This is a genomic window from Streptomyces sp. CC0208, from assembly GCF_003443735.1.
Taxonomy (GTDB): Bacteria; Actinomycetota; Actinomycetes; order Streptomycetales; family Streptomycetaceae; genus Streptomyces; species Streptomyces sviceus.
Map to the genome: position 1 here is coordinate 7,643,852 of NZ_CP031969.1, position 56,696 is coordinate 7,700,547.

Here is a 56,696-nt window from a genome sequence, read left to right on the forward strand (position 1 = left end):
CCCTCTTCGCAGGCGGTTCTTCGTCCGGCTTGAGACGGATCATCCACTGGAACATGTCGCTGTGCGGGAGCGGACAGGCGCCGATGAACCTGCCGCCCCGGCCGGGCCACATGTGCCACCGGTTGCGGGCCAGCCCCGTCACCGAGGCATCGACGATGAGCATCCGGTCGCTTTCGTCCGTGGTCCCGACGAACCCGATTTCGAGCTGCTTGCGCACCACACTGGAACCGCCGTCAGCGCCTACGACGTAGCGGGCGACGATCTCCTCGGTGCCGTCCGCGCCCGCCACCGTGGCGACCACCGTGTCCTCGTTCTGCGTCAGCTCGGTCAGTTCCCTGCCGAACTCGATCTCACGGCCGAGCTCACTGAGCCGGGTGTGCAGGGCGCGGTCCGTGCGGAACTGAGGGATCAGCCAGGTGTTCGGGTAGGGGATGTCCGGGGCCGCCTCCCTGTGGGGGAACATCTTCCAGGGCACGCCGAGGGGTCCCGCATGGATCCCGAGCCTGGGGTAGGTGCTGCCGCCGGCGAGGACCTCGTCGAGGGCGCCCAGGTCTTCGAGGACTTCGAGGCTGCGGGGCTGGACGCCCTTGGCGCGGGAGCCGTCGAAGGCATGGGGGGACCTGTCGACGATCCGCACGTCGAGTCCGCGCCGTACGAGGTCGATCGCCACGGCAGTGCCCGAGGGGCCCGCGCCGATGACCAGTACGTCGATGACCTGCGGGTTCTTCATGAGTCGAGCCTTTCGGCGCGTGCGGCCACGAACGGGACGATCTGATCGGCGACGTGGCGCGGGCGTTCGAACGGGGCCATGTGCCCACACTGCGGAATGACATGACGATGCCGGGGCGCCAGCAGGGCGTGAGCCGTGTCGAGGTGGGTCAGTGGCGTGACGTTGTCCTCGTCGCCCCACAGGAGCAGCGTGGGAATCCCCAGCGCGCCCGTCTGCCGGAACAGATCGTCCCGTCCGGAGACCGGCAGGTGCTGCAGCGTGTCGAAGACCGCGTACAGCGAACCCTCGAAGCGGAAGGCGTCGAGGACCATGTCCGTCAGTTTCGCGCCGAGCTGAGCGTCGCGGACGTTGTGCCCGAGGTGTCCCTGGAGTATCTGGCGGCCGCGCCGCCGGGCGATGACACCGGCCAGCAGATCGTTGCGCAGGAGCCGGTGAGGTGAGGTCGGCCGCGGTTTCGCGAGACCGGCGGGCCCGACGATGGTCAGGGTGGACACCGACGAGCGGTACTGGGCGGCGTAGGTCATGGCGACGAGCGCGCCCATGGAAGTGCCGATGAGGTGCAGTGGGCGCTTGGACACGCCGAGCCGTTCGGTCAACTCGGCCAGCTGTCGCGTGAAGAGGGTTTCGTCGTATCGCGCCCGCACGCGGTCCGAGTAGCCGCGGCCGTACGCGCTGCAGGTCAGAGTCCGCAGTCCGCGGGCGTTCAGCTCGGTGACGAGGTCGTCCCAGTAGAAGAGCGGAATGGTCAGGCCGCCCGCCATCACGACCAGCTCGCCGTCCTCGGGGCCCTTCAGTTCGTAGTGCGTGACGCCGTCGGAGAGTTCGACGAAACCGCCGCGCAGGGCTTGCCGCGATGCGGCGGTGAGCTGTCGGTCCTCGCCCGGTGCGACGAAGTACTTCATGGAATGGGCCTCCTTGGCCTCAGTGCGTGGGGGTGTCGGTGGAGGAGCGGAGGAACTGCGCGATCGCGTCCGAGACCCACTGGGGTTCCTCTTCGGGCAGCAGGTGACCGCTGTGCGGGTGCACGAGCTCCTGGGCGCCGGGGATGTCGCGGGTGAAGTGCTGGCCGTCGACGCCCGCGCTGCGCAGTACGAGCGTGGGTGTCGTGATGCTGGGGATCTGCGCGCTGCGGTCGGGCTGGTCGGTGTTGCAGAAGTCGACGAAGGCCGAGCGGTTCCCGGGCCGGTTCATGAGCTGGTGGGCGCGGTCCACCATGGCGTCGTCCACGATCGTCGAGTGTGGGCCGACGTGGGCGCGCAGGTTGCGCTCGATGGCGCCGCGCGGCATCACTCGCCGCAGCAGGGGGCGCAGCAGCGGGTTGCGGGCCAGGCGGATGCCTGCCGGTACCTCCTTCTCCGGGTATCCGGTGGCATTGACCAGCACCAGGCCGGTCACCCGCTCCGGATGGTCCAGCGCGAGGTTCCAGGCGATGTTGCCGCCCAGTGAATTGCCCGCCACGGCGTAGCGCGGCACGCCCAAGGTCTCCAGGAAGTCCGCCCCCGTCGCGGCATAGGCCGGGACGCGGTAGTCGCGGTCGGTGCGAGGGCCTGTCAGGCCGCACCCCGGTAGGTCGGGGCGGATGACGTCGAACGACTCCGACAGCAGGGCCGCCACGCGGTCGAAGTGCTGAAGCGACGAAGCGCTGCCGTGCAGTAGGACGAGTGTCGGCCCCCGTCCGGCGCGTTTGTAGTGGATCTGCAGTCCATCCACCACGACGAACCGGGAATCGGGCTGCGGCTCGGACCAGATGCTCATAGTGGATACACTGTTGCCGATAAGGCGATCGTGTCAAGTGCAGGTCCATGGCCTACCGCGTCACTCGGCGGCGAACCGGCCGGGCGGTCACCGGGATGTATGCGCCCGCAGTCCGACGGCGTCCGCGCGTGCTGTGCCCGCGGGGCGAGCTGTTGCCCGTGCGGGACCGGCGAATCGTGCCTGGCACGACGTGCCTAGTACCTCGGTCACGTTGCCGCGGAGACCAAGGTCAGCGGGTACGGACCCGTCCCCACTGACCTTGGTGCCGCAGGAGGTCAGTCGGCCGCCGGCGGTGTCTTCGGTGCGCGCAGCAGCCTGCCGATCGCCGCGGCGACGCTCACGGCGATCAGGGAGGCGGACAAGCCGTCCATGAAGGCGCTCGGCATCGCCCTAATGGGCTCGATCTTGGCCGAGGGAGCCGCTGATGGCCGCCGTGCCGACGGCTCCGCTCAGGCCGATGCAGAAGCCCGCCAGGACCAGGCCGCCGAGGAAGGGCAGGTAGCCGGAGTCGACGCCGAGGAAGGAGATGACGTACAGGCCGACGGCGAGCAGGAGCAGGCCGGCGGACATGACGGCCTTCATGCCGACCCGGTGGACCAGGCGCGGGGTGAGCAGGGAGGTGGGCAGCACCGCCGGCGCGACCCGAACAAGGGCCACGGCGGCCTTCAACGGGCTGTAGCCCAGGATGAGTTGCAGGTATTGCAGGCCGACGAAGAAGAAACCGAAGACGGCCGTGAACTGCACCAGCACGGTGATGGCACCGGCTCGGAAGCCCCGGATGCCGAACAGGCGGGGTCGAGCAGGGGGTGTTCGGTGCGCAGGCCGAGGTAGGTTGCGGCAGCCGCTGGCGGGCACGTACACGGGCCCTGCCCGCCGCGGTACTGGCCCTGATGGCGGTGGCGTACGCCGTCACCGGCTGACGGTCCGAGTGTGCGCCGGGTCGAGCGGGAGGCTGTCGACGCCCGACGGCTCACGGGCCCTGTTTCCGGCGTACCGTCGATGGTGTGGAGTACACGGCCGCCGGCCTTGTGTCCCGTGTCGCCGGTGACCTCGGGCCCATGGCGGACGAGGTGATCGCCGACGTGGTGCGGTGTCTGCGGCGTGAGGTTCCCGAACTGTGGAGCAACCCGGATCTCGTCCGCATGACGTCCGAGAACATCGCCGAGCACGTCGTCGGTGTACTGGTCGGCCTGGAACACGGCATCGAGCCGAGCGACATCGATCCGCCGGCCGCCGAGCTGGAAAGAGCACGTCGGCTGGCCCGGCACGGCGCGCCGGTCACAGCGCTGTTGCGGGCCTTCCGGCTCGGTCAGGGCGTCGTCCTGGACAGACTGCTTGCTGAGATGCCGCGGCTGACGAAGGACGCGGAGTTGGTCAGCGCGGCATCGCGCCTCCTGATCGCCATGGCCAACGGATACGTGGACGACGCGTCCGAGCAGGGTGTCATGGCGTTCCAGGAGGAGCGGGACCGTCGCCTGCAGTGGCGGCTGTCCCTGGTGAACGAGGCCGGTCTGCGCATCGGGACCACCCTGGACATCGCTCGCACCACCCAGGAGCTGGCGGACCTCGCCCTCGATCATTTCGCCGACATGGTCACCGTCGACCTGCTCGACTCCGTGATCCACGGGCACGACACTCCGGCGCCGGGCCTCCTTGTACTGCACCGCGTCGCCCAGGCGTCCTCGGTACAAGGCGTCGGCCCGGAGCCGACGGCGGGGCTGGGGGAGGTTCACGCCTGCCCGGACGGATCGGTCACGGCACACGCCCTGGCCACCGGCAAGCCCTCCCGGCACACGGCGACGCCGACGGATCCGGCCGCTGTCGTCGGCCCCAACTCTGCCCGCTCGACGCTGGTGGTGCCGCTGAGTGCGCGCGGCGCCACTCTCGGCGTCGCGCGGTTCCGCCGTCACCGCAACCCGGTTCCCTTCGACGACGAGGATCTGTTCCTCGCCCAAGAGGTCGCGGCCAGGGCGGCCCTGGCCATCGACAACGCCCGCCGCTACACACACGCCCGGAGCACGGCCCTCACCTTGCAGCGCAGTCTGCTGCCACGGCGTACGGCGGAGCAGTCCGCTGTCGACGTCGCCTGCCGTTACCTGCCGGCCGGCGGCCAGGCCGGTGTGGGCGGCGACTGGTACGACGTCATCCCGCTGTCCGGTGCCCGGGTCGCCCTGGTCGTGGGCGACGTGGTCGGCCACGGCATTCACGCCGCCGCCACCATGGGGCGCCTGCGCACCGCGGTGCGCACCCTCGCCGACTTTGATCTGCCTCCGGAGGAGTTGCTGACGCACCTGGACGACGTCGTCATCCGGCTGTCCGCCGAGGCGTCGGGCGACCCGGAGACGGAAACGGCCGGGGAAATCGGTGCCACGTGCCTGTACGCCGTCTACGACCCCGTCGACGGCCGCTGCTCCCTGGCCCGCGCAGGGCACCTGCTGCCCGCGGTGGTGAGCGGCGACGGCACCGTCGACCTTCTGGATCTGCCGCCCGGTCCACCGCTGGGCCTGGGCGGACTGCCGTTCGAAGCGGCGGAGGTCGACCTGCCCGAAGGCAGCCTGCTCGCCCTGTACACCGACGGCCTGGTCGAAGGTCGCGATCGAGACATCGACGCAGGCCTCACCCTCCTGCGCCGCGCCCTGGCCCAGCCCTCCGCGTCCCTGGAAGCCGCCTGCGACACAGTGCTCCAGGCCCTGGTACCAACGGACCGGCCCTACGACGACGTCGCTCTGCTGCTGGCCCGTCCCCGTGCCCTCGGGGACCACCAGGTGGCCGCCTGGGACGTGGACGCCGATCCGGCTGCCGTCGCCCGGGCCCGTGCGAACACCTCCGAGCGGTTGGCCGCCTGGGGACTGGAGGAACTCGCCTTCTTGACCGAGCTGGTGGTCAGCGAACTGGTCACCAACGCCATCCGCTACGGCCGGCCCCCCATCCGCCTGCGTCTCATCCGTGACCGCTCTCTGCTGTGCGAGGTTTCCGACGCCGGCAGTACCACCCCCCATCTGCGCCGGGCCCGCAGTTTCGACGAGGGCGGACGCGGCCTGTTCCTCGTCGCCCAGCTCGCCGAGCGTTGGGGAACGCGCCATGCCCGGCAGGGCAAGACGGTCTGGGCCGAGCTGGACGGGGAGGAGCGTGGCCGGCTGTGACCGCGGCGCGCAAGAGGGAATCAGCAGTTCTGATGAGTTCATCGTTTTCTTGGTCGTAACTCTTGACGCGGCATTCCATCAAGCTTGAGTATTTCATCATTACGGCGTCGTTGCGATGACGGCACCGGTCCGTGCAACGCAAACGTCCGCGGACCGCCTGCCCCACACGCACCCCGTCCCCCTCTCGCGCGGCTCCTTCAGGAGGGCCCTTCATGCCCATGCTCACGGAGATCCCCGCCTACCGTCCCGATCTGTACTCGGCGTCGGCCATCCGCGACACTCATCCGCACTACGCCGCACTGCGTGAGCTGGGCCCCGTGGTCTGGCTGAGCAAGCACAAGGTCTACGCCCTCCCGCGCTACGCCGAGTGCAAGCAAGTGCTGCTGGACGACGACACCTTCGTCTCCTCGGGCGGTGTCGCCCTCAACCCGGTCGCCAACCGTGCAGGCCAGGGCACCACCCTGTGCAGTGACGGCGAGGAGCACGCCCGCCGCCGTTCCCTCCTCGCACACCGCCTGACTCCCAGGGCGCTGCGCACGATGAAGGACACGGTCGAACAGCAGGCGGCCACCGTGGTCGAGGCAGCCGTGGCCCGGCGGACGGTCGACGCGGTGGAGTTCGCCATGGCGCTGCCGATGGCAGTCGTCCCCGACCTGGTCGGCTGGCCCCAGCAGGGCCGCGAGCATCTGCTGCGCTGGGCCGGTGCCACCTTCGACGCCATGGGCCCCGTCAACCGCCAGGCGGTGCGCACACTGCCCGCGGCCCTCGGCATGCTGCGCTACGCGCGCGGTGTCGTCCGTGACCGGTCCGTGCTGGACGGCAGCATGGGCCACGACCTGCTGCGCGCCGCCGACGAGGGCCGGATCATGCCCGCCGAGTGCGCCACCATGATGATCGACTACCTGGCACCCTCCCTGGACACCACCATCAGCGCCATCTCCAGCGCGCTGTACCTGTTCGCCCGCCACCCCGAACAGTGGCGCCTGCTGAAGGCGGACCCGGACCTCGTCCCGAAAGCGGTCAACGAAGTCGTCCGCTACGAATCCCCGATCCGCGCCTTCTCCCGCACCGCTGCCCGTGACACGGAACTGGCGGGCATCGCCCTCCCCAAGGGCTCCCGGGTACTGGTCCTGTACGGCTCCGCCAACCGCGACCCGCTGGAGTGGGACGACCCGGACACCTTCGACATCCGCCGCGACGCCGCCCGCCAACTCGGTTTCGGGCAGGGCGCCCACGGCTGCGCCGGCCAGGGACTGGCGCGCATGGAGACCTCCGCGATCCTCCACGCCCTGGTCGAACGCGTCGACCGCATCGAGGCCACCGGCCCACCCGAGTGGGCCCTGAACAACGTCATCCACCGCCTCGGGCGCCTGCCACTCGAACTCATCCCTGCCTGAACCCCGCCGCTCGCCCTTTCGAGGACTGCTGAGGACAGCACCATGAAGATCTCCGTCGACCATCCACGCTGCGAAGGCCACGGCCTGTGCGCCGACCAGGCTCCCGACGTCTTCAGCCTGGACGACGACGCCGAACTCACCTACCACTTCGAGGGCGCCGAAGTCCCCGACGCGCATCGGCCGGCCGCTCGCGCAGCTGTCAACGCCTGCCCGGTCGCCGCCCTGCGAGTCCTGTCGTGACCGCACCGCGCACGGTGCTCATCGTCGGCGAGTCACTCGCCGGCACCGCCGCGGCCCGCCACCTGCGCACCCTCGGCCACACCGGACCCGTCGTGCTCATCGGCGCCGAGGACCACGGTGCGTACTCCCGCCCGCCCCTGTCCAAGGCAGTCCTGAAGGACCCGGCCGCGGACCAGACCCTGGGCCTGGCCCTCGACGGGCTCGACGTCGACGTCATCCGCTCGGCCGCCGTCACGGCCGAGACCCGGCGTCGCACCGTCACGACCGCCGACGGCCGCCAGGTCGGCTACGACGCGCTGATCGTCGCCACTGGAGCGGAGGCCCGCAGGCTCGCCGCCCCCAGGCAGCGCGGCGAACGCGTCCTGCGCACCCTGGACGACGCCCGCCTGCTCCGCGTCCGCCTGGCGGAGGCCGGCTCGGCGATCGTGATCGGCGCCGGCTTCCTCGGCATGGAGGTGGCCAGCGCCTGCGCCGCCCGCGGCATCCCGGTCACCGTCGTGGACACCGACCGGCCCCTGGAACGCATCCTCGGCGACCATCTGTCCGCCGCGATCACCGCACGCGCTGCGGCGTACGGCATCCGCTTCGTACAGGCCACCGGCTTCGCCACCCTGACCGGCGACCCCGTCAGCGGCGTGGCGCTCCCCGACGGCACCGAACTCACCGCGGATCTGGTGGTCACCTGCGCCGGAGAAGTCCCCTGCATCGACTGGCTGGCAGGGACGGGCCTCGCCGACCGTCTCGGCGTCGGTATCGACCATGCCTGCGCCACCACCGTGCCCGGCGTGTTCGCCGCCGGCGACGTCACCTACCTCCGCGGCGACGGCACACGGCCCGACCGGCGTGCGCCCTTCTGGTCCAACGCCCTCGCCCAGGGCAGGACCGCGGCGGCCTCCGTCCTCGGTCTCCCCCCGTCGGGACCGTCGCAGGACGACTACTTCTGGACAGAGGTCGCCGGCCTCACCGTCAAAATCGTCGGCCGCCTGCCGCTCATCGGCGAACCGACCACGGTGCAGGGCAGCGTGGCAGACGGACGCGCGCTGCTGACCTGGAGCCATGCCGACGGAACGTCGACGGCAGTCGCCTATGGACTGCGCAAACCGGTCACCGCGCTCCGCGCGTTGGCCGCCACGTCTGGGCCGCCGTCCCAGTGACGGCGGCCCATGAGCGTCGCAACGTGTACCTCCGAGACCGTCCGCCCGGGGGAGGACCACCGGCCAGTTGCCGAACGCGTTGTCGCCGCCAATGGCGATTCCCGCAGGCCAGCGTCAGGGTCCCGTGAGTCGGAATTCACGAGAGCTCGTCCGCGAGCTCCGCCAGGACCTCGGCGTGGCACGGTTCGGGCGCGCACCAGCAGGCCAGGGCCTTGCCGCGAAGGCCGGGCAGCAGAGCGAGCAGATCCGGCCGCGCCAGCAGATACGCCCGGTACTTCACCATCACCTCGGCCCGCGTGCCGTCCCGGCGGCGCGCGGGGGTGTCGTAGGCGAAGGGGTTGTAGAGCGGGTGCTTCGGCAGGTCCCAGCCGCCCATCGTCCAGCGACGGCCGACGTAGACAAGGTCGGCGGGCGCGTGTTCGAGGCGGGGGCCGTACTCGTGGAGACGGCCCCTGACGTTGACCACGCGCGTGTGCACGACGTCCTAGTGCTCGTAGGGCAGGAGGTCGGGGCGCTTCGGCGGCAGGCCGTCGCCCGAGGAGCGGCCCGTCAGGCGTCGGCCGATCCACGGGAGCAGGTGCTGTCGGGCGAAGCGGGCGTCCGCGATGCGCCGGGCGACCCACCTCGGGGGCACCGTCGCCGGGATCGGCGTACGCCAATCCGTGTCCTCGGGGTCGTAGCCGAGGGTCTGCCACACGGCCTCGGCGACCCGGCGGTGGCCCTCGGCCGCCAGGTGCAGCCGGTCCACGTCCCACAGGCGCGGGTCGGCCAGCGAGGGGGCGCCGTACAGGTCGACGACCACCGCGCCGTGGCGTGCGGCGAGCTCGTCGACGACCGTGAACAGCTCCTCCATGCGCGGCCGGAAACGCTCCAGGACCGGGCCCTGGCGGCCGGGGCTGCGCATCAGCACCAGCTGCTTGCAAGCGGGGGCCAGCCGCTCCACGGCCTCCGTCAGCAGGTCGCGCACCCGGACCATGTCGCACTTGGGTCGCAGGGTGTCGTTGAGGCCACCCACCAGCGTGATCACGTCAGCCTGCATCGCCGCCGCCACGTCGATCTGCTCGTCGAGGATCTGCTGGATCAGCTTGCCGCGCACGGCGAGGTTGGCGTACCGGAAGCCGGGCGTCACGGCGGCCATCCGGCCGGCGAGGAGGTCGGCCCAGCCCCGGTAGGAGCCGTCCGGCAGCAGGTCCGACATGCCCTCGGTGAAGGAGTCGCCGACCGCGACCAGGCTGGAGTAGGTGGGATTCGTCTGCATGGCGGAAGAAATGGTAACCCGCTCACATACTTACCGGTCGGTGGGTCCGGGGGGCCACACCTGCCGTCCGAACAGCTCCCGCAGCACGTCCTCCATCGTCACCAGCCCGGCCAGCCGCCCGTCCGCGCCGAGTGCCGCCGCCAGGTGCGTCCGGCTGCGCCGCATCGCCGTCAGCACGTCGTCCAGGGGGGTGCTCTCCCGGATCCGTGCGATCGGCCGCATGTCCCGCACCGGGAACGGCAGATCCCGCGGTGAGGCGTCCAGCGCGTCCTTGACGTGCAGGTAGCCGACGATCCGGCGCCCCTCGTCCACCACCGGGAACCGCGAGAACCCGGACTCGTTCGACAGCGCCTCCAACTGCTCCGGCGTGACCCCCACGCGCGCATAGACGACCTCTTCCAGCGGCAGCACCACGTCCCGCACCGGCCGCCGCCCCAGCTCCAGCGCGTCGTGCAGCCGCTCCCGCGCGCGCTCGTCGATCAGCCCCGCCTCGCCGGAGTCCCGTACGATCCGCGCCAGCTCGGCGTCCGAGAAGGTGGCCGTGACCTCGTCCTTGGTCTCCACGCGCAGCAGCTTCAGCAGGAGGTTCGCGAAGGCGTTGACCGCGAAGATCACCGGGCGCAGCCCGCGCGCCAGCGCGACCAGTGGCGGCCCGAGCAGCAGCGCGCTGCGCACCGGTTCTGCGAGCGCGATGTTCTTGGGGACCATCTCGCCGAGCAGCATGTGCAGATAGGTCGCCAGGGTCAGTGCGATGACGAAGGACACCGCGTGCCCCGCGCCCTTCGGCACGCCCACCGCGTGGAACACCGGTTCCAGCAGATGCGCGATCGCCGGCTCCGCGACGACACCCAGAACCAGCGTGCACAACGTGATCCCGAGCTGCGCGGCCGCCATCAGCGCGGAGACGTGCTCCAGCCCCCACAGCACGCCCTTCGCACGCCGGTCGCCCTGTTCGGCGTACGGCTCGATCTGACTGCGCCGAACGGAGATCAACGCGAACTCGGCCCCCACGAAGAAGGCGTTCACGACGAGCGTCGCCAGACCGATCAGCAACTGGACGACCGTCATCGCTCGGCCCCTTCCCCGGGCAAGGGAGCGTGCAGCAACACTCGCGCCGCGCGCCGGCCCTGTGCGTCCGTCACGTCCAGCTGCCAGCCGGTGATCTCCACCGAGTCGCCGACGGCCGGGATCCGGCCCAGTTCCGTCGCCAGCAGGCCGGCCAGCGTCTCGTACGGCCCCTCGGGCGCCCGTAGTCCCACGCGCGCGAGCTGGTCGATGCGGGCCGAACCGTCGGCCTGGAAGAGTTCCCTGCCCTCCTCGTCGGTGCCCGCGGCGGCCAGGTCGGACGTCTCGTGCGGGTCGTGCTCGTCGCGTACCTCGCCGACGACCTCCTCGACGATGTCCTCCAGCGTGGCCACGCCCGCCGTACCGCCGTACTCGTCGATGACGACCGCCATCGTGCGCTTGCCGGAGAGCCGGTCCAGGAGTCGGTCCACGGTGAGCGACTCGGGCACCAGCAGCGGCTCGCGCAGCAGCTCGGCGACCGAGGCGCGGGGCCGGCGGTCGGCCGGTACCGCCAGGATGTCCTTGATGTGCGCGATGCCGACGACCGAGTCGAGGCTGCCGCGGTAGACGGGGAACCGGGACAGCCCGGTCGCGCGCGTCGCGTTCGCCACGTCCTCGCAGGTGGCCTGGACGTCCAGGGCGATCACCTGCACCCGCGGGGTCATCACGTTCTCCGCGGTCAGGTCGGCGAGGTTGAGCGTCCGGACGAACAACTCGGCGGTGTCCGCCTCCAGCGCGCCCGCCCGGGCGGAGTGCCGGGCCAGCGCGGCCAGCTCCTGCGGCCCGCGCGCGGAGGCCAGCTCCTCGGCGGGTTCCAGACCGAAGCGGCGCACCACCCGGTTGGCCGTGTTGTTGAGGTGGGTGATGAAGGGGCGGAAGGCCGCGCTGAACCAGCTCTGCGCGGTGCCCACCCGCTTGGCCATGGCCAACGGCGAGGAGATCGCCCAGTTCTTGGGCACCAGCTCGCCGACCACCATCAGGAAGACGGTCGACAGCGCGGTGCCGAGCACCAGCGCCAGCGACCGGGACGTGGACCGCGAGATCCCGAGCGACTCCAGGGGCCCCGCGATCAGCGCGGCGATCGACGGTTCGGCGAGCATGCCGACGACCAGGTTGGTCACGGTGATCCCGAGCTGCGCCCCGGACAGCTGGAACGTCAGATTCCGTACGGCTTTCAGGGCGCCGGACGCGCCCCGCTCACCGCTCTCCGCCGCCCGCTCCAACTGGCCGCGGTCCACCGTGGTCAGCGAGAACTCCGCCGCCACGAAGGCACCGCAGGCCAGCGAGAGCAGGATCGCCACCAGCAGGAGGAGCACTTCGGTCATCGGGTCACCTCCGTCCCATGATCGGACAGGGTCCCCAGGATCGCCCGTCCTAGCCGGCGAGGGGCTTCACCCAGCGCCGCCACTTTTCCTCGGGCGCATACCCCGCCGCGCGCCAAGCGTGCTGTGCCGTCTCGTTGCGCACCAGCACCATCGCGTCCCCGCGCCGCCCGCCGAGCCGTACGAACCGGTCCTCCGCGGCCGTGAGCAGCGCCGAACCGATGCCCCGCCGACGGCGTTCCGGGTGCACCGCGAGCCGGTACAGATGACACCGCCAGCCGTCGAACCCCGCGATCACCGTGCCGACGAGTTCGCCGTCGAGCTCGGCCAGGATCAGCGCCTCGGGGTCGCGGGTGACCAGCCGCTCCACGCCGTCCCGGTCGTCGCTGATGCTCGTCCCCTCGGCAGCCCGCGTCCAGAAGGCCAGCACGGTGTCGAGGTCGTCGGGCGTCGCGGCCCGTATCCGCAGGTCGGTCATACGGCGATCCCATCACGCCCGACGGCACGGCACCCGGAGTTCCGCCATCCGGACGGCTACTGCCCGCGCAGCCGCGCCATCACCGGCGCGAACGCCTCCATGGACGCCTCCAGCACCGTCAGATAGGTGAAGCCGTACCGTTCGCGCTGTGCCAGCACCTGCGCGACGATCTCGTCGACCGTGCCGACCAGCATGATGGGCAGGTCCAGGGCCTGCTGCAGGGTCAGGTCCGGCAACCGGTGCAGGAACGGGGTGGCGACGGCCTCGCGGTCGTCGGTGACGACCACTGTCTGGACGAGCAGGTTCAGTTCGGCAGGCTCCTTGCGCCCCTCGGCGAGGTGCAGATAGCGCGCGACGCGCTCGTCGAGCTGCTCGGCGGTGGTCGGGATCAGCTTGCCGGTCGTGTTGCCCGGCACCAGGGTCGCCCCGGTGAAGGCCATGATGTCGGCGTGCTCGGCGGACAGCCTCAGCATCCGGTTGCCTATGCCGCCGATCAGGAGAGGTACCCGGGGCCGCTGCACCGGCTGCGGCACATGGTCCGCCGAGGACAGCAGCCGCTCCAGCTCCTCGACCGTGCGCCGCAGATGGTCCACCCGCTCGCCCGGCGAGCCGAAGGGCAGCCCCGCCCCGTCGTGCTCGGACCGCACATAGCCGGTGCCCAGGCCGAGTTCGAGGCGACCGCCGGTGAGGGCGTCCACCGTGGCGACCTCACGGGCGAGCAGTGCCGGGTTCCAGAACCCCGCGTTGAGGACGAACGTGCCCAGCCGTGGCCGCTCGGTGACCTCCGCCGCCGCGACCAGCGCCGGGAACGGCGCGATCTTGCCGAGATGGTCGGGGACCAGGATCACGTCGTAACCGAGTTCCTCGGCCCGCCGACACTTGGTGCGCCAGTCCTCGTCGGTGGCGGCGGCGGTCAGGTTGACGGCGAAGCGGAAGGGGCGGAGCTGTTCGGGGCGGGGCATGAACTCTCCTCAGCATCAAGCGACTTGAGTTGTCTGCCCCGCGATTCCATCACTCGTGCGCGATGGCCGCCAGTACGTTCATGCGCGATGCACGCAACGCCGGCAGCAGCGCCGCCACGATGCCCACCACCGCCGAGCCGACGACGACCGCGACGATCGTGCCCCACGGGATCGCCAGCGCGTTCAGTCCCTGGAGCGCCAGCACCTGCTGGGTGCACACACCCCACACCAGTCCCAGGGCGAGCCCGAGGACCGCGCCGAACACGGCGATGACCACCGACTCCAGCCGGATCATCCGCCGGAGCTGACGGCGGGCGAGCCCGATGGCGCGCAGCAGCCCGATCTCCCGGGTGCGCTCCACGACCGACAGGGCGAGAGTGTTGACCACGCCCAGCACCGCGATGACGATCGCGAGCCCGAGCAGCGCGTACACGAGATAGAGCAGGACGGCGATCTGGTCGTGGACCAGGTCCTTGTAGTCGGCGAGGTCACGCACCTGGACCTGCGGATACGGGTCGAGCGTCTTCTCCAGGCCCGCGCGCAGCCGGTCCGCGCCGACGCCTGAGGCGGCGTTCACATACAGCGCGGAGTCCTGGCCGCCCTGCACGAACTGCTCCAGCGTGCCCAGACCGAAGTAGATGCCGCCCTGCGTCCCGAACCCGTCCGCCGAGTCCTGGTCGGTGAGGGCGCCCACGGTCAGTTCGGTCCGGCGGCCGCCCTGGAACTCGACGGGGATCCTGCTGCCGACCTTCACGTGATGGTCGCGGGCGAAGTCCAAGTCCATGGCGAGGTGCCCGGTGGCGAGCGCGGCCGCGGTGTCGCCCTGCGCGTAGGTGATGTGGGCGACCTCGTCGAGCTGCGGGTCGTACCCGGCGGCGCTGGTCTCCACGCGCTTGCCGTCCGGCAGCCGTACGGCGATCGGGGCGAACCGAGACCGCACGACGAGCCCCGCGCCCTCGGTCCTGCGCACCGCGTCCGTGACCTCCTGCGGGAACGGCAGGAAGTTGCCGTTCTGCACGACGTAGTCGGCGCCCAGCGTCTTGTCGATCTGGTCGTCGAAGGACTTGGACATCGAGGCGCTGGCCACGGACATCCCGCCGACCAGGGCGAGCCCGACCATGAGGGCGGCCGCGGTGGCGCCGGTACGGCGGGGGTTGCGCAGGGCGTTGCGCTGGCTCATCCGCCCCACCGGGCCGAAGAGGGCCGGGAAGGCGCCGCCCAGCACCCGGATCACCGGCCGCACCAGCAGCGGGCCCGCGATGACGGTGGCCAGGAGCGTCAGGACGACGCCGAGGCCGAGGAGGGAGGCCGCGGACGCCGTCTTCGAGGAGGTGACACAGCCCACCAGCGCGGCCGCGCCCGCCGCGCCGACCACCCCGCCCACGATCGCCCGCGTGCGCAGCGGCTTTCCGATCCCCGCGATCTCGGCGTCCGCGAGGGCCGCCATGGGGGAGACACCGGCCGCGCGCCGGGCCGGGAGATAGGCCGCGACGAAGGTGACGCCCACGCCGACGACGTAGGCCGCCACGGGGGTTCCCCAGCCGATGACCATCTCGCCGGTCCGGATGTTCATGCCGAAGGCGTTCATGAGCGCGATGAGCCCGACGGCGAGCCCGATGCCCGTGCCGAGCCCGACCGTGGAGCCGACCAGGCCGAGCAGTGTGGCCTCGGTCAGCACCGAGCGGCGGACCTGGCGCCGGTCGGCGCCGAGTGCGCGCAGGAGGCCCAGCTCACGGGTGCGTTGGGCGATCAGCATCGAGAAGGTGTTGACGATCAGGAACACACCGACGAGGACGGCGATCCCGGCGAATCCCAACATGACGTACTTGATGACGTCGAGGAATCCGCCCAGTTGGTCGACGTCCGACTTCGCCTGCTCGTCGGCGGTCCGGTACTCGTAGGTTCCCGTCCCGAGCGCGGCGGTCACGCGCTGCTTGAGCTGGTCGTTGCTGACGCCCTCCGCCGCGTCGACCGAGATGCTGGTGGCGGCCTTCGCGGAGCCGAGCAGCTTCGCCTGCGCGGTCGGCGGGTCGAGGAACAGCAGCGTGGCACCGGGGTTGGTGGTGGTGAACGTAGCGATGCCGACGATCCGCACCTTGAACGAGCCGGGCGCCGCGATCACGGTGAGCGGGTCGCCGATGTGCAGGTCCTTGCGGTCGGCGGTCTCCGAGTCGAGCAGCGCCTCCGACGGGCCGTGCGGGGCGTGGCCCGAGGTGAGCTTCACGGGGCTGCGCGAGGTCGGGTTCCAGTCGGTGCCGATGGTGGGGGCGCCGGTGGTCGATCCCACCGACTCGTTCTCGGCGTCGGCGACGGTGATGCCGTCGTCCTCCGCGTCGAAGCGCGCGGCACCGACCCCGTCGACCCGGGCGACCCGGTCCGCGAGCGCGGCCGGCAGGGTGGCCGTGGTGCCGGACGGGATGGCCTCCTTCAGGTCTTCCTCGGGGCTGATCGTGAGGTCGGGCGCGGTCGAGGCGAAGAGCCGGTCGAAGGTGCGGCTCAGGGTGTCGGAGAAGATCAGGCTGCCCGAGACGAACGCCACGGACAGGACCACGGCCAGCGCGGAGAGCAGCAGCCGTCCCTTGTGGGCGAGGAAACTGCGCAGGGTCGCCTTCAGCACGGGGTCAGTCCTCGTCGGTGTCGGCGTCGGCGTCGAACTGGCCGCGGATCACGTCGAAGCGCTTCATGCGCTCCAGCACGGCCTCCGCGGTGGGCAGCTCCATGCTGTCCACGATCCGCCCGTCCCCGAGGAAGAGCACCAGGTCGGAGTGGGCGGCGGCGCCCGGGTCGTGGGTGACCATGACGACGGTCTGCCCGAGTTGGTCGACGGCCTCACGCAGGAACCCGAGGACTTCCAGGCCCGCCCGGGAGTCGAGGTTGCCGGTCGGCTCGTCCGCGAAGATCAGCTCGGGCCGGGAGGCGAGCGCCCGGGCGCACGCGACGCGCTGCTGCTGGCCGCCCGAGAGCTGCGCGGGCCGGTGCTTCAGACGGTCCCGCAGGCCCAGGGTGTCGATGACCTGGTCCAGCCACTTCTCGTCGGGCTTCTTGCCCGCGATGTCCATGGGCAGGGTGATGTTCTCGGCCGCGTTCAGCGTCGGGATCAGGTTGAACGACTGGAACATGAACCCGATCCGGTCCCGGCGCAGCCGGGTCAGTTCGCGCTCCTTGAGCCCTGTGATCTCGGTGTCGCCGAGCCACACCTGGCCGGCCGACACGGTGTCGAGCCCCGCCAGGCAGTGCATCAGCGTGGACTTCCCGGAGCCCGAGGGTCCCATGACCGCGGTGAAGCGGCTCCGCGCGATGTCCACGTCCACCGAGTCCAGGGCGATCACGGCCGTCTCGCCCGAGCCGTACGCCTTGGTCAGACCGCGGGCGCGGGCCGCGATCGCGTCGGCCGGGGCGTGCTCCGCAGCAGCTGTGGACAAGGCTCTCTCCTCGCTCGTGGACGGCATCCGTGGACGGCGTCCGTGGACGGTGCTCGCGGACCGGGTGGTCCCCATCCGGCCGAGGGTAATGTGATCCACCCCACACCGGATATCCCCCGTGGGGTCGAGAAGGCCTCCACCGCAGGTCGGGCTCCCGATGTCGATGTAAGGGGCACATTCCACCGGCCGCCAGCCCCCCCTTGCCCTTGCTAGCACTTTGGCGCTAGCTTCGAGGTATGGCGAAGACTCAGTTGAACGTGCGGGTGGACGAGGGCACCGCCCGCGCCGCCCGTGAACGTGCCCTCGCCCGCGGCGTGAGCGTCAACCGCTACATCGAGGAACTGGTCATGAAAGACACCGGCGAGGCGGGCCAGGCCTTCGTGGAGGCCGCGGCCGACTTCATGAAGCAGTACGAGTCCGTGTTCGCGGAGGAGTTCGGCAAGGACCACGAGACTCGTTGAGCGATCTGCACATCGACCTCGCCTGGCTGCTGATGCTCGCGGAGCAGAAGACCCCGGGCGATCCCCAGGTCACCGACTGGGGCGCCCTGGTCGCCGCCGTGGCGCGCCACCAGGCGGAGATCTTCGACATCCCGGTCTACGACGGCCCGCACCTGCGTGCCGCCGCCCTCCTGCAACTCCTCATCCACGTCCCGGCGTTGGAGCGCACCAACGTGCTCTTCGCCTGCGCGGTCGGGTACGCCTATCTCGTCGCGAGCGGGCTCAGGGTCGTCACCTCGCCCGAACTCGTCCGGGACCTCGCCAAGGTGGCCAAGAAGGGCGACGCCTCGGTGCACGACATCGCCCGCGAGCTGCGGAGATGGACGCTCTGATCAGCGCTCCGCCGTCGGTGGCCGCCAGGCGGTGCCCAGCACGCAGAAGGACGTGGGCAGCGTAGGCCCCTTTTCCGGCATCAACACCCGCCGGTAGGGGCCGAGTTCGAATCCGGCCGCCCGCAGGGCCGCGACCGGGTCGCGCCCCAGATGGCAGCCGCCGTTCAGCGGCGGCCACAGCGTGCGGTCCAGGGCGCGCTGGGTGAAGCGCATCGCCGGGCCGCCGCCCCTGCCGTGCTCGAAGAACCGCACGGCCCCGCCGGGCCGCAGCACCCGGCGCACCTCGCCGAGCGCGCGCGGCACGTCGCGCACACTGCACAGCACCAGCGAGATCACCACGGCGTCGAAGGCCTCGCTCTTGACGGGCAGCGCCTCCGCGGCCCCGGGTGCCACGTCGACCGGCACCTCCGAGCGCAGGGCGGCCTCCACCGCCAACTGCCGCAGCCGGCGCTCCGGTTCGATCGCCACGACCTCGGAGACCGCGCGGGGATAGTGCGAGAAGTTCAGGCCGTTGCCCGCGCCGATCTCGAGCACCCGCCCGGACAGCCCGGCGAGCAGCCGCTCCCGCACCCCGGCCATGCCCATCCGGGTATCGGCGGCGACACTGACCCGGGCGTAGTACCGGGCGAACAGCGGATGGTGGACGGGGTCCCGGGACACCTTGCCGGAACCGGCGGACCGCGGCGCCATGGCAGCCTCCCTCACCGGACAGGACTGACCTCACCGCAATTGTCCCCCGCGGGACCGTGTCGCACCCCTGCGCGGGCTCACCGGACGAAGTCGCGCACCTGATCGTGGACGGCGTGGGCAACGCCGACATCCCTCGTCGTGCGCGGGCGGCCGGACAACGTCGTCCCGCGCGGGGCGGCCCGCCGGGAGACGATCCGCCGCACACAGACTTCGCACACTTCGGAGCACCCCACTGCGCGACATGGGCCCGTGCCGAACTCCGCGCACTCGTGCCCCCGCCGACTGCCAGATCGCCGCCCGACGGGCGCGCGCCCGCGCACGAGATCCCCCTGAGGACTTCTCAGGGCGCCTCGCGCACCCCGAACACCTCCGCGTCCCATGTCCCGTCCAGCCGCGGTGCCAGCCAACCAGGCGCCGCGGCACGGAAGTCGGCGGGGGCCAGCCGGGCGGCGCCGGCCGGCAGGGCGCCGAGCAGTGGAGCCCCGGACACGTCCGGAAGATCCGCGAGGTTGCAACGCGAGGCGAGGTCGGGGGAGTCGGGCCAGCTGCCGATCACCACACCCGCCAAGTCGAGTTCACGGCGGCCAAGTTCACGGGCCGTCAGCTCCGTGGTGTTGAGCGTGCCCAGACCCGCCGACGCCACGACCAGGACCGGCGCCCGCAGCAGCTCCGCCGCGTCGGCCAGCGTCCCGCCCTCGTCGTCGAAGCGGACGAGCAGCCCGCCCGCCCCCTCCACCAGCACCAGATCGTGCTCGACGGCCAGTTTGGCGGCGGCCTCGGCGACCTCCCGCGGGCGCACCGGCCGGAGAGCGGCCCGCCGCGCGGCCGTCGCCGGGGCCAACGGCTCCGGAAAGCGGGCGAGTTCGGCCTTCGTCACGGCACCCGCGAGCCTGGCGACCTCATCGGCGTCCCCGGGCTCGTCCGGCCGTACGCCGGTCTGCGCGGCCTTCAGGACGGCGACCGTCCGTCCGGCGGCGAGCGCGGCGGCGGCGACGGCGGCCGTGGTGACGGTCTTGCCGACCTCCGTGCCCGTCCCCGTGATCACCAGTACCGTCATGTCATCCCTCCCGGGCGGCGGCGCACACCGCACGCGCGATCCGTGCCACGTCCTCGTCGCCCGTGACGTACGGCGGCATCGTGTAGACGAGGTCGCGGAACGGCCGCAGCCACACGCCCTCGCGTACGGCGGCCTCCGTCGCGGCCCTCATGTCGACGTCGTGGTCCAGCTGCACGACCCCGATGGCGCCGAGCACCCGCACGTCCCTCACCCCCGGGAGGTCACGGGCCGGCGCCAGCCCCTCCCGCAGCCCCGCCTCGATCCGCTTGACCTCCGCGAGCCAGTCCTGCCCGAGCAGCAGGTCGATCGACGCGCAGGCCACCGAGGCGGCGAGCGGGTTCCCCATGAAGGTGGGGCCGTGGGCGAGCACCGGCACTTCGCCCCGCGAGATCCCGTCGGCCACGCGAGGCGTGCACAGGGTCGCCGCCATCGTCATATAACCGCCGGTCAGCGCCTTGCCCACACACATCACGTCCGGCGTGACGGCGGCGTGCCCCGCGGCGAACAGGGCGCCCGTGCGCCCGAATCCGGTCGCGATCTCGTCGAACACCAGCAGCACGTCGTGCGCGTCGCACGCCTCGCGCAGTACCCGCAGATACGCGGGGGAGTGGAACCGCATCCCGCCCGCGCCCTGCACCACCGGCTCCACGATCACCGCGGCCAGTTCGTCCGCGTGCCGCTCGATCGCCGCGCGCAGCTGGTGCGCGTACGACTCCTCGTACTCGGCCGGGGGCGCGTCCACGAACACCTGGCGGGGCAGGACCCCGGACCACAGCTCGTGCATCCCGCCCTCGGGGTCGCACACCGACATAGGCTGCCAGGTGTCACCGTGGTAGCCGCCGCGCCAGGTCAGCAGGCGCTGCTTGCGCGTACGGCCCAGCGAGCGCCAGTACTGCAGACACATCTTCACCGCGACCTCGACCGACACGGACCCCGAGTCGGCGAGGAAGACATGCTCCAGCCCGTCGGGAGACATGTCGACAAGGAGCTTCGCGAGCCGGACGGCGGGCTCGTGGGTGAGCCCGCCGAACATCACATGGCTCATCCGCCCGAGCTGCTCGCGCGCGGCCTCGTTCAGCACCGGGTGGTTGTAGCCGTGGATCGCCGACCACCAGGAGGACATCCCGTCCACCAGCTCGGGGCCCCCGGCGAGCCGCAGCCGCACCCCGCTCGCCGACTCCACGACGAGCGGATCGACCCGGCCGGGCATCGGACCGTACGGATGCCACACGTGCCGCCGGTCGAGCGCCAGCAGCTCCGGCACCGGCAGGCCGGGCAGATCAGGCATTGGGCGCGAGATCCGTTCCGGCGCCTCGACGGCGTACGGCGACGAGATCGGTCCGCGCCTCGTTGGCGGGGGCGGCCGCCGGGACCGTCGTACCGCAGACCCCGCCGCCCTCGTGGGACCCGCAGCCCGCGCACTCGTGGGACCCGCAGCCGGCGGACTCGTGCGAGCCGCAGCCGCCCCCGGCCGTCGCCCGGTGCTCCGGCAGCGTCACCTCGCCCGCGCCCTCCACCTCGAACCCGGCGTCCGCGATCATCTCCAGGTCGGCCTTGCCGGCCTGGCCCTCGGTGGTGAGGTAGTCGCCCAGGAAGATCGAGTTGGCGAGGTTGAGGGCGAGGGGCTGCATGGTGCGCAGATGGACCTCGCGGCCGCCCGCGATGCGGACCTCGACGTCCGGGCAGACGAAGCGGACCATCGCCAGGATGCGCAGACAGCGCTGCGGGGTGAGGTTCCACTCCTTGGCCAGCGGGGTGCCCTCGACCGGGATCAGGAAGTTGACCGGAACCGAGTCGGGGTCCAGCTCGCGCAGCGAGTAGACGACGTCGACCAGGTCCTCGTCGCTCTCGCCCATGCCGGCGATCAGACCCGAGCAGGCGGACAGACCGGCAGCGTGCGCCTTGGTCACGGTGTCGACCCGGTCGGCGTAGGTGTGGGTGGTCGTGATGTCGCCGTAGGTCGACTCGGACGTGTTGAGGTTGTGGTTGTAGGCGTCCGCACCCGCCTCGCGCAGCCGCTCGGCCTGGCCGTCGGAGAGCAGACCGAGACAGGCGCACACCTCGACGCCCTCGTTCTGCTCCTTGATCGCCTTGATGGTGCCCGCGACCCGGTCCACGTCACGGTCGGTCGGACCGCGCCCGGACGCCACCAGGCAGACCCGCTTGGCGCCGCCCGCGAGGCCGGCGGCCGCGGCCTGGGAGGCCTGCTCGGGCTTGAGCCAGGTGTACTTGAGGATGCCCGTCGAGGAGCCCAGCCGCTGTGAGCAGTAGGAGCAGTCCTCGGGGCACAGCCCGGACTTCAGGTTGACGAGATAGTTGAGTTTCACCCGCCGTCCGAACCAGTGCCGGCGCACCTTTCCGGCCGCGGCCACCACGTCGAGCAGGTCGTCGTCGGAGGTGGCCAGCACGGCCAGCGCCTCCTCGCGGGTCGGCAGCTCGCGCCGAAGCCCCTTGTCCACCAGCGTGTTCAGCAGGTCCATGAGAGCCGATCCTGTCCTATGGACCCGCTCGGGGCCAAGGTAGGGATCGGACAACACACCCGCTTCGACGTGTGGGTATTGCCACACCGTGGGTAGCGTTTGCTGACGCTAGGGTCTGTCCGTTGTCTACAAAAGCCCCGGAGGACCCATGGCGTTCGGCTGGATCGACGAGCAGGCGGCGGCGCGCCGGGAGGCCGGGCTCGTGCGGACCCTGCGGCCGCGTCCGGCCGACTCGCCGCTGCTCGATCTCGCGAGCAACGACTACCTGGGCCTGGCCCGTCATCCCGAGGTCGTCGCGGGCGCCGCGGCGGCCGCGCGGACCTGGGGCGGCGGTGCGACCGGGTCCCGGCTCGTCACCGGCACCACCGAGCTGCACACCGAACTCGAACGCGAACTGGCCGAGTTCTGCGGCTTCGAGGCGGCGCTCGTGTTCTCCTCCGGCTACGCGGCGAACCTGGCCGCCGTCACCGCCCTCGCGCCGCACGGCTCTCTGATCGTCTCCGACGCGGGCAACCACGCCTCCCTCATCGACGGCTGCCGGCTGGCCCGCGGTACGACCCAGGTCGTCGCGCACGCCGACCCGGACGCGGTGCGCAAGGCGCTCGGCACCCACGAGGGGCCCGCCGTCGCCGTGTCCGACACGGTCTTCTCGGTCGACGGCGACGCGGCGCCCCTGGCCGGTCTCGCCGAGGCGTGCCGGGAGCACGGCGCGGGCCTGGTCGTCGACGACGCCCACGGCCTGGGTGTGCTCGGCGCCGGCGGCCGCGGCGCCCCGCAGGCCGCGGGACTCGCGGGCGCCGACGACGTGGTCGTCACGGTCACGCTGTCCAAGTCGCTCGGCAGCCAGGGCGGCGCCGTCCTCGGCCCCGCACGGGTCGTCGAACACCTGGTCAACGCGGCACGGACGTTCATCTTCGACACCGGTCTGGCCCCCGCCTCGGCGGGAGCCGCCCTCGCGGCCCTGCGGCTGCTCGGCCGTGAGCCCCAGCGGGCCGCACGCGCGCGCGAGGTGGCGACCGGACTGCACGCACGCCTGACCGCCGCGGGTCTGGAAGCGGTACGTCCGGACGCCGCGGTGGTCTCGGTGCGCGCGCCCTCCCCGGAGGAGGCCGTTCAGTGGGCGGCCGACTGCCGTGCGGCCGGGCTCTTCGTGGGCTGTTTCCGGCCCCCGTCCGTGCCCGACGGCATCTCACGGCTCAGGCTGACCGCCCGCGCGGATCTCTCCGAGGAGCAGATCGAGCGCGCCGTACAGGTGATCGGCGGGACACGACCATGAGTCGGCGTGACACGGCCGTGCGCCGAACGGACGGAAACGGTCAGAACGCGCGGACGAAGCCCGCCCAGCTCTCGGGGGAGAAGAGCAGCGCGGGTCCGTCCGGGTTCTTGGAGTCGCGTACGGCGAGCAGCCCGGCACAGGGCCCGGCCGACGGCCTCGCTGTCTCTACGCAGTTGTTCGCCCCGGTGCTGTAGCTGCTGCGCAGCCAGCGCACTTCGGGCAATCGGGTACTGGAGATTGCGTTCCGAGGCAATGCGGACATGGTGCCTCCTTACGTGCCGTCACCCGTCTCGGCGAGGTAATCCAACGAGTCCTCGGGCGAAAGGGCGTGGATCCGAAGGGTGTTGAAGGCCTCGGTGTAGGCCTGGAGGTCTTCTTTCCGCTCGAGATAGAGGCTACTCGTCAAGTGGTCGAGAACAACCACGTCCAGATCAGAAGTGCGCGAAAATGAGAAGATTACGAAAGGCCCCGTGATACCCACATGTGCCCCGGCAGTGAACGGCAGTACCTGCAGCCGCACTTGAGGCAGCCGGGCCGCCTCCAGGAGCCTCTTGCGCTGACGGGCCATCACCTCGGGCCCGCCGACCTCTCGCCGTAGCACCGCCTCGTCCAGGACCGCGCTCAACTCCAGGGGCGGCTGCGCCCGAAGGATGTCCTGCCGGGCCAGCCGGACCTCGACCAGCGCGTCGAGACGTTCGTCGTCGAGGCCGTCCACGGCGGCCCGGGTCACCGCGCGGGCGTACTCGGGTGTCTGGAGCAGCCCGGGCACCACCGAGGTCTCCAGCGTGCGCATCGCGCTCGCCTGGGACTCCAGACTGATGAAGTCGCGGTACGTCGGCGGCAGGACACCCCGGTACGCGTGCCACCAGTGGTGCCGGCCGCCGCTCTCGTCGGAGCCCGCCAATACCAGAAGCAGCTCCCGCAGATTCGCGTCCCCGACGCGGTAGGCGTCGAGAAGTAACCGCACGTCGGCCGGTTTCACCCCGCTGGCACCGGTCTCGATGCGGCTCACCTTCGACTGGTGCCAGCCCACGAGCCGGGCTGCCTCACCGCTGGTGAGCCCCGCACCCGCGCGCAACGCACGCAGTTCGGCGCCCAGTTTCCGCCGGCGCACCGCGGGGCCGTGCTGCATGCGCTCCTCCTTACTCCTTACGAGCCGCCCAAATACGGTCTCGCGTCGCAGAGTTCACCGCTTCGAGCGACAGATATATGCACATCTTGGTGGATCGGCACCCGTCACAGCCTTGGTGATGGCACTCTGGCGATGAACCACCAGTCCGGGACCGTACTCGAACCATCCGCACCGTGTCGGACTCCGGTCCCGTGGGAAAGGGACGACGTCGCCATGGCAGACCACCTGGAAGCATCCGTCACCCTGCCGAGCGAACCCGCCTCGGTCTCCGCGGCCCGCACCTACGTCCTGAGCACCCTGGCGGAGTGGGGGCTGCCGCCGACCACGGACGCCGCCGAGACCGTCCGGCTCATCGTCTCCGAACTCGCCACCAACGCCGTACAGCACACCTTCGGGCAGTCCCCCACCTTCACGGTGGACATCGAGCTGGACCGTGACGAACAGCTGCGCATCGGGGTCACCGACAGCCACCCCCGCTTCCCCAAGCGACTGCCGGCCGCGGTCCAGCAGGACAACGGACGGGGGATGGTGATCGTTCGCTGGCTCGCCGCCGAGAGCGGCGGCAGGCTGAGAGTCAGGCCCACCCGGGAAGGCGGCAAGACCGTCTCGATCGAACTCCCGTGGACGGTTCCTGCGGAGCCGGTCACCGCCGCGGGGCAGCAGGAGCCGTAGCAGACATCAGTTCGGCAGCGCGATGCATCCCGGGGTCACCGCAGACGCGGTGACGGCTCTCGGGGTGAGGCTCCCGGCCGAACCGTCGCTCGCGGCCTGATCACCTCGCGTTGCATCGGCCCGGGGGCCGGGTGCGACTGCGCCTGCGCCGCCCTGTGTCCCTCTGTGAGCAGAACCGAGCCGGTGAACGCGAGCACCGGAACGCCCATGCCGGCCGTGGTGAGCCGGGACAGCAGTGTGGTGGCGTACGTGACGCGCTGGAAGGTGTCGAGGGGCGGGAAGCGCTGGGTGAAGGCCGGCGTCAGCAGAAAGGCGAAGAGGATCTGCGCCCCGCTCTGGGGGACGCGCAGTTGCTGGAGCAGCTCGCCGAAGGCGCGGTCGGCGCTCTCCAGCGGGGACCCGAGGGGACGGCGGGAGGTCAGGTCGCCGCCGTCCCCTCGGGGGCGTCACTTGACCCGGCCGTACCAGACGCTCTTCGTCCAGATCTTCTGCAGCCTCACCACGTCCCCGGTCTTCGGGGCGTGCCAGATCTTTCCCTTCCCGGCGTAGATGCCGACGTGGTAGACGTTCGAACCCGAGTGGAAGAACACCAGGTCGCCGGCCTTGCGGCTGCCCGAGCCGATGTGGCGGGTCTTGTTGTACTGCTGGGCCGCCGTGCGCGGGAGCTTCTTGCCCGCCTTCTTGAACGAGTACAGCGTGAGCCCTGAGCAGTCGAAGCGGCGGGGCCCGGTGGCGCCGTACTTGTACGGCGAGCCCTTCTTGGAGGCCGCTACCTTGAGTGCCTTCGTCGCAGGCGTCGCGGCCGCGGCGTCGGGCGCGAGGCCCGGGACCACGACGGAGCCGCCCACGGCGGCGATGGCGAAGGCCGAGGCCGTACCGGCCCGGACCATCAGCGACGGGACACGATTGAGCGCAGTCATGCGCAACCCTTCGTCAGCCGCCTGTGAAGGATGACCTGTCGGATTCGGGCTGACAAAGTTGCCCGGCCGCTGACGCGGCTTCACCCCAAGGGCTGCTCGACCCGGCCATGGCGTGACCGTTCCGGCGACCCGTCGTTGCTTGGGTCCTCCACTCCTGCCGATCCACTCCTGTCGACCGGTCATCCGGGCGGCGGCAGGACTCGGCGTCCGCCCGGATCGCCCCGCCGCTGCGGCGGGGGCTTGTCGTCAGACAGGGATCTTGGCGTACTGATGTCCCAAAAACCCAATGGAACCGGGGGTTTGTGTTGTTACTCACCACTCACCCGTTCGGGTGGACACCTGAGCTAGCGAAGGGGCGTCGAGGGGTCCACGGGCCGTGCGACCAGCACAGAAACTCCTCATTCCCTCCCTGAACCACGCGCGTTGTGCAACCTCAGGGGTCTCGAAAAAGGAGCCGCGTCTCCTGCAAATGGCGGTACGTCTTTTGGTCCGTTTCAACCGTGTCCCGGACGCCCCGTCAGACCATGGGGCGTCCGGAACGGCTGCCGGTGCGTCAGTTGCCGGATTCGGGTGGCACGGTGACCCGGGCCGTACGCCGTTCGCCGTCCAGAACCCGCAGGGCCCGCGCCAGTGTCGCGGCATGCAGTTCTCGCTCGCCCCGGCCGTGCATCAGCACCAGCGCGTCACGCAGCTCGGCCGCCCTGCTCACCAGCGCCTGGGCCGCGCGCAGTCCGCCGTAGGTGTCCTCGCGCCGGGCCGGGTTGATCCGGCCCAGCAGGTCGACCACCTCGAGATAACGGTCGATCAGCTCGCCCTCGGCGTGCGTGAGCGCGGGCAGCGGGGGAAGGTCCGGCACCATCGAGGGCTCACCTCGCGCCCGGTGCGGTGGGCGAGGACTTGCGGCTGGGGACGATCGCGTCCGCCAGGCCGTGGTCCAGGGCGCCCTGCGCGTCCAGGATCCTGTCCCGCTCGATGTCCGCGCTCACCTGCTCGGGGCTGCGCCCGGTGTGCCGGACGAGCATCTCCTCCAGGCGGGCCCGCACCCGGAGCAACTCGTCTGCCTGGATGGCCAGATCGCTGGCCTGCCCCTGCACGGGCTCGCTCAGCGCGGGCTGGTGGATCACCACCCGGGCGCCCGGCAGCACGGACCGCTTGCCCGGGGTGCCCGCCGCGAGCAGCACGGCCGCGGAGGAGCCGGCCTGGCCGAGGCAGGTCGTCTCCACGTCGCAGCTGACGTACTGCATCGTGTCGTAGATCGCCGACATCGCGCTGAACGAGCCGCCGGGGGAGTTGATGTACAGCGCGATGTCCCGGTCCGGGTCCTGGTACTCGAGGTACATGAACTGCGCCATCAGATCGTTCGCCGAGGTGTCGTCGATCTGCGTCCCGAGAAAGACGATCCGCTCCTCCAGCAGTTTCGAGTACGGATCCATCGACTTCTGCCCGAAGCTCGTGCGCTCATGGAACTCGGGCAGGACGTAACGGGCGATCGGTCGGGTCATGGCGTACCCCTCCTCGCTGCGACTCCTGTCTGTGAAAAATGTACAGGACGTACGTGTCGCTATGGTGGGCCCGTGGAGGCGAGGAGACACTTGCGGATACGCACGCCCTTCCCGCGGGCGCGGAACAGGTCTCAGCCCACAGGACTGCGCGCTGTCGCCCAATCGGTGAGGTCGTCCAGGGTGTGGGCGGGGACCATCGTCTTGGGGGTCCTCGGGACGCTGCGGTCGATCGGGGCGGTCAATCTGGACGCCGTCACTGTGCGGGTGACGCTGACCGGTCACCGGAACCAGCAGATCGGCATCAAGGACATCCGTCCGCTGATCGTGGCCCGTGAGGCACGTGTGTTCACGGCCCCTTTTGATGCGCGGCCACTCGTGCGTGATCCAGCAGGCGATCTCCGACTCGCCCCGCAGGACCGCCCGCCGCTCGGGTCGTCGCAGGCTCCATCCGAGCCGGCCGGTCAGCAGCCGCCACACCGACGCCCTCGAGAACACCACCCCCGTTGCCCGGTGACGACCGCGCCGACTCGTTCCAGGGTCCACAGGTCGGCACTCGGCCGTTGACCGCGATCCCTGACCTCGGGCGTCGCCTCACCGCTGGGGATTGCAGTCGTAGAGGGTGAAGCTGCTGTTGGTCTGGCGGTAGGCGGTGGGCCGGATGCGGGTGCAGTGGGACTTCACCCAGGTGGTGGCGGGAGTGGTGGGGCGCTGGGTGGTGAGCAGCGCATAGCGCAGCTGGTGGGTGGCGACGAGGTTGCCGAGCTGCTGGGCGGTGGGGAAGGGGGTGCTGCCGGTGAAGCCGCCCATGACGAGCATGGGCTCGGACGTCGCGCGCAGCAGGGGCTCGGCGGTGTAGGCGGCCTGCGTGGCGAGCAGGTACTTCTCGCCGTGGCGGTGCGTGGTGAGGTAGTCGAGCAGGGCGGTGTCGCGGGCGTTGGGTCGACCGAGCTCTCTCCTGCGCGGAGCGTGGCGGGGATGCTCGTAGTACGACTTGCCGACCGGACCGGCCATCGGGGAGGTGGCTGCGCCCGCGTAGAGCGGGTCGAGGCCGGAGACGGCCCAGCCGGCCGGTACGACCAGGGTGGCCGCGATTCCGGCGGCGAGGGCAGCGGAGATCATCCGCGGGGAGGTGCGCGGCCCGCGGCTGCACAGGCCCACCACGCCGCACAGTGCGAGCATCACGGCGACCGGCAGCAACCAGGAGACGAATCGGGTCGGCCAGTCGAGCACCAGCGCCCAAACTGCCGTCAGCACGATCGCCACCGGCAGCGCCAGGTGCCGCCGGCCGCGCGCATCGTGCTCCGGTTCGTCATTCGCCGTCAGCTTCGGCCCGTGCTTCGCCTCGTACTCCGATCGGAAGAGCGCGAGCCCGCCGCCGGCCAGCGCGGCCAGCGCCGGGGCGATGACGGCCGTGTAGTAGGCGTGGTTGCCGTTGGAGGCGCTGAACACCAGGGCGTGTACGGCCAGCCAGCCACCCCACATCACAAATCCCGCGCGCGGCAGGTCGGTTCGCGGTTGTCCGGCGCGCCAGACCATGCCCAGAACCACGGCGAGCACGGCGAGCGGCAGGAACCAGGCGATCTGCGGGCCGACGGTGTGGTTGATCAGCATGTCCCAGCCGGTGTTGCCGGTGGTGCGGCTGGCGGCGGTGCCCGCCACGGCGCCGAACGCGGTGGAGTCGCTGCTGAAGCGGCTCAGGCCGTTGTAGCCGAAGACCAGGGCGAACGGATCGTTGTCGGACGTGCCGTCGAGGTACGGGCGGCTCGCGGCCGGTGTCGCCCAGGCGATCAGCACCCAGGAGCAGGAGACCACCAGGGCGACCGCCCCGGCCAGCAGAACGCGCAGCGCCCGCTTCAACCAGGTTCCGGGCGCGGCGAGTTGGTAGACCGCGGCGAAGACCGGCAGCACCAGCCACGCCTGCAGCATCTTCGCCTGGAAGGCGAGCCCGACCCAGATCCCGCACGTGATCAGCGGCAGCAGCCGCTCGGTGCGCACCGCCTTCTGCAGCGCGCCGGCGGCCGCCACCAGGAGCAGCGTGAGCGCGGTGTCCGGGATGGTGGCACGGTTGAGGGCCACGGTGACCGGGGTGAGAGTGAGCGTCAGCGCGGCGATCAGCGCGGCGAACGGACCGGCCCAGGCCCGTACGATCCGGTGCAACAGCCATACGGTGAGCACGCCCTCGACGACCTGCGGAAACGCGGCCGCCCACGTGTGCGGGCCGAAGAGCCAGACGGAAACGGCGTCGGGCCAGAAGGCGCCCGGCAGCTTGTCGATGCTGATGGAACCGCTCGCGTCGAGCCCGCCGAAGAAGAAGGCACGCCAGCTCTCGGCCATCGACCGGATCGCCGCGCCGTAGAAGGGGTGGAGCGCGGCGTGCCCGATGCCCCAGGAGTACAGCACCGTGGCGACGACCAGCACCGCGACCAGCGCCGGGCGCTCCCAGCGCGGGGCGGCGTCTTCCGGCGGCCCGGAGCGGCGGTTCGCCGCCCGGCGGCCTCGGTGCGCGCCGGTGGGCTGGACGGCGGGGATGGCGGTCATGGCAGTGGTCCTCGGATCAGCAGGTCAGGTGAGGCGGCGGTGCGCGGGCGGTGTGGTCACAGGCGGCGGGCCGCCCGGAAGCCGCGCGCGTAGAAGTCCGTGCCGTCCAGCAGCGCGTGGCCCGACATGTCGCCCATGGTCGGGCCGTTGGCGGCGGAGCGGCTGGAGTAGAAGCGGTGCCGGCCCTGGTCGTCGAGGCCCATGTACATGCCGCAGTGGTCGATGAAGTCCGGCCGGTCCTTGATGATGGCGAAGAAGACCAGATCGCCGGGTTGCAGGGCGCTCAGGTCGGTGGCCTGCTGCTTGCCGGTGTGCGGGATCACCATGCGGCCGGGACCGTGGGCGGCGATGGCGTAGGCGCGGCGCGGCAGGCCCGCGCCCTCGGTGTTGGTGTTGTGCAGGGGAATGCCCATCCGGTAGCCCCACACCAGCCGCTGGAAGCCGGAGCAGTCGGCGTCGCCGTAGCGGTCCTTCTCCGGCTGCACTCGCGTGCCGTCCGGGAAGGTCCAGGGCAGGCCCAGATAGTCGTAGAAGTCGGACTGTTCGTCGTGGAAGGCGAAGTCCAGCGGGTTGTTGACCGCGGCGTTGCGCGGGCCGAAATGTGCGGTGCCCGCGTACCGCACTCCGGCGGCGTTGTGCTTGTCGGGCGCCCCGGCGCTGCTGTACTGGAACGCCACCGCGAAGACGTCCGGGCTGGTGTCGACGAGCGCCTTGCGGAACCAGCTCTTGAACGAGGCGGTCTTCTCCATGCCCCGCTGCCACTCGTGCGGCAGCAGCCGCACCCAGGCGTCCGTGGTCACCTTGGCCTCGGTGGTCCGCGGCTCGCTGAAGGTGCGGGTGGGCCCGGTGAGTACGGCGGTACGGGCTCCGTCGGTGAAGGTGGCGAGCGTGCCGCCGTCGGCGGCACGGACCACGGTGCGGGCGGGGGCGGACAGCCGCTCGAAGGTGTGGGCCCCGGTGGCCCGGGCGCTCGGGGCGGTGCCGGCCCCGTCGGCGACCGTGCCGCCGGGGTCGTCGTTGCCGTGCCGGAGCTGGTCCCAGGCGTACCCGCCCGCCGCCCCGGCGGCCGCGACGCCCGCGATCGTTCCGAGCACGGCGCGGCGAGTCGGGCCGCCGCGCCTGCCGACGGGGTTGGAGTGCATGGCCGATCCTCCTGGAAGTGTCAGGTGAGAGGGGGTTGGACAGGTCAGGCGGTGGGCAGTGCGCCCATCAACAGGCCGGAGACCAGCACCACATACGTGGCCAGGGTCACCGCCGTGGTCGAGATGACCGTGGCCGCCATCGGCTGCCGGACCATCTGGTAGGAGACCAGGCCGGGGACGATGAAGCCAAGGGTCTGTGACGTGTACAGCAGCGGGAACTCGTGGCTGAGGGCGAGCATCACGGTGGTCTGGATCACCACCGCGCACAGCACCACGGCGGCGAACAGCCGCTTGCCGTAGAGAATCACGGTGCGCTGCAACAGCTTCGTCATGAAGTACGTGGCCCCCGCGACACCGACCATCAACCCGGCCATCCGCACATCGGTGACGAGCGTGAGGGCGATCCAGCCCGGGGTGATCATCCCCCCGGGGGAGAGGTTGGTGGTCAGATAGCAGACGAGCGAGAAGACCAGCCCGAGGGCGATCCCGAGTGCGGCGGTCTGTGCGGTGAGGTGGGCGGGGATCACGGTTTCCTCGGGGACTGGGGCGGATCGTAGGCGTGGTACCGGTCGTGGGAGTGGTGCGGGTCGTCCGCGGTGCTCTGGTCATCGGACCGGCCGTGGCGAGCGGCGAACCGGCGGGCGAGGTCGCGTTGTTCGGGGATGCGGAGGGCGTACGTCGGTGTCTCCAGCGGGGCCACCCAGCTGTACGGCTCCGGCTCGGGCGGCCGGGCCACCGAGACCCGCGGCCGGGGCAGGGCGATCTGCATGGTCTCCTGGTCCAGGCCGTCACCGTCGGGAACGGCGTCGAACAGGTCCTCGGACTCGTCCAGCGGCAGCTCGGCGAGGCATTCCAGGAACAGCTCGCCCTGACCGTGGATGTTGCCGATCGCCACCAGCGAGGAGGCCGGGCCGAGTTCCGCGAGTATCGCCGCGGTCAGCTCATCGGGGTCCCGGCGATCACCGCCGAGATCCACCACCCGCCCGGTGAAGCCGGCCGGAATCGCCTCGCGGGCGCTCCTGGTCGGGTGGCCGATCAGGAACACGGTCTCGGCGGCGAGGTCGGGGACGATGGCGCCCATCTGGCCGTTGCGCTCCACCCGGTCCGGGCGGCAGTTGATGACCACGTTGATCGGCCGCTTGATCGCGCCCAGATCCTCCAGCTGCTTGACGTTCATCAGCGTCGACTCGGGATCGTTGGCAGCGAAGACATTGGCGAACCGCAGCTTCTTGCCCTCGGGGGTGATGTAGCGCTCCACCGACAGCACGCCGGGGTCGGGCGGCGCGTCCCACATGCCCTGCATCGCGGTCTGCCGCTCCACGCCGAGCAGTTCGGCGACGGCGAGCGCGATCGCCACGTTCTCCTTGAAGGTGAACCAGCTGAAGCCGCGCAGTTCGGCGTCGGTCACCGACTCCGGATCGACCGCGATCAGCCGGCAGTTCCGCTTGTCGGCCTCCTCCTGGAGGATGTGCAGCCGGTCCTTCTCCGCCGTCACGCACACCCCGCCCACCGGCATCGAGCGGGAGAGCGAGCGGGCGACGTCGTCCAGCGTCGGCCCCATCTCCTCCAGATGGTCCTCGCGGACGTTGCACAGCACGCCGATCGTGGAACGGATCAGCTTCTCCTGATTGGTCTCCTGCAGCGCGGGCATCACCGCCATGCACTCGATGACCAGCGCGTCCGGCCGGTAGGTCGCCGCCCGCCGTACGATGCCGATCTGCTCGACGATGTTGGAGATGCCGAACTTGCGGTAGATCGGTTCCTCGGTGGCATCGGGATGGATGAACCGGGCCGCGGTGCCGGTGGTCTTGGCCACCGTGACCAGGCCGCCGCCGCGCAGCGCGCCCGCGCACAGCCGGGTGATCGAACTCTTGCCGCGGATGCCGTTGACCAGCACCCGCGTGGGTATCTGCTCCAGCGAGGCGAAGTGCCGCCGCTGTTCGAGGGCGCCCGCGATCCACAGCACGGCGCAGCACAGCAGGACGATGACATAGAGGAAGAGCACGCCGATTCCGTCCTTCTACCGCTGGAGGGTGTTCTCACGCAGGGGCCGCACGGGCCCGGCGGCGTGACCCGACCTGGCTGCCCGGTCGCGTTCCGCCAGGGCCTGGCGGATCAGCTCCAGGCTGCGGGTGACCGAGCCGATCTCGTCGTGGTTGACCGGATGCAGCACGGTACGGCGGTCGCCGCCGGCGAGCCGCTCGCCGAGCACGGCGACCGCGCGCAGCGGCCGGATCACCACGACATGCAGCCAGCCCAGGCAGGCCGCGCCCACGGCGATGCCGAGGATGCCGGCGAGCATGGTGCGCTGCTCGGCCTGCACCGCGGGGATCTGGAGCGCTGCCGCGGGCTCCGCGGTCACCACGTGCCAGCCGAGGCGGGCCGTCGGACCACTCTGCGCCAGCGGCGCGGCGGCGTCGACCGAGGGGCCGGAGGAGGTGAGATGCACTGCTGAGGTGGCGGTGCCCGCGGTCCCCGGGGCGCTCTGGGTGGAGCGAGCGAGACGGGTCAGACCCGGGCCGGGCAGCGACTGGAAGGCCTGGTAGCCCACACTGGCCGCCAGCACCTTCTCGTTGCTGTCCGTCACCCAGACGCTGCCCAACTTGGGCCTGGGCAGGATGGAGTTGAGCGCCTTCACGTCGATCTCGCCGAACAGGACCACCCCGGCCGCCTTGGCCTTGCCCTTGACGGCCCGGACCTGGGCGTAGGCGGCGATCGCCGGGATCCGTCCCGAGGTGTTCACGGTGGTGATCCCGCCGCCCTCGGGCACGTGGACGAGGGTGCGCAGCGGTGTGCCGCCCACTCTCAGCGTGATGCCGCCCGAGCGATCCAGGAGATACAGCGAGCGGTACTGCCCGTGGTCGGCGAGGGAATGCCGAAGAACCTCGGTCTGGGCGGCCCGGCTCCTGCCCGGCAGGCTTGCGGCCGTGGCGCTCAGATCGTTGTACGACTGGTCGAGGGACTGCCGGATCCGGTTCGTCGCGATCTCGGTGCGCGCCTGCTGGTCGGCGAGGACCGGAGCGGGCACCGCGGTCGCGGTGTCCGCGCGGTTCAGCAGGAAGATCATCGGTACCGACCAGCAGCCCAGCACCACCACGCCGAGCACGGCCAGCGCCCGGTAGCCCGGTCCACGCCTGGCCGGGAACTCCTGCGGGCCGCTCTCGCCGAGCAGTTGGCGGCGCAGTAAGTCCAGTGCCCGCCCGATCCGGCCCAGTTCTCCGAAGCCGTGCACCGGAACCGGCCTGGACAGCTCGGCCGACGCGGTCGGCCAGTCCTGGGTCGCGCCCCGGGCCAGGCGGCCGGCGGACAGATACAGCCGCAGCAGTGGCCGCTGCACGGAGAAGTACAGCGCCAGCCCGAGCAGCACAGCGACCCCGACCAGCGCCCCGGCGGCCTCGAGCGCGAAGCGCGAGTAGTCGACGGTGGTGGTCGTGGCGGGCACCGCGCGGGAGGTGACTACCACCAGACCCAGGTCGTCGGTGTCGCCCGGACCGGTCGTCGAGGCGACCTGGGCCCAGCCGGCCACGGTGCGCCTGCTGCCGGTGGTGGCGCCCAGCAGGTTTCCCGAGGCGTCGGCGTCACCCCCGGAACTGTGGGCCGCGCGGGCCGCAGCCGCGGACAGGCGGCTGCCGGCGGCGCCCGGCGACGCTTTGTCATGGACCGCGGTGGCGAGCACCGTGCCGCTCGCGTCCAGCACTTCGGCGGCGCCTCCGTCGCCGTAGGCCGCGACGGAGGGGAGCGCCTCCGAGACGACCAGCAGCCACTGCCGCTCGGGCCGGTTGGGGGCCTGGTAGTCCTCGTCGGGGTCCTCCTGGGCGGGCAACGTGACCCTGGCGAAGTACAGCAGTTGCGGCGCGCCGCCCGACGTCACCAGCCGGGGCGGGATCGCCCCGGACGCCGTCCTCGCGGCGTCCGTCCCGGCCAGCGGCACCGTCCGGCCGCCGGCCGCCAGCAGCTTGCCGGTGGGCCGGTCGAGCAGCGCACTGCCGAGGATCGTCTTCCTGGCAGCGGTCAGCGCCTTGAGCGTGGTCACGGGGGTCGAGGTGCTCGTCGCCGGGTACGCGCCCGCCGTACGGCGTACGGTGCTCGCCTCGGCGTCGATCGCGGTGCGCATCGACTGCGCGGTGTCCGCAGCGATCTGCTGCTCCCCGTTCAGTACGGCCTGCGGGATACCTGCGGTGTGCACACCGCCGAGGCCGATCACGGTCAGGGCGGCGACCACCAGCAGGAGTGCGACAAGTGAGGCTATCGGCGGGCGCACCCCGCCAAGCATCGGCATATCGGCGCGGCGGCGGATGCGGTGTCGGCGCGGCGCCCGGGGTGCGGAGGGCAGGGGAACGGATCCTTCCTCAACTGGCGTCGAGCGCCCAAGTGTTCGAGAGTACGAACATCCTAGCCCCCGCCTGTCACGTAACCATCACACTTTCGCCCCATGTGACGTACGTGTTAATTCGAATTCACAGGATTGAGGGGCGGCGATCTCTGCAGACCCCCGCCCCGGCACGCAGAAGGGCGGGCCCATGAGCAGGCCCGACCCTTCGAACACATGGTCAGCTGTCCGGTTGACTCCCCGTCAGCGGACGAAAGAGATTTCCGGGTACTTGTCGCTGGGCCCGTCGAGCAGGGTGCTGTGCTTGTGACGCAGCGTCTGGTCGAAGAAGGCAGCGAGATAAACGCGCTGGACCTGGACGGCCCGGGCCGGGTCGATCGTGCCGTACTGCTGCTCGATCTGAGCCTTGGAGAGCCCGAGCAGGCCCGCCTCCTGCGGCACCATCCACTCCTGGTCGCAGAACGACAGGTGCGCCGCACCACGGAGCTTGATGTCGACCCGGTACCCCTTCAGGTGCGACCACATCGTGCGCCACGACGCGTCGTTGTTGCGGTTGTGGGTGCCGGAGCTGAAGAGCATGAAGGGGCGGTCCAGGTCCTTGTTCGGTGCCGACCCGAAGAACTGGCCGTCCAGGTCGGCACCGGCGCCGATGCGCTTGTCGAGTTGCATGGCGGTGGGGACCGCCCCACCGCCCAGCGACCAGCCGAACATCCCGATACGGGACATGTCCACCGACCGCGTCAGCCCGGCGGGGAGCGTCGCGTGGCCGGCGTCCGGGTTGCTGCCACTGCTGATCTTGCCGAGCGCGTTGATGACGAACTTGATGTCGGCCGCGCGCACCTTGAGCGTGTCGGAGGAGTGGGTGCCCGGCGCCATCCTGTTGAGCTCGAGCCGGTTGCCGGGGAACTGCACCTCGTTGGCGTCGTGGGTGTGGTCGACGGTGACGACGAGGTAGCCGCGGCTGGCGAGATCCTGGGCGAGCGCGGTGCCCTGCGCGCGGTCCGAGTGCAGCCCGGTCGAGTACAGCAGGACGGGCAGCTTGCCGAGCGAGGTCTTCACCGGGGCGAGGACATGCCCCGCGGTCTTCGGCAGGGTCACCTGCTGCGGTGACATCCCGTGCGTGGTGAGGTAGTGGGCCCCGGAGATCGACGGCATCCAAGGCGCCTGATAGTGCCCGGACGTGGCGGTGGCCGGGTACCAGAGCGAGACCATCACCTCGCGCTTGCCGCCCACATACGGATCCGTACGGGACGAGTCGACGAGATGCAGGCCGACCATGCCCACGCTGTTCGGCCCGGTCGGCGCGGGCATCTTGAGCTGCAGACCGGACGCGGCCGTGCGACTGGAGGCGAGCGCCTCGGGGTGTACGGACTTCTGGGGCAGCGGCGCCTCGTCGTTCTCGGGCGCCCAATCTGTGTTCGGCTCGGGCTCGTCGGGCGAGAACCCGGTGGCCGTAGGCGTGGCGGACGTGTTCCCGGCGGCCATCGCCGGGGTCATCCCCACTCCCAGGGCAACGGCCAGCGCACCTGCCGAACCGACCGCTCTGGCGATGGCTCTACGAGGCGGCCGCGGGCGGCGGTGTTTCATGAAACCCCCTTGTTGGTCAGCGATCGTAGAACGCCCGATCGACTGCCGCATACCGTACCGCTGCGGCGACGGGCGGACTCACGCACCCTGGGTACTGGCAGGGTGACCTCACGTACGGCACGCGGGCGCATGGGCGTGCCTCAAGCTGATCTGCCGCAACAGCCCTGGTCCCCGCGAGCCCATCCCCGCCCAAGGCCCTCAACGACCACTCGTGCTCGACATCAGCAAGACGGACCCGCTCGACGCCGTGCGGCTGTTCGGCCGTCTCGCTCAGGTCGTCGAGGAGGAGGAGCGTGAGTGTGCCCTGAGCATTGGGGCCGCAGCGTTCCGGCGCGCGACTGGAGACCCTGCGGTGGTGGCGGCCCTTCGACGCCGAGTTCGGTGGGCGGACCCCGGCGGCGCGCCAAGGCCGCCTGCGCAGGCACCCCGACGTCGCCAGCCTCGGGATCACGCCGCACGCATGATGCCCACCACGGCTTGCCGATGTGGAGGCTGGGTGGAGATCCGCCCAGCCTCCGGTGCGTCGACGGACAAGCCCCCGCCCGGCCGGAGCGGGGCGGTCTGACGCACCGGAGACCTGCCAGGATTCAGTGCGACCAGATGGCTCTTCGTCTCACCTCGTCTCGCATGCGAGAGCGCACAGGTGAACGCGAGAGCCTCTGACCTGGACATTTGATGTTGCCGCAGGCCACGGTGGACCAGGTAGACGCCCCGTAAGCTAGGGGCATGGCCTACGAGATTCCGGTGACGCAAGCCAGGGCTGAGCTCGCCGACCTGATCAACCGGGTGGTGTACGGCGGCGAGCGCGTCGTCGTCACACGGCACGGAAAGCCGCTGGTCGCCCTGGTCTCGGCCGCCGACCTCGAACGGCTGGAGGAGTCCCAGGAACCCGTCGAGGAGCCGGTGATCAGCGCGGTCTCCACTGTCCGAGAGGTCCCGTCCGCTCCTCGCGAACAGCAGCGGTTCGGTATCGCGGCGCATCATCGGGGGAGCGGGGCCTCTTAGGGGCGTACTGGCCGTGGGGGCTGGGGCACGTGAGAGGGGCCGGTCGGGGGTGTGCGTTCCCCCCGGGGGCTGCGGCGCCCAGGCCCGGCGGGCAGGCTCGCGCTCGTGCCTGGGGGCCGGTCACGGGCTGATGGTGCTCACTAGCTTGGGCGGCAAGGGTGGGGCTGTGGGGCGGAGGCGGGTTCGCTTCTGCTGACGGGGCCCGTCGCCATCGTGCGCTCCTCGAAGCTGCGGCGCCCAGGCCCGGCGGGCAGGCTCGCGCTCGTGCCTGGGGGCCGGTCACGGGCTGATGGTGCTCACTGGCTCGGGCGGCCACTGCGGGGCCGGCGCGCAGAGAGCGGGTTCCTTCAGCCGACCCGAGTCAGTGCCCGCTCACCGGCGGCGGGTGTGGCGTGCCTCGGCCGCGACTTCAGGGGGCTTTCAGTGTGACGGCGCCCAACCCCAGTGGGCAGGTCGGCCGCGCCCGAGCTTGGTCAGCCGATCGGTGTGAGCGCATGCGCGTCGGCGGCGGGTGTGGCGTGCTTCGGCCGGGACTTCAGCGCGTTCCCCAGTGCTACGGCGCCCAGGCCCAGCGCGGCCCACCACGTGAGGGTCAGGGCGGGGCCGGTCGCTGCTGCGCCGTCGAAGAAGGACACGGAGCGCAACAGGGTCGCGCTCGCGCCCGGCGGCAGCCACTGACCGATGGTGCCCACCGGCTGGGGCAGCAGTTGCGGGGCCGAGGCGGCGCCGGAGAACGGGTTGCCGAGGAACATGACCAGGAACGCGACGACGCCGATGCCCGCCTGGCCGACCAGGGCGGCGAGTCCCGCGACGGCCGCGCTCACCGCCAGTGTCGCCAGGGCGAGCGTCCCCGCCTCCGCCCACCAGTTGCCGGCGAGCACGCCGAGCCAGCTGTGGGCCAGGGCGGCCGCACCGAGGCCCACCAGTGCGGCGGCGACGATCAGCGCAGTCGCGGCGCGCACCCCGCGCAGCCCGAGCAGGGTCACGCCCGCGCCCGCGATGATGCCGCTCAGCGCCAGCGGCAGCACGGACGAGCTCAGTGCCGCGCCCCTCGGGTCGGACGCCGGGGCCGGGACGACGTCCACGGTCCTCACCTCGGCGCCGCTCGCCGCGGCCTGCCGGGTCACGGCCTGCTGGAGGAGCTGGGCCACGACCGGGCTCGCGGCCGACGCGGTGAGCAGCTCCGGGCCCCGCGCGGTGACGACGACGGCACCGTATACGGTCCGGTCCTCGATCGCCGCCCGCGCGGCCGCCTCGTCGGCGTAGTGGTGGATCTCGAAGGCGCCCTCGTGCTGTCGCAGCCCCTGCTCCACCTGTGCGGTCGCTGCGGACGGCCCGGCCACACCGAGCGGCAGGTCGCGCGGGGCGGTGCGGGCGGCGGGCCAGGCGAAGGCCCACAGGGCCAGGGCGGCGAGCAGTGGCACCAGGACGATGACCGCGATCATGCGACGGGTGGACATGGTGGTCCTCTCCGGGGCTCAGAAGAGCCCCGCTAAAAAGAAGGATCATTCGTTTTAGCTCGGAGAACACCGTCCCGCCGCCTGGGCGCCTTGTCAAGAAGGAATGTTCGTTTTACGTTGGGCGCCATGGCTCGCGTATCCCAGGCACACCTCGACGCCAGGCGTCGGCAGATCCTCGACGGCGCGGCGGTCTGCTTCGCCCGCAACGGCTTCCATGCCACGTCCATGCAGGACGTCCTGAGGGAGGTCGATCTCTCGGCCGGGGCCGTGTACCGCTACTTCAGCGGCAAGGAGGAGCTCATCGGCGCGATCGTCGAGGAGGTGCTCGGCCAGGTCCACGAGGGTTTCGAGGAGGCGGCCCGCAGCAGCCCGCCCCCGCCTCCGGACCGCCTGGTGGTGTCGGTGCTCGGCCGTGTCCTCGCCACCAAGGAGTCCTTGACCGTGGACGGGCGGCCGGCGTTCCCCCGGCTGGTCGTCCAGGTGTGGACCGAGACCCTCCGCAACGACGAGCTGGCGGCCGTCCTGCGCGAAGGGTACGGCGTCGTGCGGGAGGCCTGGACGCGGATCGTCGGGGCGTACCAGGACGCCGGTGTGATGCGGTCGGACGTGGCTCCGGAGTACGTGGCCCGCACGATGATGGCGGCCGCGATGGGCTTCCTCGCGCAACAGGCCCTGTTCGGGCCGGCGCCCGCCGAGGTCCTGGGCGAAGGCCTGCGGGCACTGATGAGCATGCGGGACGAGGCCGACACACGCTGATGGATCACAGCTCGGTTAACACCCCTGAAACCGGATCCAACTAGCCTGCGGATCCACGCCACCAGGGACTTTGCCCCGGGGCTGAGGCAATCGGACCCCGCACGGTCCGGAGCGAGGACTGTGAGGTGGGACGTGCAACTGACCCCGCACGAGCAAGAGAGGCTGCTCATCCACGTGGCGGCCGACGTGGCCGAGAAGCGCCGGGCGCGCGGGCTCAGGCTCAACCACCCCGAGGCGGTCGCCCTCATCACGTCACACATCCTCGAAGGCGCACGTGACGGCCGTACCGTCGCCGAACTCATGTCCTCCGGGCGGGCGTTGCTGACCCGCGAAGACGTCATGGAGGGCATCCCCGAGATGATCCACGACGTCCAGGTCGAGGCGACCTTCCCGGACGGCACCAAGCTCGTCACCGTCCACGACCCGATCGTCTGAGGAGGCCGCCGATGATTCCCGGAGAGATCCTCTTCGCCGACGGGCCGATTGCCTACAACGAGGGTCGCGAGGTCACCCGGCTGACCGTCCTCAACGCCGCCGACCGGCCCGTCCAGGTCGGCTCCCACTACCACTTCGCCGAGACCAACCCCGGCCTGGAGTTCGACCGGACGGCGGCCCGCGGCAAGCGGCTGAACGTCGCCGCCGGCACCGCCGTGCGCTTCGAGCCCGGTATCCCGGTCGACGTGGAACTCGTCCCGCTCGCCGGTGCCCGTGTGGTGCCGGGGCTGCGCGGGGAGACCGGAGGTGCCCTCGATGCCTGAGATCTCTCGTGCCGCGTACGCCGACCTGTTCGGCCCCACCACCGGCGACCGCATCCGGCTCGCCGACACCGATCTGCTGATCGAGGTCGAGGAGGATCGTTCCGGCGGCCCCGGGCTCGCCGGCGACGAGGCCGTGTTCGGCGGCGGCAAGGTCATCCGCGAGTCGATGGGCCAGTCACGCGCTACGCGCGCAGAAGGCACCCCCGACACCGTCATCACGGGCGTGGTCGTCGTCGACCACTGGGGTGTCGTCAAGGCCGACGTCGGCATCCGCGACGGCCGGATCACCGGGATCGGCAAGGCGGGCAACCCCGACACCATGGACGGGGTGCACCCGGACCTGGTGATCGGCCCCGAGACCGAGATCATCGCGGGCAACGGCCGGATCCTCACCGCCGGCGCCATCGACGCGCACGTCCACTTCATCTGCCCGCAGATCGCCGACGAGGCGCTGGCGTCCGGCGTGACCACCCTGGTGGGCGGCGGCACCGGCCCCGCCGAGGGGTCCAAGGCCACCACCGTCACCCCCGGCCCCTGGCATCTCGCCCGGATGCTGGAGGCGATGGAGCAGTACCCGCTCAACATCGGCTTCCTCGGCAAGGGCAACACCGTCTCCCACGAAGCGATGCTCTCGCAGATCCGCGGGGGCGCGCTCGGCCTCAAGCTGCACGAGGACTGGGGTTCGACCCCGGCCGTCATCGACGCCTCGCTGACCGTCGCCGAGCGGACCGGCATCCAGGTCGCCATCCACACGGACACCCTCAACGAGGCCGGCTTCGTCGGCGACACGCTCGCCGCGATCGCCGGCCGGGGCATCCACGCCTACCACACCGAGGGTGCGGGCGGCGGGCACGCGCCGGACATCATGACCGTGGTCTCCCAGCCGCACGTGCTGCCGAGCTCCACCAACCCGACCCGGCCCTTCACCGTCAACACCGCCGAGGAACACCTCGACATGCTGATGGTGTGCCACCACCTCAACGCGGCCGTGCCGGAGGACCTCGCCTTCGCCGAGTCCCGCATCCGTCCCACGACCATCGGCGCCGAGGACATCCTGCACGACCTGGGTGCCATCTCGATCATCTCCTCCGACGCCCAGGCCATGGGACGCGTCGGCGAGGTCATCATGCGCACCTGGCAGACCGCGCACGTCATGAAGCGGCGCCGGGGTGCGCTGCCGGGGGACGGGCAGGCGGACAACCACCGGGTGCGGCGCTATGTCGCCAAGTACACGATCAACCCCGCCGTCGCCCAGGGGCTCGCGCACGAGGTGGGATCGGTGGAGACGGGCAAACTGGCCGACCTGGTGCTGTGGGAGCCCGCCTTCTTCGGGGTCAAGCCGCACCTCGTGATCAAGGGCGGCCAGATCGCCTACGCGCAGATGGGCGACGCGAACGCGTCCATCCCGACCCCGCAGCCGATCCTTCCCCGGCCGATGTACGGGGCGATCGGGCGGGCCCCCGCCTCGAACTCCTTCAACTTCGTGGCGCCCCTTGCCATCGAGGACGGACTGCCGGAGCGGCTCCAGCTCGGGAAACGGTTCGTGGCCACCGAGTCGACCCGCGGTGTCACCAAGGCCGACATGCGGGAGAACGACGCGCGGCCCGACGTACGCGTGGACCCCGACAGCTTCGCCGTGCACATCGACGGGGAGCTGGTGGAGGCCACACCGGCGGCCGAACTGCCCATGGCCCAGCGATACTTCCTCTTCTGATGTCCAGGGCGGCACTTCTGGTCCTGGCCGACGGCCGCTTCCCCGCCGGAGGGCACGCGCACTCCGGCGGGGCGGAGGCCGCGGTGAAGGCGGGGCGGATCACCGGAGCGCAGAGCCTGGAGTCCTTCTGCCGGGGGCGGCTGCACACCGCTGGGCTGGTGTCGGCGGCACTGGCCGCGGCGGCCGTACTCGGCGTGCCTCCCGCGGAGTTGGATGCGGCGGCGGATGCCCGTACGCCGTCGCCCGCCTTGCGGGTCGCCGCACGGAAGCTGGGCCGCCAGCTGACGCGGGCGGCCCGGGCGACGTGGCCGTCGTCCGAACTCGACGCGCTGGCACGGGAGTTCCCGAAAGGGGCACATCAGCCCGTGGTGCTGGGACTGGCGGCCAGGGCGGCGGGCCTGGAACCCCTGGACGCGGCCTACTGCGCGGCGTACGAGAGCGTGAGCGGGCCCGCGTCGGCGACGGTGCGGCTGCTGAGCCTCGACCCCTTCGACGCGACAGGTGTGTTGGCCCGCTTGACGCAGGACTTGGACCGGGTCGCCGACCTGGCGGTGGAGGCGGCGCGGAAGGTTGCCGACGAGGGGACCGACGCGCTGCCCGCGGCCTCCGCGCCCCTGTTGGAGATCGCCGCCGAGCTGCACGCGGCCTGGCCGGTACGCCTGTTCGCATCGTAGAGGGCCCAGGTCACCCACCTTTTTTGGGGACGCGGGGAACTGCGCGACCAGCCCACGCACCCGCACCCGCACCCGACAACGAACCCCAGGAGCCGTACATGCACTTGGACCACCACCACACCGGCCCCGCCGCAGTGAGCGCGGACGCCCACCGACCGGACGGCTCCCACCGAGCTCTGCGTATCGGCCTGGGCGGCCCCGTCGGCTCCGGCAAGACGGCAACCGTCGCCGCCCTCTGCCGAGCCCTGCGCGACGAGCTGTCCCTCGCCGTCGTCACCAATGACATCTACACCCGCGAGGACGCGGAGTTCCTGCTCAGGGAAGCCGTGCTGCCCCCCGAGCGGATCACCGCCGTGGAGACCGGCGCCTGCCCGCACACCGCGATCCGGGACGACATCTCCGCCAACCTGGAAGCCGTCGAGGACCTGGAGGACGAGGTCGGCCCCCTGGACCTCATCCTCGTGGAGAGCGGCGGCGACAACCTCACCGCCACCTTCTCCAAGGGCCTGGTCGACGCCCAGATCTTCGTCATCGACGTGGCCGGCGGAGACGACATCCCGAGGAAGGGCGGCCCGGGCGTCACCACCGCCGACCTGCTCATCGTCAACAAGACCGACCTGGCCCCGCACGTCGGCTCCGACCTCGCGCGGATGGCCGCCGACGCCAAGGCCCAGCGCGCCGAACTGCCCGTCGTCTTCCAGTCGCTGCGGAGCGAGACCGGCGTCAAGGACACCGCCGCCTGGGTCCGGGCACAGCTCGCCGCGTGGACGGCGTGACCGCGGCCGTGGCCGGGGTGCGGGCCACCGCCCGGATGGTCGCGCGCGACGACGGGCGCGGCGGCACGGCACTGCCCGTGCTGGAGAGCGACGGGCCGCTGGCGCTGCGACGGACCCGGGGAAGCGGCGCGGAGCCGCGGGTCATGCTCGTCGGCGCGATGAGCGGACCTCTCGGCGGGGACCACTTCACCGTGACGGCCGACATCCAGCAAGGCGCCCGGCTGCACGTCGGATCGGCCGCAGCCACCATCGCCCTGCCGGGACAGACCAAGGGCGAGGCCCGTTACGAGGTTCGGCTCAATGTCGCCGACGGAGGCGAACTGCGCTGGCTGCCCGAGCAGTTGATCTCCGCGGGCGGCAGCGACCTGTACGTCAGCACGCGGATCGACCTCGGCGCGACGGCCCGGCTGGTGCTGCGGGAGGAGCAGGTCCTCGGGCGGGTGGGGGAGGAGCCCGGGCGGCTCACCAGCCGGCTCGTGCTGCGGGTCGCGGGACGGACCGTGCTCGACCAGGAGCTGGCCTGCGGACCCGGGGCGCCGGGCGGCTGGGACGGCCCGGCCGTGCTCGCAGGCCACCGGGCGGTCGGTCAACTCCTCGTCGTACGGCCGGAGTTCGCCGAAGAGCCGGTGTCGGCGCAGGTGCTCGGCGAAGGCGCCGCCGTCATGCCGCTCGCCGGGCCCGCCGCGCTCGTCACCGCCGTGGCCCCGGACGCCCGGCTGCTGCGCCGGGTGCTGGACGCGGCGCTGGTGACGCTCGCCCCCTAGTCCGCCGAGCGAACACTTTCTTCCGTTTATCGGATTGGCAAAGAAGCCCGGCAAACCCTGTTCACAGCGACTTCACAACGACGAGGATCCCCGTACGAAATCGAAACGACATACGGGGAGGGATCCCTCTTGAGGGAGACGAGACCGAAGTGGCGCACGACGGCACTCGGTTCGGCCGGCGTGCTCATCACGGCCACACTCATATCGGGTGCCGTCGCGGCACCCGCGTCCGGCGCCAACTCGTCCGACAGGACGGCCCGGCACGGACAGGACCGTGAGACGGCCGGCGCCGCGATCGCCGCCGCGCGCGCCGCGAAGGCCGGTATCGACTGGGCGGACTGCCCCGCCGACTGGGGGATCGCCAAGCCGGTCCAGTGCGGCTGGGTCAGCGTGCCGCTGGACTACGCCAAGCCGAACGGCAAGCAGATCAAGCTCGCCGTCGACCACATCGGCAACACCGGCACGACGGCGGAGCGCCAGGGCGCCCTCGTCTACAACCCGGGCGGACCGGGCGGCTCGGGCATGCGCTTCCCGCTCCGCGTCGTCAACAAGAACCCGATCTGGGCGAACGTGGCCAAGGCCTACGACTTCGTGGGCTTCGACCCGCGCGGTGTCGGCCACTCGGCGCCCATCTCCTGCATGGACCCGCAGGAGTTCGTGAAGGCGCCCAAGGCCGACCCGGTGCCGGACTCCGAGGCCGACAAGCGCGCCCAGCGCAAGCTGGCCCGTGAGTACGCCGAGGGCTGCGCCGAGCGCACCGGCAAGGCGATGCTCCAGCAGATGACCACGCCCAACACCGTGCGCGACCTGGACGTCATCCGTGCCGCGCTCGGCGAGAAGAAGCTCAACTACCTGGGCGTCTCCTACGGCACCTACATCGGCGCCGTCTACGGCACGATGTACCCCGGCCACGTGCGCCGCATGGTCGTCGACAGCGTGGTCAACCCGTCCAAGGAGAAGATCTGGTACGAGGCCAACCTCGACCAGGACATCGCCTTCGAGGGCCGCTGGAAGGACTGGGAGGACTGGGTCGCCGCCAACGACGCCGCCTTCCACCTCGGCACCACCCGGGCCGCGGTCGAGGCGAAGTGGCTCGAACTGCGCGCCACCGCCAAGAAGAACCCCCTCGGCGGGCTCGTCGGCCCGGCCGAGCTGATCAGCTTCTTCCAGAGCGCCCCGTACTACGACTCCTCGTGGGTGCCGGTCGCGACGGCGTTCAGCAAGTACGTCGCCGGTGACACCCAGGCGCTCGTCGACGCGGCTGCCCCGGACCTGTCCGACACCGCGGGCAACATCTCCTCGGAGAACGGCAACGCCGTCTACACGGCCGTCGAGTGCACCGACGCCAAGTGGCCCACCAGCTGGAAGAAGTGGGACCGCGACAACACCGCGCTCCACAAGAAGTACCCGTTCATGACCTGGGCCAACGCCTGGCTGAACCTGCCCTGCGCCACCTGGCCGGTCAAGCAGCAGACCCCGGTGAACGTCAGGACCGGCAAGGGCCTGCCCGGCGTACTGGTCGTGCAGTCCGAGCGTGACGCGGCCACCCCGTACGACGGCGGCGTCGAACTGCACAAGCGCTTCAAGGGCTCCCGCCTGATCACCGAGAAGGACGCGGGCTCCCACGGTGTGACCAGCCTGGTCAACCCGTGCATCAACCCCCGGGTGGACGCCTACCTGCTCAACGGGAAGCTGGACAAGGCCGACGTGACCTGCACCCCGCACGCCACGCCGAAGCCGTAGCACGTACGACGGGACGAGGCGGCCGGAAGCCACCGGCCGCCTCTTCTCATGCGCCGAGCGACTCCAGATACGCGTCCTCCGCCGCGTAGTCGAAGAGGTCGCCATACGTCTGGAACATCTTCGGGTAAGCCTCCCGCCAGTCCCGTCCGGCCAGCTGCCCCTCGATCCAGGCGACGGTCTCCGGCAGCCGGTCCGCGTACCGCACCACCGCCCGGTAGCCCAGCTCCCGTTCGGCGGCGGACATGTCGCAGACGACCGGGACGGGCGCCGACCACGGGGTGTCGCCCACGGTCGGCGACGGCGGCGGCCCGTCCAGCAGGACCGTCTCCGTCTCCACGCCCATCACGGCGTCGATCGCGGCGGCGATCTCCGCCACCGTCGGGGCCTGCGGATCCACGGCGTTCAGGGCCCGGGTGCCCGGTTGCGCGGCCGCGAGCCGGATCAGCTCCGCGATGTTGTGGACGCTTGAGGGGTGGAAACGGCTCTGCCCGCCGAAGGGGAGAACCCGCCGGGTCCGGCCGTCCAGGTTGCGCTTGACGAAATAGAGCTCGCGCGGCGTCCGGCAGTGCGGTCCGTGGATCGCACCGGCCCGCAGCAGCGTGGTGGGCAACCGCTCCCCGGCCGCAAGGAGTTCACGCTCCAGCCCCGCCTTGCGGGTGCTGTACGAGGTGTCGCCCGGGGTGACGGTCCGCTGCTCCTCGGTCAGGGGCACCGGGTACTCCGGGAAGCCGTCCGGCTCGCCCTGGGTGTCGAAACCGCGGCCCTTGTCGTCCTCGTACACCGTGATGCTGGAGACCACCACGGCCGAGCCCACACGGTCGGCCAGCGACACCAGCTGCCGTGCGTGCGCGGGCCCGTAGGCGACCATGTCCACCAGGACCTCGCAGCCGTCGCCCACCGCGGCGGCCACGGCGGCGTCGTCCTCCCGGTCGGCCCGCACGGTACGCACCTCGGCGGGCCAGCTCTCGTCCCGTCCGCCGCCCCGGGAGACCGCCGTCACCTCCCAGCCGTCACCGGCGAGCGTCCCCACGGCCGCCCGTCCGATCTGTCCCGTCGCCCCGATCACCACAGCACGTCGTGTCATGCGGCGACGGTACGGCGCTCACCCCCGGACCCTCCAGGGGGTTCTGCCGACGGCAGATCTCAACTCAGCGGCAGCCGCGGGAACTTGCGCTCCTTCGCCGCGGCCGCCTCCTCCGCCTTCACCACGGCCGCGTACTGGTCGACGTACTCCTGGCCGGACAGCTTCAGGATGGCGTACATGATCTCGTCGGTGATCGCCCGCAGGATCGCCTTCTCGTTCTCCATACCGGCGTAGCGGGAGAAGTCCAGCGGCTTGCCGAAGCGGATCACCACGGGATGGATGTTGGGGATGACCTTGCCGGGCGGCTGTGCCTCGAAGGTGCCGATCATCGCGCACGGGATGACCGGAACCTGCGCCTTGAGCGCCATCACGGCGACGCCGACCTTGCCCTTGTAGAGGCGGCCGTCATGGGAGCGGGTGCCCTCCGGGTAGATGCCGAGCAGCTCGTCCTTGCGCAGCACGCCCAGGCCCTCGCGGATGGCGGCCTGGCCCGCCTCCTTGCCGGAGCGGTCGACCGGGATCTGCCCGGCGCTGCGGAAGAAGAAGGCGGTCAGCCGGCCCTTGATGCCGGGGCCGGTGAAGTACTCGGCCTTCGCCAGGAAGGTGATGCGCCGGGTGAGCACAGCGGGCATCAGGAAGTGGTCGGAGAAGGACAGGTGGTTGCCGGCGACGATGGCCGCACCCGACTCAGGGATGTGCTCCAGGCCCTCTATTCGAGGCCGGAAGACCAGTCTCAGCAACGGCCCCAACAGCACGTATTTGAGCAGGTAGTAGAACAAGAGGGGGCGCTCCTCGGTCGGGCGGACGGCTCAACTCCGCGTTCTGGCTGGTCAACCGGCGTGAGATGGGGTTGCCAGTGTAGGCGCAGGTGGCGGGCCCCGGAACAGGGCCGAGGGCAGCTCTCACCGGACCTTGGCCTGTTCACAGCCGTACGATCACCAGCGCCGTGTCGTCCGTGGCGCCGCCGGGCGGGAGGAGCTCCAGCAGGACCGCGTCGGCGAGGGTCTCGGGATCGTCCTCGCGGTGCCGGGCGAGGGACGCGGCGAGCCGGGTGAGCCCTGTGTCGATGTCCTCGCGGCGCCGCTCCACCAGGCCGTCGGTGTACAGGGCGAGGGTGGCGCCGCTGGTGAAGGTGGTCGTGGCCTGCGGCCGGCGCATCGGGTCGGGGCGGGCGTCGAGCGGCGGGTCGGTCGCCTTGTCCAGGCACTCCACCCGGCCGTCGGGGTGCACCAGCATCGGCGGCGGGTGTCCCGCGCTGCTGTAGGTGAGGGTGCCGTGGTCGAAGTCGATGAAGGTGGTGACCGCGGTGGCGGACTCGGCGCCGTCGACCACATGGGCGTACCGGCCCAGCACGTCCAGGGCCTGCGCCGGGCCCTCGGCCACCCGGGAGGCGGCGCTCAGGGCACTGCGCAGCTGGCCCATCACCCCGGCGGCCGCCAGACCGTGGCCCACCACGTCACCGACCGAGACGCCGACGCGGTGGCCGCCCACCAGGTCGACCAGGTCGTACCAGTCGCCGCACACGTGCAGCGCGCCGACCGCCGGCCGGTAGCGCACGGCGGCCCTGTGGTGCAGCGTCTGCCGGCTGGCGGGCAGCATGGCCTCTTGGAGGGCCAGCGCGACCTCGCGGTCACGGGCGTGGGCCTGCCGCAGCCGCTCGTTGACCTCCTGGAGTTCACGGGCGCGGGCGTACAGCTCGGCCTGCAGGACGCGGTCCCGGTCGCCGCTCGGGCCGCGGGCCCGGATCAGCTCGGTGACCTCCTCGACCCGGTGCACGAGCAGCTCGACCTTGCCGTCCGTGCCGAGCACCGGGGCGTTGCAGGGGCTCCAGTAGCGCTCCTCCCACACCCCCGGTCGGCCCGGCACCTCGACGTCGTACCGCTGCAGGGCCATGGCGTCGCGCTCCCCGGTCTCCACCACCCGGCGCAGGGAGGCGGCCAGATTGCGCATGCCGGTCGACGCGGGGTCGTTCGGGTTGTCCGGGAAGACGTCGAAGAGATAGCGGCCCACGACCTCCTCGCGCCGGCGCCCGGCCATGCGCAGGAACTCCTCGTTGACGTCCGCGTACACCAGCTCGGGCGTCAGCAGCGCGACCATACCGGGCAGGGCCTGGAACACGGCCTCGTAGTCGGGGCCGGTGAAACTTTCGCTCATGGCTGCCGCCTCCCTGCCGGGATCGCACCATTTTCCCACGCTATGCGGGGTATGGGGTCAGTCCGGCGGATCCGCGAGGGACTGCTCGGCCCAGATGATCTTTCCCTCGGGTACGAACCGGGTGCCCCAGCGCCGGGCGAACTGGGAGACCAGCAGCAGCCCCCGGCCGCCCTCGTCGGTGGTGCGCGGGTGGCGCAGATGGGGCGCGGTGTCCCCGCTGTCGAACACCTCGCAGATCAGGGACCGTTCCCGGATCAGCCGGAGCCGGACAGGCCCGACGGCGTGCCGGATCGCGTTGGTGACCAGCTCGCTGACGACGAGCTCCGTGGTGAAGGCGAACTCCTCCAGACCCCACTCCGTCAGCTGCCGGGACGCCGTCTTGCGGGCCTCGGCGACCCGGGCCGGGTCGACGGGCACGTCCCAGTCCGCGACCTGGTCGGGGCCCAGCAGGCGGGTGCGGGCCATGAGCAGGGCCACGTCGTCGTGCGGCCGGGCCGGGGCCAGGGCGTCGACCACGGCGCGGCAGCGCAGGTCGAGCGAGGACGCGGACCTCTCCAGGGCCTCGCGCAGCCGGTTCCGCCCCGTGTCCGCGGCCCCCTCCTTGCCGCGGGCGAGCAGCCCGTCGGTGTGCAGCGCCAGGGTGCTGCCCTCGGCCAGGGCCAGCTCGACCGACTCGAAGGGCGGACCGCCCACGCCGAGCGAGGGTCCCTGCGGCAGGTCCACGAAGGCGACCGTGCCGTCGGGCATGATCACGGCGGGTGCGGGATGGCCGGCGGCGGCCATCGTGCACTGCCCGTCGACCGGGTCGTAGACGACGTACACGCATCCGGAGCCCCGGGCGCTGTCCGTGTCCTCCGGCTCCGGCCCCACGCCCTCCTCGCGCGCCGTCCGGGCCACCAGGTCGTCCAGATGACCCAGCACCTCCTCGGGCGGCAGATCCAGTGCCGCCAGCGTCCGTACGGCGGTCCGCAGCCGGCCCATCGCCGCGGCGGCCCTGATGCCGTGCCCGGGCACCTCGCCGACCACCAGGGCGACGCGGGCGCCGGAGAGCGGGATGAGGTCGTACCAGTCCCCGCCGAGGCCCGTCAGTTCGTCGGCGGGCCGGTAGCAGGCGGTCACCTCCACGGCGTCCTGCTCGGACAGCCGGTGCGGGAGCAGACTGCGCTGGAGGACGAGCGCGGCCTCCCGTTCACGGGTGTAGCGCCAGGCGTTGTCCACACACACGGCGGCCCTGGAGACGAGGTCCTCGGCGAGGTTCAGGTCGTCCTCGTCGAAGGGTTCCTGGCGGCGCCGGCGGAAGAAGGTGGCGACGCCCAGGGTCGCGCCCCGCGCCCGGATCGGCACGACCAGCACGCTGTGCAGGCCCAGCTCCAGGAACGTGGCCTGCCGTCCGCCGGGTATGTCGGTCGCCCACTCGGCGGCCAGCGGGTCGAGTCGCTCCTCCCGCAGGGGCACGCCCTCGGCCAGGCACCGCAGCGGGGGCGAGCCGGGCCGGTAGGCGGCCACCTCGCCGACCTCGACGACGGCCTCGGGGACACCCTCGTTCACCGACTGCTGCCCGGCCCGCAGCAGCGTCACCCGCGTGGTGGGCTCAGCTCCCCGCAGCACCGACTCCAGCAGGTCCACGGTGATGTAGTCGGCCAGCGCCGGTACCGCCACGTCGGCCAGCTCCTGCGCGGTGCGCCGGATGTCCAGGCTGCGGCCGATGTACTCGCCGGCCCGGTCGAGCAGGGCGAGGCGCTGCCGGGCCCGGTGCCGCTCGGTGATGTCGACGACCGTGTAGTAGACGCCCATCGGGTGGCCCCGGTCGTCGTCGATCCGGGTGAACGACATGGTGTGCGCGGTCTCGCGATGCGGGGCGGAGCGGACCCGGCCGACATGCTCGTACCCCACGACCCGCTCGCCGGTCTCCAGCACGTGCCGCATCTGCGCCTCGATCGCCTCGGCGTCCAGACCCGGCTGGATCTCCGCGAACCGCAGGCCCAGCCGCCGCTGTGCCGGACCACTGCCGAACTGTTCCAGAGCCGGGTTGGACCACACACAGCGCAGGTCCGTGTCCACGATCGCTATGCCGATGGGGGAGCGGGTGACCATCTGTTCCAGCACCCGGCGGCTCATGTCCCAGCCGGGGGCCTCCGCCATCTCGGACAGCAGGACCAGCCAGCGGGCGGAGCCGTCGGAGTCGTCGGCCGCGGTGATCCGTGCCATCACCCGGACCGGCCGGCCGTCCCTGCGCCGGGCGGTCAGCAGGCCCGCCCAGCCGCCGTCGGCACGGCAGCGCTGCGCGAGTCCGGGCAGGCGGTCGGCGTCCTCGGCGCTGAGCAGGGCGGCGGCCGCCATCCCCACGGCCTCCCGGGCGCCGTAGTCAAGCAGGCGCTCGGCGTCCCTGGTCCAGCCCTTGACGACCCCGTGGGCGTCGAGCAGCAGAGGCGCGGCATCGGCCACGTCGAACCGGTGCCGCGCGGTGTCGTGCTCCTGCTGAGCGCCCACGGACGACCTCTCTGTCGCTGAGAGTGGTCTATCACCTCTTCGTCACATCTTCACCCGGTGTGCGGGAGGGCGCGGCCGGAGGGGGCGGGGCGGGTCAGCGCCGCAGTACCTTTTCCAGTACTCCCAGCGCCGACGCCAGTTCCTCCGCCGTGATCGTCAACGGCGGTGCCAGGCGGATCGTGGAGCCGTGGGTGTCCTTGACCAGGATGCCCTCGTGCATCAGCAGCTTGCTGATCTCGCGGCCCGTGCCGATCGCCGGGTCGATGTCCACGCCCGCCCACAGGCCCCGCGCGCGGAACCCGACCACGCCCCTGCCGACCAGCCCGGTCAACCCGTCGCGCAGGACCGTGCCCAGCTCGGCCGCCCGGCGCTGGAACTCGCCCGTCTCCAGGAGTTCGACCACCGCCGTGCCCACCGCCGCCGCCAGCGGGTTGCCGCCGAAGGTCGAGCCGTGTTCGCCGGGGCGCAGCACACCGAGGACGTCCCGGCGGGCGACCACCGCGGAGACCGGGACGATGCCGCCGCCCAGGGCCTTGCCGAGCAGCAGGACGTCCGGGACGACCCCCTCGTGCTCGACGGCGAGCGTACGGCCCGTGCGGCCGAGGCCCGACTGGATCTCGTCCGCGACGAACAGGCAGCCCTTGCGGCGGGTGAGCTCACGGACGCCGGTCAGATAGCCGTCGTCCGGGATGACGACTCCGGCCTCGCCCTGGATGGGTTCGAGGAGCACCGCGGCCGTCGTCTCGTCGACCGCCGCTTCCAGCGCCGCCAGGTCGTTGTACGGCACGATCCGGAAGCCCGGGGTGAAGGGGCCGAAGCCCGCCCTCGCCGTCTCGTCCGTGGAGAAGGACACGATCGTCGTCGTACGGCCGTGGAAGTTCTCCGCCGCCACCACGATCGTCGCCCGGTCGGCCGGGACGCCCTTGACGTCGTACGCCCACTTGCGGGCCACCTTGATGCCGCTCTCCACCGCCTCCGCGCCGGTGTTCATCGGCAGCACCATGTCCAGGCCGGTCAGCTCGGCCAGGCGCTCCGCGAACTCGGCGAGCCGGTCGTTGTGGAAGGCGCGGGAGGTCAGCGTCAGCCGGTCCAGCTGCCGGTGGGCCGCCTCGATCAGCGCCGGGTGGCGGTGGCCGAAGTTCAGCGCGGAGTACCCGGCCAGCATGTCGAGGTAGCGGCGGCCCTCCACGTCCTCCACCCAGGTGCCCTCGGCACGGGCGACGACCACGGGCAGCGGATGGTAGTTGTGCGCGAGGACCGGTTCCTCGGCGCTGATGAGATCGGCGGAGGAACGCGTACCTACGGGTGCGGTCATGAGCGGATCTCCTGGGTGCAGCACTTGATGCCGCCGCCGGCCTTGTGGAACTCGGAGAGGTCGACGGGGACGGGGACATAGCCGTGGTCGTCGAGGCGCAGGGCGAGGGCCTCGGCCTGCGGGGCGATGAAGACGTGCCGGCCGTCGGACACGGAGTTCAGACCGAACGCCATCGCGTCGTCGCGGGTCGCGAGCACCGCGTCCGGGTACAGCTGTGCGAGTACCGCGCGGCTGCCCGGCGAAAAGGCCTCCGGGTAATAGGCGATGTTGTTCTCGTCCAGGACGAACAGCGCGGTGTCCAGGTGATAGAGGTGCGGGTCCACCAGCGTCAGGCTGATCACCGGGTGGCCGAAGAACTCCTGCACCTCGCGGTGCGCCTCCCGGGTGGTGCGGAACCCGGTGCCCGCCAGCACGTAGCGGCCCGTCCAGACGAGGTCGCCCTCGCCCTCGCAGACCGCCTGGGGGCGCTGGACGTCGTAGCCCGCCTTCTTGAACCACAGGTCGTAGTGCGTGGACTCGGGGCGCCGCTCGGGCGCGTGGAACAGGGAGCCGAAGACGCGGCCGCCGACGACGACCGCCGAGTTCGCGGCGAAGACCATGTCCGGGAGACCGGGGACCGGCTCCACGGCGTCGACGCTGTGACCGTGGGCCTCGTAGGCGTGGATCAGTGTCCGCCACTGCTCCTGCGCCAGGTCCACGTCGACATGGGTGTCGGGATGCATCCAGGGATTGATCGCGTACTGCACGGCGAAATGTCTGGGTTCGCAGACGAGGAAACGCCGTCGGAGCGGCACACGGGAGTCGGACACAGAGGGGTTCCTCCGCTTCCTGCGGTGTCTACTGAGGGTTGACACCACGGTAGAAAACGGGCGGCAGGCCCGACAAGCAACAAGAATTGCGTGTCTGTGCAGGAATGCTGCGTGTTCCTCCGGTGAAACGCACGGTTGGTGCGTTTACGGCCTACGCTTCCGGCGCAGGCTGGCTCGCCCCCGCCTCGGGGCTTTCCGGGATGAGGTGGGACAGCACCATCACGCTGATCGTCTTCCGGATGAACGGCTCCACGCGGATGCGCTCCAGCACCTCCTCGAAGTGCTCCACGTCCCGCGCCCGCACGTGCAGCAGCGCGTCCGCGCCGCCGGTCACCGTCATCGCCGCGGTGATCTCCGGATGGTTGCGGACCACCTCCGCGAGCCGCCGCGGCGGGGCCGCGCCCTCGCAGTACACCTCGACGTACGCCTCCGTGCGCCACCCCAGCGCCGAAGGCTGGACCGTGGCGGTGAACCCGGTGATCACCCCGGTCTCCCGCAGCCGGTCCACCCGCCGCTTCACCGCCGTGGAGGACAGCCCGATCGCCGAACCGATCTCCGCGAAGGAGGTCCTGGCGTTCGCCATCAGAGCGGTGATGATCTTCCGGTCGAGCTCGTCGAACGCGGCGGTCCTGCTGTTCATGCCGGCACTGTATCCAGCGGGGGCGCCGCATCTCGGCACGTGTCCAGTCATACGAATTGCTCCTAGACTCCGGGGTCATGCTGCGCGCCCTGGCTGTCGACGACGAACGCCCCTCGCTGGAGGAACTGCTCTACCTTCTGAGCGCCGACCCCCGGATCGGCAGTGTGGAGGGGGCCGGTGACGCCACCGAGGCGCTGCGCCGCATCAACCGCGCGCTGGAGTCCGGGCCGAACGGGCCCGAGGCCATCGACGTGGTCTTCCTGGACATCAACATGCCGGGCCTCGACGGCCTCGACCTCGCCCGGCTGCTGACCGGCTTCGCCAAGCCACCGCTGGTCGTGTTCGTCACCGCCCACGAGGACTTCGCCGTCCAGGCCTTCGACCTCAAGGCCGTCGACTACGTCCTCAAACCGGTGCGCAAGGAGCGCCTCGCGGAAGCCGTCCGACGGGCCGCCGAACGCCTCGACGCCGCGCCCCGCATCCCCGTGCACGAACCCGACCCCGACCACATACCCGTCGAACTCGGCGGGGTGACCCGGTTCGTCGCCGTCGACGACATCACCCACGTCGAGGCCCAGGGCGACTACGCCCGGCTGCACACCGGCCGGGGCAGCCACCTCGTCCGGATCCCGCTGTCCACGCTGGAGGAGCGCTGGCGCTCGCGCGGCTTCGTCCGCATCCACCGCCGCCATCTCGTCGCCCTGCGCCACGTCGGCGAACTCCGCCTGGACGCGGGCACGGTGAGCGTCCTCGTCGGCGGCGAGGAACTCCAGGTCAGCCGCCGCCACACCCGCGAGCTGCGGGACCTGCTGATGAGGAGGCCCTGACGGTGCCCGGCCAGGACCCCGGGGAGCGCCGGGTCGTCGTCACCGGCCCGCCCCGCCGCGGCCGCCCCGCCTCCGGCTACTACCGGCCCCGCACCGAGATCGACGAGCAGACGACCCTCGGCCACACCTACGTCCGCTCCCTGATGCGCACCCAACTGCGCGCCGCCCTCGCGGTGTTCGCCTTCCTCGGCCTGCTGATCGGCCCGCTCCCGCTGCTCTTCGCGGCCATGCCGGACGCCCACCGCCTCGAATGGGGCGTCCTCGGCTTCGGCCTGTACGTCCCGATGGTCCTGCTGGCCCGCTGGTACGTGCGCCGCGCGGAACGCAACGAACGGGACTTCGTGCGGCTGGTCGAGGACCGATGAACTCCAGCTACTCGGTACCGGCCGTCGCGCTGGTCGTCGTCGCCACCGTCCTCGTCGGCGCCTTCGGCCTGCGTATCTCCCGCACCACCTCCGACTTCTACGTCGCCTCCCGCACCGTCGGCCCCCGCCTCAACGCGGCCGCCATCAGCGGCGAGTACCTCTCCGCCGCCTCCTTCCTGGGCATCGCGGGCCTGGTCCTCGTCCAGGGCCCCGACATGCTCTGGTACCCGGTCGGGTACACGGCCGGCTATCTCGTCCTGCTCCTGTTCGTCGCCGCC

General features: G+C 71.4%; 56 protein-coding genes and 1 riboswitch (2 of these 57 running past the window's edge). Of the genes, 20 read left to right on the forward strand and 36 right to left on the reverse strand.

The annotated features are described in order from the left end of the window. The 4 genes from D1369_RS35170 to D1369_RS44170 all read right to left on the reverse strand — a co-directional run. Positions 1–730: the 5' end (the start) of an FAD-dependent oxidoreductase gene (locus D1369_RS35170; protein ID WP_037899192.1), read on the reverse strand. The gene continues 800 nt to the left of window position 1, outside the view; the window shows 730 of its 1,530 coding nt (coding positions 1–730); the start codon lies at positions 728–730; the stop codon falls past the left edge of the window. Next, the gene (locus D1369_RS35175) at positions 727–1,632 is read right to left on the reverse strand and encodes an alpha/beta hydrolase (RefSeq protein WP_007380458.1); all 906 of its coding nucleotides are present in this window, start codon (positions 1,630–1,632) and stop codon (positions 727–729) included. Before D1369_RS35175 ends, D1369_RS35170 begins: the two co-directional genes overlap by 4 nt. Positions 1,633–1,651: 19 nt before the next feature. Continuing rightward, positions 1,652–2,485: an alpha/beta hydrolase gene (locus tag D1369_RS35180; RefSeq protein WP_007380457.1), complete on the reverse strand. Its 834-nt coding sequence runs from the start codon at positions 2,483–2,485 to the stop codon at positions 1,652–1,654. 390 nt (positions 2,486–2,875) lie between these two features. After that, positions 2,876–3,235, reverse strand: coding sequence for a hypothetical protein (locus tag D1369_RS44170; RefSeq protein WP_050789676.1), 360 nt, complete (start codon positions 3,233–3,235; stop codon positions 2,876–2,878). Positions 3,236–3,543: 308 nt separating this feature from the next. On the opposite strand from D1369_RS44170, the gene D1369_RS35190 reads away from it, so the two are divergent. The 4 genes from D1369_RS35190 to D1369_RS35205 all read left to right on the forward strand — a co-directional run bounded on the left by D1369_RS35190 (position 3,544) and on the right by D1369_RS35205 (position 8,419). After that, entirely contained in the window at positions 3,544–5,628 is a 2,085-nt protein-coding gene (locus D1369_RS35190; RefSeq protein WP_202477333.1) for a SpoIIE family protein phosphatase, read from the forward strand. Between the two features lie 212 nt (positions 5,629–5,840). Next, positions 5,841–7,025 (forward strand): cytochrome P450, encoded by a 1,185-nt coding sequence (locus tag D1369_RS35195; protein WP_007380454.1) that lies wholly within the window; start codon positions 5,841–5,843, stop codon positions 7,023–7,025. Positions 7,026–7,067: 42 nt separating this feature from the next. Further along, positions 7,068–7,265 (forward strand): ferredoxin, encoded by a 198-nt coding sequence (locus D1369_RS35200; protein ID WP_007380453.1) that lies wholly within the window; start codon positions 7,068–7,070, stop codon positions 7,263–7,265. After that, the gene (locus D1369_RS35205) at positions 7,262–8,419 is read left to right on the forward strand and encodes an FAD-dependent oxidoreductase (RefSeq protein ID WP_037899190.1); all 1,158 of its coding nucleotides are present in this window, start codon (positions 7,262–7,264) and stop codon (positions 8,417–8,419) included. Before D1369_RS35200 ends, D1369_RS35205 begins: the two co-directional genes overlap by 4 nt. 136 nt (positions 8,420–8,555) lie before the next feature. Here the strand turns inward: D1369_RS35205 and D1369_RS35210 are convergent, their stop codons facing one another. The 8 genes from D1369_RS35210 to D1369_RS35245 are packed head-to-tail and all read right to left on the reverse strand — an operon-like array spanning position 8,556 to position 16,926. After that, complete coding sequence (locus D1369_RS35210) at positions 8,556–8,897, reverse strand: DUF4326 domain-containing protein (RefSeq protein WP_007380451.1); 342 nt, start codon at positions 8,895–8,897, stop codon at positions 8,556–8,558. 6 nt (positions 8,898–8,903) lie between these two features. After that, entirely contained in the window at positions 8,904–9,677 is a 774-nt protein-coding gene (locus D1369_RS35215) for an SGNH/GDSL hydrolase family protein (RefSeq protein WP_007380450.1), read from the reverse strand. 30 nt (positions 9,678–9,707) lie between these two features. Next, on the reverse strand, positions 9,708–10,745 hold the full coding sequence (locus D1369_RS35220; protein ID WP_007380449.1) for a hemolysin family protein: 1,038 nt from the start codon (positions 10,743–10,745) through the stop codon (positions 9,708–9,710). After that, positions 10,742–12,067, reverse strand: coding sequence for a hemolysin family protein (locus D1369_RS35225; RefSeq protein WP_007380448.1), 1,326 nt, complete (start codon positions 12,065–12,067; stop codon positions 10,742–10,744). Before D1369_RS35225 ends, D1369_RS35220 begins: the two co-directional genes overlap by 4 nt. A 49-nt stretch (positions 12,068–12,116) precedes the next feature. After that, positions 12,117–12,542: a GNAT family N-acetyltransferase gene (locus D1369_RS35230; protein ID WP_007380447.1), complete on the reverse strand. Its 426-nt coding sequence runs from the start codon at positions 12,540–12,542 to the stop codon at positions 12,117–12,119. A gap of 56 nt (positions 12,543–12,598) precedes the next feature. Continuing rightward, a complete protein-coding gene (locus D1369_RS35235; protein ID WP_007380446.1) occupies positions 12,599–13,504 on the reverse strand; it encodes an LLM class F420-dependent oxidoreductase in 906 nt (301 codons plus the stop codon). 49 nt (positions 13,505–13,553) lie between these two features. Beyond that, on the reverse strand, positions 13,554–16,121 hold the full coding sequence (locus D1369_RS35240) for an FtsX-like permease family protein (RefSeq protein ID WP_007380445.1): 2,568 nt from the start codon (positions 16,119–16,121) through the stop codon (positions 13,554–13,556). 4 nt (positions 16,122–16,125) lie between these two features. Beyond that, positions 16,126–16,926 carry an ABC transporter ATP-binding protein gene (locus tag D1369_RS35245; RefSeq protein ID WP_037899187.1) on the reverse strand — a complete coding sequence of 267 codons (801 nt, stop codon included), beginning with the start codon at positions 16,924–16,926 and terminating at the stop codon, positions 16,126–16,128. A 236-nt stretch (positions 16,927–17,162) separates the two neighbouring features. Between D1369_RS35245 and D1369_RS35250 the strand changes: the two genes are divergently transcribed. Beyond that, a complete protein-coding gene (locus D1369_RS35250; protein WP_007380443.1) occupies positions 17,163–17,387 on the forward strand; it encodes a hypothetical protein in 225 nt (74 codons plus the stop codon). Beyond that, complete coding sequence (locus D1369_RS35255; protein ID WP_007380442.1) at positions 17,384–17,758, forward strand: hypothetical protein; 375 nt, start codon at positions 17,384–17,386, stop codon at positions 17,756–17,758. Before D1369_RS35250 ends, D1369_RS35255 begins: the two co-directional genes overlap by 4 nt. Here D1369_RS35255 and D1369_RS35260 read toward each other — a convergent pair whose 3' ends face one another. The 4 genes from D1369_RS35260 to bioB all read right to left on the reverse strand — a co-directional run bounded on the left by D1369_RS35260 (position 17,759) and on the right by bioB (position 21,985). Further along, a complete protein-coding gene (locus tag D1369_RS35260) occupies positions 17,759–18,448 on the reverse strand; it encodes a class I SAM-dependent methyltransferase (protein WP_007380441.1) in 690 nt (229 codons plus the stop codon). A 340-nt stretch (positions 18,449–18,788) separates the two neighbouring features. Next, complete coding sequence (gene bioD / locus D1369_RS35265) at positions 18,789–19,505, reverse strand: dethiobiotin synthase (RefSeq protein ID WP_007380440.1); 717 nt, start codon at positions 19,503–19,505, stop codon at positions 18,789–18,791. A 1-nt stretch (position 19,506) separates the two neighbouring features. Beyond that, positions 19,507–20,793, reverse strand: coding sequence for an adenosylmethionine--8-amino-7-oxononanoate transaminase (locus tag D1369_RS35270; protein ID WP_007380439.1), 1,287 nt, complete (start codon positions 20,791–20,793; stop codon positions 19,507–19,509). Then, positions 20,786–21,985 (reverse strand): biotin synthase BioB, encoded by a 1,200-nt coding sequence (gene bioB / locus D1369_RS35275; RefSeq protein WP_037899185.1) that lies wholly within the window; start codon positions 21,983–21,985, stop codon positions 20,786–20,788. The genes D1369_RS35270 and bioB overlap by 8 nt, the downstream gene beginning before the upstream one ends. Before the next feature lie 148 nt (positions 21,986–22,133). On the opposite strand from bioB, the gene D1369_RS35280 reads away from it, so the two are divergent. Further along, a complete protein-coding gene (locus tag D1369_RS35280; RefSeq protein WP_007380437.1) occupies positions 22,134–23,261 on the forward strand; it encodes an 8-amino-7-oxononanoate synthase in 1,128 nt (375 codons plus the stop codon). Between the two features lie 40 nt (positions 23,262–23,301). On the opposite strand, the gene D1369_RS35285 is transcribed toward D1369_RS35280, so the two are convergent. Next, a complete protein-coding gene (locus tag D1369_RS35285) occupies positions 23,302–23,523 on the reverse strand; it encodes a DUF397 domain-containing protein (RefSeq protein ID WP_007380436.1) in 222 nt (73 codons plus the stop codon). A 9-nt stretch (positions 23,524–23,532) separates the two neighbouring features. Further along, the gene (locus D1369_RS35290; RefSeq protein ID WP_007380435.1) at positions 23,533–24,393 is read right to left on the reverse strand and encodes a helix-turn-helix transcriptional regulator; all 861 of its coding nucleotides are present in this window, start codon (positions 24,391–24,393) and stop codon (positions 23,533–23,535) included. A 213-nt stretch (positions 24,394–24,606) separates the two neighbouring features. On the opposite strand from D1369_RS35290, the gene D1369_RS35295 reads away from it, so the two are divergent. Then, a complete protein-coding gene (locus D1369_RS35295; protein ID WP_007380434.1) occupies positions 24,607–25,065 on the forward strand; it encodes an ATP-binding protein in 459 nt (152 codons plus the stop codon). A 35-nt stretch (positions 25,066–25,100) separates the two neighbouring features. Here D1369_RS35295 and D1369_RS44175 read toward each other — a convergent pair whose 3' ends face one another. The 10 genes from D1369_RS44175 to D1369_RS35345 form a co-directional block, all read right to left on the reverse strand. Beyond that, positions 25,101–25,487: a DUF6328 family protein gene (locus D1369_RS44175; protein WP_118082817.1), complete on the reverse strand. Its 387-nt coding sequence runs from the start codon at positions 25,485–25,487 to the stop codon at positions 25,101–25,103. 24 nt (positions 25,488–25,511) lie between these two features. Next, positions 25,512–25,985, reverse strand: a complete 474-nt coding sequence (locus D1369_RS35305) for an NlpC/P60 family protein (protein WP_118082818.1) — start codon at positions 25,983–25,985, stop codon at positions 25,512–25,514. Positions 25,986–25,988: 3 nt separating this feature from the next. Further along, a riboswitch (cyclic di-AMP (ydaO/yuaA leader) is annotated at positions 25,989–26,201 on the reverse strand. Between the two features lie 337 nt (positions 26,202–26,538). Further along, on the reverse strand, positions 26,539–26,844 hold the full coding sequence (locus D1369_RS35310) for a hypothetical protein (protein ID WP_007380432.1): 306 nt from the start codon (positions 26,842–26,844) through the stop codon (positions 26,539–26,541). Between the two features lie 7 nt (positions 26,845–26,851). Continuing rightward, positions 26,852–27,487 (reverse strand): ATP-dependent Clp protease proteolytic subunit, encoded by a 636-nt coding sequence (locus D1369_RS44180; RefSeq protein WP_007380431.1) that lies wholly within the window; start codon positions 27,485–27,487, stop codon positions 26,852–26,854. Positions 27,488–28,078: 591 nt separating this feature from the next. Continuing rightward, positions 28,079–30,025 carry a glycosyltransferase family 39 protein gene (locus tag D1369_RS35320; RefSeq protein ID WP_007380430.1) on the reverse strand — a complete coding sequence of 649 codons (1,947 nt, stop codon included), beginning with the start codon at positions 30,023–30,025 and terminating at the stop codon, positions 28,079–28,081. A 56-nt stretch (positions 30,026–30,081) separates the two neighbouring features. Next, the gene (locus D1369_RS44625; protein WP_118082819.1) at positions 30,082–31,167 is read right to left on the reverse strand and encodes an NlpC/P60 family protein; all 1,086 of its coding nucleotides are present in this window, start codon (positions 31,165–31,167) and stop codon (positions 30,082–30,084) included. A gap of 44 nt (positions 31,168–31,211) precedes the next feature. Further along, on the reverse strand, positions 31,212–31,694 hold the full coding sequence (locus D1369_RS35330; protein WP_007380428.1) for a poly-gamma-glutamate biosynthesis protein PgsC/CapC: 483 nt from the start codon (positions 31,692–31,694) through the stop codon (positions 31,212–31,214). Beyond that, positions 31,691–33,172 carry a poly-gamma-glutamate synthase PgsB gene (gene pgsB, locus D1369_RS35335; RefSeq protein WP_007380427.1) on the reverse strand — a complete coding sequence of 494 codons (1,482 nt, stop codon included), beginning with the start codon at positions 33,170–33,172 and terminating at the stop codon, positions 31,691–31,693. Before pgsB ends, D1369_RS35330 begins: the two co-directional genes overlap by 4 nt. A 15-nt stretch (positions 33,173–33,187) precedes the next feature. Further along, positions 33,188–35,428, reverse strand: coding sequence for a HAMP domain-containing protein (locus tag D1369_RS35340; protein WP_240436115.1), 2,241 nt, complete (start codon positions 35,426–35,428; stop codon positions 33,188–33,190). A 312-nt stretch (positions 35,429–35,740) separates the two neighbouring features. Continuing rightward, positions 35,741–36,994 carry a hydrolase gene (locus tag D1369_RS35345; protein ID WP_237557600.1) on the reverse strand — a complete coding sequence of 418 codons (1,254 nt, stop codon included), beginning with the start codon at positions 36,992–36,994 and terminating at the stop codon, positions 35,741–35,743. An 816-nt stretch (positions 36,995–37,810) separates the two neighbouring features. Between D1369_RS35345 and D1369_RS35350 the strand changes: the two genes are divergently transcribed. Continuing rightward, a complete protein-coding gene (locus D1369_RS35350; protein WP_007380423.1) occupies positions 37,811–38,089 on the forward strand; it encodes a type II toxin-antitoxin system Phd/YefM family antitoxin in 279 nt (92 codons plus the stop codon). A 473-nt stretch (positions 38,090–38,562) separates the two neighbouring features. On the opposite strand, the gene D1369_RS35355 is transcribed toward D1369_RS35350, so the two are convergent. Beyond that, on the reverse strand, positions 38,563–39,549 hold the full coding sequence (locus tag D1369_RS35355; protein ID WP_007380422.1) for a hypothetical protein: 987 nt from the start codon (positions 39,547–39,549) through the stop codon (positions 38,563–38,565). A 126-nt stretch (positions 39,550–39,675) separates the two neighbouring features. Between D1369_RS35355 and D1369_RS35360 the strand changes: the two genes are divergently transcribed. The 8 genes from D1369_RS35360 to D1369_RS35395 all read left to right on the forward strand — a co-directional run bounded on the left by D1369_RS35360 (position 39,676) and on the right by D1369_RS35395 (position 46,734). Beyond that, positions 39,676–40,305, forward strand: a complete 630-nt coding sequence (locus tag D1369_RS35360; RefSeq protein WP_037899179.1) for a TetR/AcrR family transcriptional regulator — start codon at positions 39,676–39,678, stop codon at positions 40,303–40,305. A gap of 132 nt (positions 40,306–40,437) precedes the next feature. Beyond that, on the forward strand, positions 40,438–40,740 hold the full coding sequence (locus D1369_RS35365) for an urease subunit gamma (protein ID WP_037899177.1): 303 nt from the start codon (positions 40,438–40,440) through the stop codon (positions 40,738–40,740). Positions 40,741–40,751: 11 nt separating this feature from the next. Then, complete coding sequence (locus tag D1369_RS35370) at positions 40,752–41,063, forward strand: urease subunit beta (protein ID WP_007380419.1); 312 nt, start codon at positions 40,752–40,754, stop codon at positions 41,061–41,063. After that, positions 41,056–42,777 carry an urease subunit alpha gene (locus D1369_RS35375; RefSeq protein WP_007380418.1) on the forward strand — a complete coding sequence of 574 codons (1,722 nt, stop codon included), beginning with the start codon at positions 41,056–41,058 and terminating at the stop codon, positions 42,775–42,777. Before D1369_RS35370 ends, D1369_RS35375 begins: the two co-directional genes overlap by 8 nt. Further along, positions 42,777–43,451 (forward strand): urease accessory UreF family protein, encoded by a 675-nt coding sequence (locus D1369_RS35380; RefSeq protein WP_118082820.1) that lies wholly within the window; start codon positions 42,777–42,779, stop codon positions 43,449–43,451. Before D1369_RS35375 ends, D1369_RS35380 begins: the two co-directional genes overlap by 1 nt. 98 nt (positions 43,452–43,549) lie before the next feature. Then, positions 43,550–44,227, forward strand: coding sequence for an urease accessory protein UreG (ureG, locus tag D1369_RS35385; protein WP_007380416.1), 678 nt, complete (start codon positions 43,550–43,552; stop codon positions 44,225–44,227). After that, positions 44,215–44,991, forward strand: coding sequence for an urease accessory protein UreD (locus D1369_RS35390; protein WP_037899174.1), 777 nt, complete (start codon positions 44,215–44,217; stop codon positions 44,989–44,991). Before ureG ends, D1369_RS35390 begins: the two co-directional genes overlap by 13 nt. A gap of 129 nt (positions 44,992–45,120) precedes the next feature. Beyond that, entirely contained in the window at positions 45,121–46,734 is a 1,614-nt protein-coding gene (locus D1369_RS35395; RefSeq protein WP_007380414.1) for an alpha/beta hydrolase, read from the forward strand. Between the two features lie 46 nt (positions 46,735–46,780). Here the strand turns inward: D1369_RS35395 and D1369_RS35400 are convergent, their stop codons facing one another. The 7 genes from D1369_RS35400 to D1369_RS35430 form a co-directional block, all read right to left on the reverse strand. Beyond that, the gene (locus D1369_RS35400) at positions 46,781–47,803 is read right to left on the reverse strand and encodes an NAD(P)H-binding protein (RefSeq protein WP_037899172.1); all 1,023 of its coding nucleotides are present in this window, start codon (positions 47,801–47,803) and stop codon (positions 46,781–46,783) included. Positions 47,804–47,877: 74 nt separating this feature from the next. Further along, on the reverse strand, positions 47,878–48,597 hold the full coding sequence (locus D1369_RS35405; RefSeq protein WP_007380412.1) for a lysophospholipid acyltransferase family protein: 720 nt from the start codon (positions 48,595–48,597) through the stop codon (positions 47,878–47,880). Positions 48,598–48,739: 142 nt separating this feature from the next. After that, entirely contained in the window at positions 48,740–49,972 is a 1,233-nt protein-coding gene (locus D1369_RS35410; protein ID WP_007380411.1) for a SpoIIE family protein phosphatase, read from the reverse strand. 57 nt (positions 49,973–50,029) lie between these two features. Then, on the reverse strand, positions 50,030–52,462 hold the full coding sequence (locus tag D1369_RS35415; RefSeq protein WP_118082821.1) for a SpoIIE family protein phosphatase: 2,433 nt from the start codon (positions 52,460–52,462) through the stop codon (positions 50,030–50,032). A gap of 94 nt (positions 52,463–52,556) precedes the next feature. Further along, on the reverse strand, positions 52,557–53,777 hold the full coding sequence (gene rocD, locus D1369_RS35420; RefSeq protein WP_118082822.1) for an ornithine--oxo-acid transaminase: 1,221 nt from the start codon (positions 53,775–53,777) through the stop codon (positions 52,557–52,559). Further along, a complete protein-coding gene (gene ddaH / locus D1369_RS35425) occupies positions 53,774–54,586 on the reverse strand; it encodes a dimethylargininase (protein ID WP_037899169.1) in 813 nt (270 codons plus the stop codon). Before ddaH ends, rocD begins: the two co-directional genes overlap by 4 nt. Before the next feature lie 151 nt (positions 54,587–54,737). Continuing rightward, a complete protein-coding gene (locus D1369_RS35430; RefSeq protein WP_007380407.1) occupies positions 54,738–55,226 on the reverse strand; it encodes an Lrp/AsnC family transcriptional regulator in 489 nt (162 codons plus the stop codon). 77 nt (positions 55,227–55,303) lie between these two features. Here D1369_RS35430 and D1369_RS35435 point away from each other — a divergent pair, with 77 nt between their 5' ends. The 3 genes in view from D1369_RS35435 to D1369_RS35445 are tightly spaced (at most 2 nt apart) and all read left to right on the forward strand, a layout consistent with a single transcriptional unit that may run on beyond the window. Beyond that, the gene (locus D1369_RS35435) at positions 55,304–56,053 is read left to right on the forward strand and encodes a LytTR family DNA-binding domain-containing protein (protein WP_007380406.1); all 750 of its coding nucleotides are present in this window, start codon (positions 55,304–55,306) and stop codon (positions 56,051–56,053) included. Positions 56,054–56,055: 2 nt separating this feature from the next. Further along, positions 56,056–56,418, forward strand: a complete 363-nt coding sequence (locus D1369_RS35440) for a hypothetical protein (RefSeq protein WP_020123358.1) — start codon at positions 56,056–56,058, stop codon at positions 56,416–56,418. After that, a protein-coding gene (locus tag D1369_RS35445) for a cation acetate symporter (RefSeq protein WP_118082823.1) crosses the window boundary here: on the forward strand, positions 56,415–56,696 show its 5' end (the start). Its footprint extends 1,431 nt past the window's final position; 282 of the gene's 1,713 nt are visible here — the first part of the coding sequence; the start codon lies at positions 56,415–56,417; its stop codon lies off the right edge, out of view. The genes D1369_RS35440 and D1369_RS35445 overlap by 4 nt, the downstream gene beginning before the upstream one ends.

Coding starts and splice junctions, on each gene's coding strand:
- D1369_RS35175 (WP_007380458.1), bottom strand. CDS start 1,632: ATGAAGTACTTCGTCGCACCGGGCGAGGACCGACAGCTCACCGCCGCA.
- D1369_RS35180 (WP_007380457.1), bottom strand. CDS start 2,485: ATGAGCATCTGGTCCGAGCCGCAGCCCGATTCCCGGTTCGTCGTGGTG.
- D1369_RS35190 (WP_202477333.1), top strand. CDS start 3,544: ATGGCGGACGAGGTGATCGCCGACGTGGTGCGGTGTCTGCGGCGTGAG.
- D1369_RS35195 (WP_007380454.1), top strand. CDS start 5,841: ATGCCCATGCTCACGGAGATCCCCGCCTACCGTCCCGATCTGTACTCG.
- D1369_RS35200 (WP_007380453.1), top strand. CDS start 7,068: ATGAAGATCTCCGTCGACCATCCACGCTGCGAAGGCCACGGCCTGTGC.
- D1369_RS35215 (WP_007380450.1), bottom strand. CDS start 9,677: ATGCAGACGAATCCCACCTACTCCAGCCTGGTCGCGGTCGGCGACTCC.
- D1369_RS35220 (WP_007380449.1), bottom strand. CDS start 10,745: ATGACGGTCGTCCAGTTGCTGATCGGTCTGGCGACGCTCGTCGTGAAC.
- D1369_RS35225 (WP_007380448.1), bottom strand. CDS start 12,067: ATGACCGAAGTGCTCCTCCTGCTGGTGGCGATCCTGCTCTCGCTGGCC.
- D1369_RS35230 (WP_007380447.1), bottom strand. CDS start 12,542: ATGACCGACCTGCGGATACGGGCCGCGACGCCCGACGACCTCGACACC.
- D1369_RS35235 (WP_007380446.1), bottom strand. CDS start 13,504: ATGCCCCGCCCCGAACAGCTCCGCCCCTTCCGCTTCGCCGTCAACCTG.
- D1369_RS35250 (WP_007380443.1), top strand. CDS start 17,163: ATGGCGAAGACTCAGTTGAACGTGCGGGTGGACGAGGGCACCGCCCGC.
- D1369_RS35260 (WP_007380441.1), bottom strand. CDS start 18,448: ATGGCGCCGCGGTCCGCCGGTTCCGGCAAGGTGTCCCGGGACCCCGTC.
- bioD (WP_007380440.1), bottom strand. CDS start 19,505: ATGACGGTACTGGTGATCACGGGGACGGGCACGGAGGTCGGCAAGACC.
- D1369_RS35270 (WP_007380439.1), bottom strand. CDS start 20,793: ATGCCTGATCTGCCCGGCCTGCCGGTGCCGGAGCTGCTGGCGCTCGAC.
- bioB (WP_037899185.1), bottom strand. CDS start 21,985: ATGGACCTGCTGAACACGCTGGTGGACAAGGGGCTTCGGCGCGAGCTG.
- D1369_RS35280 (WP_007380437.1), top strand. CDS start 22,134: ATGGCGTTCGGCTGGATCGACGAGCAGGCGGCGGCGCGCCGGGAGGCC.
- D1369_RS35285 (WP_007380436.1), bottom strand. CDS start 23,523: ATGTCCGCATTGCCTCGGAACGCAATCTCCAGTACCCGATTGCCCGAA.
- D1369_RS35290 (WP_007380435.1), bottom strand. CDS start 24,393: ATGCAGCACGGCCCCGCGGTGCGCCGGCGGAAACTGGGCGCCGAACTG.
- D1369_RS35295 (WP_007380434.1), top strand. CDS start 24,607: ATGGCAGACCACCTGGAAGCATCCGTCACCCTGCCGAGCGAACCCGCC.
- D1369_RS35305 (WP_118082818.1), bottom strand. CDS start 25,985: ATGACTGCGCTCAATCGTGTCCCGTCGCTGATGGTCCGGGCCGGTACG.
- D1369_RS35310 (WP_007380432.1), bottom strand. CDS start 26,844: ATGGTGCCGGACCTTCCCCCGCTGCCCGCGCTCACGCACGCCGAGGGC.
- D1369_RS44180 (WP_007380431.1), bottom strand. CDS start 27,487: ATGACCCGACCGATCGCCCGTTACGTCCTGCCCGAGTTCCATGAGCGC.
- D1369_RS35320 (WP_007380430.1), bottom strand. CDS start 30,025: ATGACCGCCATCCCCGCCGTCCAGCCCACCGGCGCGCACCGAGGCCGC.
- D1369_RS44625 (WP_118082819.1), bottom strand. CDS start 31,167: ATGCACTCCAACCCCGTCGGCAGGCGCGGCGGCCCGACTCGCCGCGCC.
- D1369_RS35345 (WP_237557600.1), bottom strand. CDS start 36,994: ATGACCCCGGCGATGGCCGCCGGGAACACGTCCGCCACGCCTACGGCC.
- D1369_RS35350 (WP_007380423.1), top strand. CDS start 37,811: ATGGCCTACGAGATTCCGGTGACGCAAGCCAGGGCTGAGCTCGCCGAC.
- D1369_RS35355 (WP_007380422.1), bottom strand. CDS start 39,549: ATGTCCACCCGTCGCATGATCGCGGTCATCGTCCTGGTGCCACTGCTC.
- D1369_RS35360 (WP_037899179.1), top strand. CDS start 39,676: ATGGCTCGCGTATCCCAGGCACACCTCGACGCCAGGCGTCGGCAGATC.
- D1369_RS35370 (WP_007380419.1), top strand. CDS start 40,752: ATGATTCCCGGAGAGATCCTCTTCGCCGACGGGCCGATTGCCTACAAC.
- D1369_RS35375 (WP_007380418.1), top strand. CDS start 41,056: ATGCCTGAGATCTCTCGTGCCGCGTACGCCGACCTGTTCGGCCCCACC.
- D1369_RS35380 (WP_118082820.1), top strand. CDS start 42,777: ATGTCCAGGGCGGCACTTCTGGTCCTGGCCGACGGCCGCTTCCCCGCC.
- ureG (WP_007380416.1), top strand. CDS start 43,550: ATGCACTTGGACCACCACCACACCGGCCCCGCCGCAGTGAGCGCGGAC.
- D1369_RS35410 (WP_007380411.1), bottom strand. CDS start 49,972: ATGAGCGAAAGTTTCACCGGCCCCGACTACGAGGCCGTGTTCCAGGCC.
- rocD (WP_118082822.1), bottom strand. CDS start 53,777: ATGACCGCACCCGTAGGTACGCGTTCCTCCGCCGATCTCATCAGCGCC.
- D1369_RS35430 (WP_007380407.1), bottom strand. CDS start 55,226: ATGAACAGCAGGACCGCCGCGTTCGACGAGCTCGACCGGAAGATCATC.
- D1369_RS35435 (WP_007380406.1), top strand. CDS start 55,304: ATGCTGCGCGCCCTGGCTGTCGACGACGAACGCCCCTCGCTGGAGGAA.